The sequence below is a fragment of the Mesorhizobium sp. 8 genome (assembly GCF_006351905.1).
Taxonomy (GTDB): Bacteria; Pseudomonadota; Alphaproteobacteria; order Rhizobiales; family Rhizobiaceae; genus Mesorhizobium; species Mesorhizobium composti.
Map to the genome: position 1 here is coordinate 502,669 of NZ_CP040914.1, position 54,674 is coordinate 557,342.

The following is a 54,674-nucleotide window of genomic DNA, read 5'->3' on the forward strand; positions in this document are numbered from 1 at the left end:
GCGATCTTCAGGCCCTACAAGGTCTATTTCCCGTGCCCGCAATGTGGCCTGTCGCGCCACGAACCGGACGCCGTGCATTGCAAGGCCTGCGGCCACTTGCTCAAGATTCCCGACGAGGGGCAGTAGTCGGCGGTTGCGCGTCAGCTTGCCGCCGCTTCGGCCGGCCCAGGCTGGCGGCGCTGGATGTTGAGCAGGTTGCCGGACAGCACCAATACGGCGCCGAGCGCGGTAAAGGCGTCGATCTGCTCGGAATAGACCGCCCAGCCAAGCAGGGCCGACAGCGGCACGCGCAGGAAATCCATCGGCGACACCAGCGTCGCATCGGCATAGGTCAGCGCCCGCGCCAGGCACAGGTGAGACGACATGCCGGTGAAGGCGATGACCACGATCCAAGGCCACAGGTAAAGCGGCGGGTTCTGCCACTCGTAGAGGGCAGGGACCAGTCCGATGGCGGATTGCACGACCAGCATCCAGAAGATGATGCGCAGCACCCTGTCCGTCCGCGTGAGCGACTTTACCATCACCACCGACATGCCGAAGCAGACTGCGGCTCCCAGCACCACCAGATGGCCGGTGCTGAGCGACCCCGCGCTCGGGCGCACGATGATGACGACGCCGATCAGGCCGAGCACGACGGACGCGATACGCGCCTTGTCGAGTTTCTCGCCGAGGAAGGCTACGGCCAGCAGCGCCGTCCAGATCGGCGTCGTGAATTCGATCGAGACCAGAACGCCGAGCGGGATGAGCGTCAGCGCATAGAGCCATGCGCCCTGGCCGACATAGTGGACGGCGTTTCGCGCGATATGCAGCGGAAGGCGCGACGAGCGCATCGAGGCGAACCCCCCTGTGGCCAGCACCGCCGGCAGCAGGATGAACCAGCCGATCACCGAGCGCAGTTCCAGCACCTGGAAGACGTTGAGGATTCGCGTGGTTTCGCGCCCGGCAACCGACATCGCCAGGAAAGAGGCGATCGACAAGGCCATCCAGAAAGCGGCTTTCGCGATGGAGGGTTGAGGTGCCATCGCCGCTCTGTGACAGGCTCGCGGTCGGGCTGCAATCGCTACCGGGAGATCTTCGCATGGGCCAGAGCCCGCGTAACGAAAAGGAACCTGGCTTGGCCGGCAGCGTTGCGCCCGGTACTTTCCGGAAACGGGACAGGAGAACACATTGAGATCGATCCTGCATATCATGGCCCTGGTCGGCTGCGTGATGGCCGGTGCGGGTTCGGCCTGTGCCGACGAATCGGCTTTCCTGAAGTCGATGGAGGGCAGTTGGGCAGGCAAAGGCTCGGTCAAGGTGCGTATCACGGCGCCGACGATCCGTGTTTCCTGTAAATTCAAGTCGACTGCCGCCGCCGACTCTCTGGCGCTGGATGGCGACTGCCGGGGGCTCCTTGTCTTCTCTAGACATTTCAGTGCGACGCTGAAATCCAGCGGCTCAAAATATTCGGGCTCTTATGTCGGTTCCGCGACCGGTCCTGCGGGGCTGAATGGCGTGCGCAAGGGCAGCGCGATCAATCTCGGCATCACCTGGGCAAAGCCGATCAACGGCGACCGCACCGCCAGGATGACGGTCGAGAAAAATGGCAATGACGGCATGACGCTGACCACGACCGACACTGATCTCAGGACCGGCGAGGCCGTGGTGACCAGCCGGATCGAACTGAAGCGCATGTGAATCGTTGGACGGCCGGCGCGTTGTCGGGTTGGCAGGTTTCTAGATCCGCTCCCACGGGTGCTGGACCTCCGGTCCGTCGTCCTCGTCGGGTCGGGCCGGGCGGCCGCGATGTCCTTTGCCGAAGGTGTAGCCCGTCTCGACCGCCTTGCCGCCGAACTTGTCGCGCAGCGCGTCGATGGCGCCTTCGGCAAGCGCGCGCTTGCGCGCCTGCACGTCCACGAGGTCGGGCGGATCGGCCTTGCCATCATCCGAAATGTCGCTGACGCCGATACCGAGCAGCCGGTAGCGGGTGCCGTCCATCTCGCGGCGCAACAGGTCGAGACCGGTGGAGAAGATGCGGTCGGCCAGCCGCGTAGCGTCGCCGAGCTGCCGGTTGCGGGTGCGGATTTTGAAATCGGCCGACTTCAGCTTTAGCACGACGGTGCGGCCGGCGAGCCCGGCTTTCCTCAGCCGCGCCGCCACCTTTTCCGAAAGCGACCGCAGCACCGGCACGAGGTCGTCCGCCGAGGCAAGGTCCATGTCGAAGGTCGTTTCCGCCGAAACGCTCTTGGTGTCGCGGTCGGCGTGGACGCGCCGGTCGTCCTCGCCGCGCGCGAGGTGATAGAGCCGGTCGCCCATGGTGCCGTAGCGGCGCATCAGTTCGTTGCGCTCCATGCGCTGCAACTGGCCGATCAGGCGGATGCCGTCGCGCTCCAGCACCGCGGCGAAGGCCTTGCCGACGCCCCAGATCAGCGTCACCGGCTGCTCGGCCAGAAAGGCTTTCGCTTCCACCTCGCCGATGATGGAGAAGCCGCGCGGCTTGCGGAAATCCGACGCCACCTTGGCGAGGAACTTGCAGTAGGAAAGACCGGCGGAGACGGTGATGCCGATCTCCTTTTCCACCTGCAGCGCGAAGCGCGCCAGCACGAGTGCCGGCGGCAGGCCGTGCAGCCTTTCTGTGCCGGCGAGGTCGAGGAAGGCTTCGTCGATGGAAATCGGTTCGACCAGTGGCGTCAGCGCCTGCATCATGGCGCGCACCTCGCGCCCGACGCGGACGTACTTTTCCATATCCGGCTTGATGACGATCGCTTCCGGGCAGGCTTCCAGCGCCTTGAACATCGGCATGGCCGAGCGCACGCCCTGGATGCGGGCGATATAGCAGGCGGTGGAAACCACGCCGCGCTTGCCGCCGCCGATGATGACGGGCTTGTCGCGCAGTGCCGGGTTGTCGCGCTTTTCGACCGCCGCATAGAAGGCGTCACAGTCGATATGGGCCAGATGCAGCCGGTAGAGTTCGGCGTGGCGGGCCAGCCGGGGGCTGCCGCAGCGCTCGCAACGGCGGACCGGCCCGCTTTGCAATCGCAGGCAGTCGCGGCAGAAACCGTGTTCCGGATCGTTGACAGGGATCGCCATGGATGCGAACATAAAGAGAACAATTGCAAATCTAGTCTACATGATCGGACGGGACAAGGCGACCGGACCCATGGCCATTTCGATCGAACCGGTGACGGCTGGATTATGGCCGGCCTTCGAGGACCTCTTTGGCAGGCAGGGCGCCTGCTATGGCTGCTGGTGCACGCATTTCCGGTTGCCGCCGGCGGTGCGCCGCGAGAACAACCGCGAGCGCAACAAGGATCACATCCGCGCGCGCATCGAGGCCGGGCCGCCACCCGGTCTGCTTGCCTTCGACGACGGACAGGCGGTCGGCTGGATGCAGATCGGCCCGCGCGCCGACGTGCCGGAGTGGAACAACCACGGCAGGGGATCGGCGCCGCTGGAGCAGGCAGACGCCGCCGATCCGGCCGTCTGGGCGATCTCGTGCTTCTTTATCCGTACGAAGGCGCGCGGCCAGGGCCTGACGCATCGGCTGGTGGAAGGCGGCGTCGGCTTCGCCCGCGAAAGCGGCGCGCGCTACCTTGAGGCGTGCCCGATGGACCTTTCGAAGGATTCGCGTTCCATCGGCCTGTTCGTCGGCTCCTCGCGGGTGTTCGAGAAGGCCGGCTTCCACAGGATAGCGGAACGCAAGGCCGGCCGGCCGCTGATGCGGTTGGTGCTTTAGATTCCAAGCGCCTCGGCGATCCTCGGCGTAGCCTCGCGCCAGTCGTGGACCGGAACGATGTCGTCCGGCAGTGGCGGCAGGAAAGCGCGCAGCGAATTGTCGGCCATCAGGTGGAAAAGGTGCACGTCCGGCACCGACTGGCGTGCCGAGACGAGGTTGTTCGGCTGGTCGTCGACGAAGGCGACGGGGCGTCCGCTGGCGCCACGCAGGCGCGCCACCGCCGGCCCCTTGGCCATTTCCGTGGTGAGCAGCGGATAGGACAGGCCGAGCGTGTCGAGATGCGCGCGCCGGGCGGCGCGATGGCGGTGGAACATGGCCGTCAAAAGTACGATCTCGACCTGCTGGCCGAGCACGGCCAGCGCTTCGGCAGCACCCTCCGTGATCGTCTGCCACTCTGACTGGTCGTCGAAGAAAGCGTCGAGCAGGGCCGTCACTTCCGTCTGTTCCACCAGCCGCCCGGTCGCCGTCTCGGCGATGTTGCCGGTCAGCCGGAAGGACGAGATGGTCAGCTTGAAGCCCTGCTGCTCGAGGAATTTCGGAAACGGCCGGATGAACTCCAGCACGACGTCGTCGACGTCGAGCACCAGCAGCGGCCGGTCGTCGGCCGCCAGCTCCTCGATCTGGCGCAGCGTTTCGGGATCGTCGCTCATATCGACCGCTCGTGGTTGTCGTCGCCGGCGGGCAGCGCCTTCAACGCCATGCCCACCGCCGGCGGCGGCGTTCCGGTTTCCTCGCAGAAGCGCATCAGGGTCGGCTCGTGCGCCAGGACGAATTGCAGCACGCCGGCCAGGAAGCCCGGTTCCGCGGCGGCGCGGCGGATGGACGACGCTTCTATGCCGGTAAGCGCCAGGAAGCGCGGCAGAAGCTCCGGATCCGCCGCCACGAAGCCGAGCGCGCGGATCGCAACGGCTTCCGCCTCCTCGCGCATTGACGCTGGATTTGCCATCACTACCTTTGGCTTGCGAGTGATTGAGTCTGCCTTCCGCAGTAGCCGCAAGTGCCCGGCACGACAAGGCCGGTGTCAGCCTCGCACGGGAATCGAGCGCCTTTTCAACCGCCGGTTTCCGTTTCGTCAATTATCTTGCGGTAGGTTCGGCGCCGGGTTTGGTGCGTTTGCCCCGCGAACGCGAACGGCGGTGTTCGGACGAAGGTCGCCGGGACGGGAAGTCTATGCCGAAGAAGGTCATGATCGTCGAGGACAACGAGCTCAACATGAAGCTCTTTCGCGACCTCATCGAGGCCAGCGGCTACGAGACCGTGCGCACGCGCAACGGGCTGGAGGCGCTCGACCTGGCGCGCACGCACAGGCCCGACCTGATCCTGATGGATATCCAGCTTCCCGAGGTATCGGGGCTGGAGGTGACCAAGTGGCTGAAGGAGGACGACGATCTGCACGTCATTCCCGTCATCGCCGTCACCGCCTTCGCCATGAAGGGCGACGAGGAACGCATCCGGCAGGGCGGCTGCGAAGCCTACATCTCCAAGCCGATTTCGGTGCCGCGCTTCATCGAAACGATCAAATCCTACCTGGGCGACGCCTGATGCCCACCTGCCTGCCGACCGGAGCCGCTTTGAGATGACCGCCCGCATTCTTGTCGTCGACGACATTCCGGCCAATGTGAAACTGCTCGAGGTCCGGCTGCTGGCGGAATATTTCGAGGTGCTGACGGCGTCCAACGGCGCCGATGCGCTCGAAACCTGCGAGAACGGCAAGGTCGACGTCGTTCTTCTCGACGTCATGATGCCCGACATGGACGGCTTCGAGGTCTGCCGCCGTATCAAGAACGATCCGGCGACCTCGCATATACCCGTGGTGATGATTACCGCCCTGGATCAGGTTTCGGACCGCATCCGGGGGCTGGAAGTCGGCGCCGACGATTTCCTCACCAAGCCGGTCAACGACCTGCAGTTGATGACGCGGGTCAAGAGCCTGGTGCGGCTGAAGATGCTGACCGACGAATTGCGGCTGCGCGCCTCGACCACACGCAACATCGGCATCGAGGAATTGCTGAGCCGCAGCTTCGCAGCCGCCGACGCCGTGCCGAAGGTGCTTCTGGTGGACGAGCGCCCGTCGTCGTCCGAGCGCATGCGCAAGCTGCTGCGCGGCATGGCGGAACTGGACATCTGCCCCGACCCGCATGCGGCACTGTTCCAGGCAGCGGAGACCCCCTACGAATGCGTGCTGGTGTCGACCGGCTTCGCCGATTTCGATCCCTTGCGGCTGTGCTCGCAGCTTCGCTCGCTCGACCGCACCCGCTTCATGCCGATCATCCTTCTCGCCGAGGAGAGCGAGGACGAACGCATCATCCGCGGGCTGGAACTCGGCATCAACGATTACCTGATGCGGCCGATCGACCAGCAGGAACTGACCGCTCGGCTGCGCACGCAGGTGCGCCGCAAGCGCTACAACGACCAGCTTCGCGCCAGCGTCACCGAAACGATCGAGATGGCCGTCACCGACGGGCTGACCGGTCTGCACAACCGCCGTTACCTCGACAGCCACCTCGAGACGCTGTTCGACCGCGCGGTTGCCCGCCGGCGCCCGCTGTCGCTGATGATCACCGACCTCGACCGGTTCAAGTCGATCAACGACACCTATGGTCATGACGGCGGCGACGACGTGCTGCGCGAATTCGCCCGCCGGCTGCGCAAGAACGTGCGCGGCATCGACCTGGCTTGCCGCTTCGGCGGCGAGGAATTCGTCGTCGTCATGCCCGATACCGAAGGCCACATCGCCGAGAAGGTCGCCGAGCGCATCCGCGCCGAGATCGAGCGTGAACCGTTCGCCATCGGCCACGACGGAAAATCCATCCCCGTCACGGTCAGCGTCGGCGTATCGTCGCTGCTCAAGGGCCTCGATACCGTGGAAGGGCTGATGAAGCGGGCCGATCTCGCCCTCTATGAAGCCAAGAACGGCGGCCGCAATCGGGTCGTCGCCAAGGCGGCTTGAGCACGCCGCCGGCGCCTCATCCTGTTCGAATACAGGCCGGCCGCTTGCAATTTTCCGGCGCCGGCGCAAGCCATCACGGTTAGCGGTTTACCTTAACCCAAGCGATTCGCGAGCTGTGGTTAAGAAACTGTTGATTTTCATAAGCTCTTGCGCAAATGTTCCATGACGTTCAACGGGTGGAACCGGCGGGGAGGGCAAGCCGGGCATTCCGAATACCCCATGATGCTCAGGTCCGCCGCATCTCCTGGGTCCGTGGGGTCGGCCGGCCGGCGCTGGCACATAGTGGCCTCCTCGTACCGCTGCCAGATTGCCGACCGGCCCCCTTCTTTCCAGCAAAGACGTTTCGCGAGACGGACTTCCGGCCTTGCGACCGGCCGTCTTGCCGGCGCCGGCTATGCCATGTGTCCGATGACCAGGCCGCCGAATACCGCCACGACGACCACGATCCAGGGCGGCGCTTTCCAGGCCATGAGAAGCAGGAAGCATGCGAGTGCCAGCGCGAAGTCGTGCGGTCCGGCAATCGCGCTGGTCCATATCGGCTGATAAAGGGCCGCGCCCAATATGCCGACGACGGTGGCGTTGCTGCCGCGCATGAATGCCTGGGCGTTTGGCTGTGCGCGCAGGGCGTCCCAGAACGGCATCACGCCGACCAGCAACAGGAAACCGGGCAGGAAAATCGCGACGAGCGCAATCGCCGCGCCAGGGAGCCCGTTGGGTTCGGGGCCGAGACTCGCGCCGAGATAGGCGGCGAAGGTGAAAAGAGGTCCGGGAACCGCCTGTGCCGCGCCATAGCCGGATAGGAACGTGTCCGTCGACACCCAGCCCGGGTCTACAGTCCCCGACTGAAGCAACGGAAGCACGACATGGCCTCCGCCGAAGACCAGCGCGCCGGCACGGTAGAAGGAATCGAAAACGGCAATGCCCTGCGACTGCAAGACCGCCGCCGCGGCCGGCAGGCCGAAGAGGAGGACGGTGTACAGCAGGAGGCAGATTGTCCCGACCGTGGGCGAAATGGCGAACGTCAGATGGCCGGAGATCGCCTCGCGGTCAGATCGGCACAACCACAAGCCGGCAAGCCCGCCGGCCAGGATCGCCGCGACCTGGGCGAACGCGCCCTGTGCAAAGACCACGACCAGCACGGCGCCAAGCGCGATGCCGGCGCGCGTCCGGTCCGGGCACAGGGTCTTGGCCATGCCCCACACGGCCTGGGCCACGATGGCCACGGCGACGACCTTGAGGCCGTGGACGATATCGGAATCGGCCGCCGTTCCCGATGCGGCGGTCGCAAATGCGAATAGCACCAGCAGGATTGCCGACGGCAGCGTGAAGGCAGCCCAGGCGGCCGCGGCTCCCAACGGCCCACCGCGCAGAAGTCCGAGCGCGAAGCCGACCTGGCTCGATGCCGGACCCGGCAGGAACTGGCACAGTGCGACCAGATCGGCATAGCCCTTCTCGTCGATCCAGCGCCGGCGAACCACCAGTTCGTTGCGGAAGTAGCCGAGATGGGCGATCGGGCCGCCGAAGGAGGTCAGGCCGAGTTTGAGGAACGCGGTGAAGACTTCGCCTGCACTTCCCTTTTGCCGCTGAAGGCCTGTCCCGGTGTCAGGATCGTTCATCTTTCACCGCTGCGATCCGAGGGCGAGGCCGGCCTCATAATTGCCCGATCGGCAAATCCGGTCGAGGCGTTTCATTTCGACCATGAACAGGGCCTGCATGACAGGTATTTGACGCGGCCGGCCAGTAGCCGAAACGAAAAACGCCGCCCGGAGGCGGCGCTTTCGCATAAGGACAACAAGACCAGGATTACTTGATCTTGGTTTCCTTGAACTCGACGTGCTTCTTGGCGACCGGGTCGTACTTGCGGAACGACAGCTTGTCGGTCTTGGTGCGGCTGTTCTTGCTGGTGACGTAGAAGAAGCCGGTATCGGCGGTCGACAGAAGCTTGATCTTGATGTTCGCGGCTTTGGCCATGGGTGTTCGTCCGTTGAATGTCGTGAAATTCCGGCGGCCGGAAGATCGGGAAAACGACCGGGCGCGAAAACTTGGCCGGACACATAAAGATTGTGCCTGGAAAGTCAAGCCGGGCAGGGCGTTCGCGCGCGCCCGGTCTGCTTTTTCAGCTCGTATGCTGCGGCTTTTCGGCCGTTTCGGGAAAGAAGTCGGGCGCCGCGCGGCGCTTGCCGAACATCATGTCGTACTGCAGGAAACGGAAATTGCGGATCCCCGCATCGATCTCCTTCTGGCGCGCCCAGTCCATGGCTGCTTCACCGTCGCGGGCCAGAAGCATGTTGCGGTCGACCACGCTGTAGCGCTCGTTCAGTTCGCCGAGGAAGCCGGTGTAGTAGGGGTGCGTGATGCCGGCCGTCTTCAGAATATGATAGGGCAGAAAGGCCGGGCTGACCGGACCGATGTCCGTCTCCGGGCCGGTCTTGTTCGACCACACCACCAGCGGCGTCTGGTGATGTTCGAGCATCTTGTCGGCCGCTTCCCGGCGCGGCGCCACGTTGTCCTTCAGGAAACCGGTCTCGACATAAACGGGTCCCAGCGGCGGCAGATGGTCGCCGAAGAAGGCGATGACGGTCGGCCGTTCGCGCTTCTTCGCCCACTCGATCAGCCGCTGGAGGCCGTGGTCGGCGTCGGCCGCGCCTTCGGCGTAGCTGGCGAGCGAATCGCGCGCCCACTGGCTGGTCTGCGCCTCGACCTTGTGCGTGGTGTCGTTGTAGCGATGCGGCTCGTAGGGGCCGTGGTTCTGCAGGCTGACCGCGAAGAAGAAGAACGGCTCCCGCGTTGAATCGGCTTCGCGGATGATCTCGTCGGTCATCGCGGCGTCCGAGGCCAGCGGCCCGCGCTTGGCCATCGGCGGCAGCGTCTCTTCCGACTTGAAGTCGTCGAAGCCGAAATCGGCGTAGACGTTGGTGCGGTTCCAGAACCAGTTGGTGCCGGGGTGGATGGCCCGCGCCTCGTAGCCTTCGCTCTTGAAGAAGGTCGCGAGCGACGGGATCGGCGCGCGCACATACTGCTGGTAGGGGATGGAGCCCGCCGGCAGGAAGGCGTTCGAGAAGCCGGTCAGCGCCTCGAACTCGACGTTGGCGGTCATGCCGCCGAACTCGGGCGAGAACATCGAGCCCGAACGCAGCGAGCGCACGGTCGGCATCGGGTCTGGCGTGATCTTGACGCCCGGCAGTTGCGTCGGATCCCAGAAGGATTCGCTCATCACGATAATGATGTCCGGCTTCTCGGCTGGAATGGTCGTGGTGACCTTTGGCCGCTCGATCGCAGCCATCGCCTTTTCCGAATAGCCGGCGGGCGCCGAGACGTGCGCCATCGGCACGTTGAGGGCGAAGGCGAGAGCGAAGCCGTTGGAGGCGTAGTTCTCCTTCTGGTCCCACATCATCGGGATGATCTGCAAGCGGTCGCGGGTCCACGAGAACGTCGCGTAGTCCATGATGGAGACGAAGAAAGCGAGCAGCGGCAGGCACAGCGCCAGCCGCGCGACCCTGCCCTTGTAGGTGAGCCTCGGCATGCGACGGCGGCATTGACGCCACGCGAAGACCAGCAGCGTCAGCCCGGCAAGCAGCCCCACGGCCATCGCGAGCGCCGTCCACGGCCGCTCCCGCACCAGAAGCGGCATCAGGTCTACGATCTGGCGGGCATAGAGGAAATCCGTCGGATAGAGCGGGTCGCCGAGATAGTTGGATTTCTGGTGGCCGATGAAGGCGAGCGCCAGCGTCAGCGGCGCCATGACCATCAGCCCCTGGTGCCTGCGCCCCAGCAGGGCGTCCAGCGTGACGAGGATCAGGGTGAACAGGATGACGGTCGTCCAGCCCGGCTTGAACGGCTGCAGGAAGAAGCCGACGGTCGCTGCGACATCGCCGCGGAAGATGAGCTCGATGGCGAACACCAGCACCGCCGAAGCGAGCAGCGAGATCAGCCCGTAACGCAGGGCCGCACCATGGCTGTACGTGCGCTTTTCAGCGCCCGAAGCCATGCCGTCCTGTTCTTTTGCCGTCCTGTTCACGTCCGCACCGTTTTCTACTGACATGATGCACCCGTGCATCGTCACGGAAGTGTCATTAAAATGACGCGGGACACTAGCGGTTGCGAAAAAAATGAAAAGAGCCGGCAAAAAATCGTGTTCGGTTTTAATCATGAGTGATCGGTGAAAAGCCCTGTGGAACAGGCGTTTGCGGCGCGTACGCCGGCAGAGGCGGGCTTGACTTGGCGGGCCGGCTTGCGTCACACGCAATCGAGAACCGAAAAACCGGGATAGACCATGGCGATCGCATTCACCTTTCCGGGCCAGGGCAGCCAATCCGTCGGCATGGGTAAAGATCTTGCCGATGCTTTCCCCGAAGCGCGGCGCGTCTTCGACGAGGTCGACGAGGCGCTGGGTGAGAAACTGTCCAGCCTGATCTGGGAGGGGCCGGAAGAAACGCTGACGCTCACCGCCAACGCCCAGCCGGCGCTGATGGCGGTGTCGCTGGCTGCGATCATGGCGCTGGAATCGCGCGGCTTTTCGCTGAAGGACAAGGTTGCCTATGTCGCCGGCCATTCGCTCGGCGAATATTCGGCACTTGCCGCCGCTGGCTTTGTATCGGTCGCGGACGCCGCCCGGCTGCTGCGCATCCGCGGCAACGCCATGCAGTCGGCCGTGCCGGTGGGTGAGGGCGCCATGGCCGCCATTATCGGTCTCGACCAGGACGGTGTCGAGGCCGCTTGCAAGGAGGCGGGACAGGGCGCCGTCTGCCAGATCGCCAACGACAATGGCGGCGGCCAACTCGTCATTTCGGGAAGCAAGGCGGCCGTGGAACGCGCCGCGGCCCTTTGCACGAAAAAGGGCGCAAAGCGGGCATTGATGCTCCAGGTGTCCGCCCCCTTCCATTCGGCGCTGATGCAGCCCGCCGCCGATGCCATGCGCGCAGCCCTTGCCGAGGTGAAGAAGAATGCGCCCGTCGTGCCGGTGGTGTCGAACGTGTCGGTGACCCCGACGACCGATCCCGAAACCATCGCCGCGCGGCTGGTCGAGCAGGTGACCGGGCGCGTGCGCTGGCGCGAGACGGTGGAATGGTTCGGCGCCAACGGCGTGACGACACTTTATGAAGTTGGTGCCGGCAAGGTGCTGTCGGGTCTGGCGCGGCGCATCGATCGCGACATTGCCACCGCCAACGTCGGCTCGCCGGCCGATGTCGACGCGGCGCTGGCGGCGTTGGGCTGAACTGATACAGTCGACACGCCCGTGTGAAGGGTGTGCCTTCAAGGAGAAAAAGATGTTCGATCTGACCGGCCGCAAGGCGCTCGTCACCGGGGCTACCGGCGGCATCGGCGAAGCGATTGCGCGTACGCTGCACGCGCAGGGTGCGCTCGTCGGCCTGCACGGCACGCGCGTCGAGAAGCTGGAGGCGCTTGCCGCAGAGCTGGGCGACCGCGTCAAACTCTTCCCCGCCAACCTGTCGGACCGCGACGAGGTGAAGGCGCTCGGCCAGAAGGCAGAGGCCGAGCTGGAAGGCGTCGATATCCTTGTCAACAATGCAGGCATCACCAGAGACGGGCTGTTCGTGCGCATGTCGGACGCCGATTGGGACGCGGTGATCGACGTGAATCTGGGCGCCGTCTTCCGCCTGACGCGCGAACTGACGCATCCGATGATGCGCCGCCGCCATGGCCGCATCATCAACATCACGTCGGTGGTCGGGGTGACCGGCAATCCGGGGCAGGCCAACTATTGCGCCTCCAAGGCCGGCATGATCGGCTTTTCCAAGTCGCTGGCGCAGGAGATCGCCACCCGCGCCATCACCGTCAATTGCGTGGCGCCCGGCTTCATCGAATCGGCCATGACCGACAAGCTGAACGACAAGCAGAAGGAGGCGATCATGGGCGCCATCCCGATGAAGCGCATGGGAACCGGCGCCGAAGTTGCCTCGGCCGTCGCCTGGCTCGCTTCCGACGAGGCCGGCTACGTCACCGGCCAGACGGTGCATGTCAACGGCGGCATGGCGATGATTTGAGGCTGAAACGCCGGCCCGAACCGCCTTGCCGGGGACGGGCCGGGAAAAAGCCGGCTGCCGCCTTGGATGCCGGGCGGTTTTCGTGTATTGCGCCCCGAACCGCGCGGTTTGCGGCAAAACCGGCCTGCCGGAAGGCTTTCGGCAAGGCCATCTTTGAGCTTGATTAGCGGCATTCGGCCCGCTAACGAAGACAGACAAACATTGGACGAGGATGCCCACATGAGTGACACCGCAGAGCGCGTCAAGAAGATCGTTATCGAGCATCTGGGCGTGGATGCCGACAAGGTGACCGAACAGGCGAGCTTCATCGACGACCTGGGCGCGGACAGCCTCGACACGGTCGAACTGGTCATGGCCTTCGAGGAAGAATTCGGCGTCGAGATCCCCGACGACGCGGCCGAGACGATCCTCACGGTCGGCGACGCCGTGAAGTACATCGACAAGGCTTCGGCCTGATCCTGCCTGCGGTCGTCGGCGAGGATTTTCGGCTATGAGGCGTGTCGTTGTTACGGGCCTCGGCCTGCTATCGCCGTTCGGCATGGGCTTCGAGCATAGCTGGAAGGAACTGCTGAGCGGCCGCAGCGCTGCTCGGCGCGTCACCGAATTCCAGGTCGACGACCTTCCCTGCCAGATCGCCCACATCATCCCGCGTGGCGACGGCAGCGACGGCACCTTCAATCCCGAGGCGGTGCTCGAGCCGAAGGAACTCCGCAAGATCGGCAGCTTCATCCTCTACGGCATCGCCGCGGCGGATGAAGCGCTGAAGGATTCCGGCTGGGCCCCGAATACGCATGAGGAGCAGTGCGCCACCGGCGTCATGATCGGCTCCGGCATCGGCGGCATCGAGGGCATAGCCGAGAATGCGCTGATCCTCGAACAGCGCGGCCCGCGCCGCATCAGCCCGTTCTTCATTCCCGGCAACATCATCAATCTGGTTTCCGGCCAGGTGTCGATCCGGCACGGCCTGAAAGGGCCGAATCACGCGGTCGTCACCGCCTGCTCGACCGGCGCGCACGCGATCGGCGATGCCGCCCGGCTGATCCAGTTCGGCGATGCCGACGTTATGGTGGCCGGCGGCGCGGAATCTGCGGTATCGCGCCTTTCGTTGGCCGGTTTCGCCGCCTGCCGGGCGCTGTCCACCGAGCGCAACGATACGCCCGAGACCGCCTCGCGGCCCTACGACCGCGACCGTGACGGCTTCGTCATGGGCGAGGGCGCCGGCGTCGTGGTGCTGGAGGAGCTGGAGCACGCCAAGGCGCGCGGTGCCAGGATCTACGCCGAGGTCGTCGGCTACGGCCTGACCGGCGATGCCTATCATATCACCGCTCCTGCCGAGGATGGCGACGGCGCCTTCCGCTGCATGACGGCGGCACTCAAGCGGGCAAATCTTTCGCCCGCCGACATCGACTACATCAATGCGCACGGCACTTCGACCATGGCCGACACGATCGAGCTCGGCGCGGTCGAGCGACTGGTCGGCGATGCGGCCTCGAAGGTGTCGATGTCGTCGACCAAGTCGTCGATCGGCCATCTGCTGGGTGCGGCAGGCGCGGCCGAAGCGATCTTCTCCATCCTGGCCATCCGCGACAACATCGCGCCGGCCACCATCAACCTCGACAATCCCGAGCGCGAAACGGCCATCGACCTCGTGCCGAACAAGCCGCGCAAGCGCGCCGTCGATGTGGCGCTGTCCAATTCCTTCGGCTTCGGCGGCACCAACGCTTCGCTTGTCTTCCAGCGATACGATGGGTGACGCGGCGGGCGCTCGATCAGCCCGTTTCGCCCCCGCCGTCTGCTGCCAATTTTGCCATATTCGCCCCTACTGTGCCGAAGGGGATTCGTCGAAAGATCAACGGTAGGACGCCATGAACACCAGTCCGGCGGATAATGGAGGCGTTGGGGAAAGCGCCGAGGCAGGCTTCGGGCAGCGGCCGGCGCCGCCGGCGGCGCCCCTGATGCCGAAGACGGCCAGCGAGGCCTTGCGGCCGGAGGCAGGCACGCCGCCCCCGCCGCCTTCGGGCAAGCGCTCGCGTGCCTCGCGCAGCCAGATCGTCGTCTTCATGAATTTCGTCGTCTCCTGCGTCATGCTGATGGTACTGGCGGCGGGCGTGGCGCTCTATTTCGGCAAGCAGGCCTTCTATGGCCCCGGACCGTCGGACAATGGCGGCACGTTCCTGGTCAAGCCGAACAGCGGCGTGGCCGAGATTGCCGACCAACTCGAGCGCTACGGCCTGATTTCGGATGCCCGTATCTTCCGGCTCGGCGTGCGCGCCTCCGGCAACGACCAGGCGCTCAAGGCCGGCGAGTACGACATCAAGCCGAAGGCTTCGATGCGCGACATCATGGAATTGCTGAAGAGCGGGAAGTCGGTGATGTATTCGCTGACCATCCCGGAAGGGCTGACGGTCGAGCAGGCGTTCCAGCGCATCGCCGAGCAGGAGGAACTGACGGGCGACATGCCGGCCGCCATGCCCGCCGAAGGCAGCCTCGCCACCGACACGCTGCGCTTCACCCGTGGCGCGACCCGCCAGCAGATGGTGGACAAGTTGCTGGCCGACCAGAAGAAACTGGTCGAGGAGGTGTGGGCGCGGCGGGCGCCCGACCTGCCGCTGGCCAATGTCGAGGAATTCGTCACGCTGGCCTCGATCGTGGAAAAGGAGACGGGCAAGAACGACGAGCGATCGCGCGTCGCGGCCGTCTTCCTGAACCGGCTCGCCAAGGGCATGCGGCTGCAGTCGGACCCGACCATCATCTATGGCCTCTTCGGCGGCAAGGGAAAGCCGGCCGACAGGCCGATCTACAAGTCCGACATCGATAAGCCGACCCCTTATAACACCTATCTGGTCAACGGCCTGCCGCCGACGCCGATCGCCAATCCGGGTAAGGCGGCGCTGGAAGCCGTCGCCAATCCGTCGAAGACGAAGGACCTCTATTTCGTCGCCGACGGCAGCGGCGGCCATGTCTTCGCGGCCACGCTGGATGAGCACAACGAGAACGTCGCCCGCTATCGCGCCTGGCAGAAGAAGCAGGCCGAGGAAGCGGCCAAGGCGGGCAAGGACGTACCGGCGACCGAAGACGGCGCCGGTACGGGAGTCGTTCCGGTCCAGTAATCGGACCGGGGCGAGGGGGAGCGAACCGCATGAACCTTCAGAGCATGACCGGTTTTGCCCGGGCCACGGCCGAGCATTCGGGCGCCGCCGTGGCGTGGGAGCTGAAATCGGTCAACGGCAAGAGCGTCGAGGTTCGCCTGCGCCTGCCGACGGGTTTCGAGCGCCTCGAACAGGCGATCCGGCAGGCCGTGCAGAAGCGCTTTTCGCGTGGCAATTTCCAGGCGACCCTGACGCTCGGCAAGGCCGCGGCGGTTCAGGCGCAGCCGGTGGTCAACGAGGCTTTCCTGAAAGATCTGGCGGGCCTCGCCAGGCGCTTGCAGGAGCAGTTCGGCACGGCCCCTGCCAGTGCTGACGGGCTGCTGGCCCTGCGCGGCGTTCTCGACGTGCCGGAAGCCGTCGAGACCGAGGAAGAACGCGCCGCCGCCGATGCGGCGATCCTGACCTGTTTCAACAAGGCGCTCGACGGGCTGGAGCAGGCGCGCGCCGACGAGGGCGCTGCCCTGAAAGGCCTCCTGTCGGGTCATATCGATGCCATCGAAGCGCTGACGCTGCGCGCCGAGGCCGATCCGTCGCGAGAGCCGGCTGCGATCCGCGCGCGCATCGCCGAGCAGGTGAAGCTTCTCATGGACGCTTCCGCCAATCTCGATGAGGCGCGGCTCAATCAGGAAGCGGCCTTCCTCGCCACCAAGGCCGATATCCGCGAGGAGATCGACCGACTGAAGACGCATGTCGCTTCGGGCCGCGCTTTGCTGACAGCCGGAGGCGCGGTCGGCCGCAAGCTCGATTTTCTGGCGCAGGAATTCAATCGCGAATCGAATACGCTGTGCTCAAAGTCGAACGCCGCAGCCGTGACCGCTATCGGGCTAGAGTTGAAGGCCGTGGTCGACCAGTTTCGCGAGCAGGTCCAGAATCTGGAGTAGTCGATGGCGTCCAAGGACACCGCTTCCCGCATTCGCCGCCGGGGACTGATGCTCGTTCTGTCCTCTCCTTCGGGAGCGGGGAAGTCGACCATCGCCCGCAACCTGATCGAGAGCGATCAGGGATTCGAACTGTCGGTCAGCGTGACGACTAGGCCGCGGCGTGGCAGCGAGATCGATGGCATCCACTACCATTTCCGCTCGCGCCGCGACTTCGAGATCCTGCGCGACAACGACGAACTGCTGGAATGGGCCGAGGTCCACGGCAATTTCTACGCCACGCCGCGTGAACCGGCCGAAAAGGCCATGGCGGAAGGCCGCGACATGCTGTTCGACATCGACTGGCAGGGTGCCAAACAGCTCAAGGAGAAGATGCGCGGCGACATCGTTTCCGTCTTCATCCTGCCGCCGTCGATGGCCGAGTTGAAGGCGCGGTTGAAGCGCCGTGCCGAGGATCAGGAGCAGGTGATCGAGACGCGGCTGAAGAACGCCCGTACCGAGATCGAGCATTGGACGGATTACGATTTCGTCGTCGTCAACGACGACCTCGATCGTGCTTTCGCCGAGGTGCGCTCGATCGTCTCGGCTGAACGCCTGCGCCGCGACCGCCGGCCGGGCCTGTTCGATTTCGTCTCTGGCCTGCTGGACGAGAAGGTCTAGCCTCGCTCTGCCCTCAAGGGATCGCGTTCGCCAACCTGACGAATTCCTCGATGCTGAGCGTTTCGGCCCGTCGTGTCGGGTCTATGCCGCAACGCTCCAGCAGCGCTTCGCCGCCGAGGCTTTTCACGCTTTGCCTCAGCATCTTGCGCCGCTGCCCGAAGGCGGCCTCGGTGACACATCCGAGCTTGCGCACATCCGCCGGCAGAGGCGCTTCGCGCGGCACCAGATGGACGACGGAGGACGTCACCTTCGGCGGCGGCGTGAACGCCTGTCGGGGAACGTCGAAGGCGATGCGCGCTTGCGCGCGCCAGCCGGCAAGCACGCCGAGCCGGCCGTAGGCATCGCTGCCGGGCTTCGCGACGATGCGTTCGGCCACTTCGCGTTGGAACATCAGCGTCAGCGATTGGTAGAAGGGAGGCCAGGCTTCTGACGTCAGCCAACGCAGGAGGAGTTCGGTGCCGATGTTGTAGGGAAGGTTGGCGACGATCTTCACCGGGCCATCGGCCAGGGCTGAAAAATCCGTCTTCAGCGCGTCGCCCGAAATGACGTCCAGCCGTCCCGGATAATGTGCCGAGATTTCGGCGAGCGCCGCCAAGCAGCGCTCGTCGCGCTCGATGGCGACGACCCTGTGGGCGCCGGAAAACAGCAGTGCACGAGTCAGCCCGCCCGGTCCCGGCCCGACCTCGATGACTGTCGCGCCGGTCAGGTCGCCTGCTGCCCGCGCCACCTTGCCGGTAAGGTTCAGGTCGAGCAGGAAATTCTGGCCGAGCGCCTTCTTCGCCTGCAATCCATGGCGCTCGATCACCTCGCGTAGCGGCGGAAGTCCGTCTACGCTCATGCCTGCTGTCCGCCGGCGGAACCGTCGGCGAGCCGGCGCGCCAGTTTCAGCGCCGCGATCAGGCTGTCGGGGCGCGCCAAGCCCTTGCCGGCGATATCGAAGGCCGTGCCGTGGTCCGGCGAAGTCCGGACGAAGGGCAGGCCGAGTGTGACGTTCACCGCTTCGTCGAAGGCCAGCATCTTGGCCGGGATCAGCGCCTGGTCGTGATACATGCAGAGCACTGCGTCATAACCCTGACGGGCGCGGGCGTGGAACAGCGTGTCGGCGGGCAGGGGGCCGAAGGCGTCGATGCCTTCCGCACGCAATCGTTCGATCGCCGGTGCGACGACGCGCAGGTCTTCCTGCCCCATGGCGCCGCCTTCGCCGGCGTGCGGGTTGAGGCCGGCAACGGCCAGGCGCGGCGCGACGATGCCGAATCGGTCCCGCAGGTCCCTGGCGACGATGCGGCCGGTCTCGATGACAAGATCAGATGTCAGGGCCTTCGGCACTTCGGCGAGCGCGATGTGGATGGTGACCGGTACGGTGCGCAGGTCTGGTCCGGCCAGCATCATCACCGGGAGGATGCTTCGACCGAAGTGGTGCGACGCCAGATGCGCCAGATACTCGGTATGGCCGGGAAAGGCGAAGCCGGCGTCATAGAGCGGCTTCTTGGCGATGGGGCAGGTGACGACCGCCGCCGCCGCACCGGCGATGCAATCGGCCACGGCGCGGTCGATGGCCTCCACGATGCCGGCGGCGTTGGCCCGGTCCGGCAGGCCCGGCGTGTCGGCAAGTCTGGCCGCCAGCGACACGACCGGGAGTGCGCGGGAAAACGCTTCGCAGGCTGCCTGTGGCGTCGTCTTCGCAATGTCGAGGGATACACCAAGCCTTTTCGCGCGCGCCGCGATCAAGTCAGGGTCGGCCAGCAGGTAGAAAGGCGGAACTGCCGCGTCTTTGCGCAACCGCCAGGCTGCGATCGCGATCTCCGGGCCGACGCCGGACGGGTCGCCGACGCTGAGAGCCAACGGTGCGGCAGCCGCCGCCGGCGAGGGAGTGACCACGATTGCCTCAGCGCTCGACGATACGGGCCTTGGCCTTCAGTTCCGCGACGTATTTCTTGGTCAGTTCGTCGTTGGCGCCACCGCCTTCGAACCCTTCGCTCTGCAGGACAAGCTGCGCGGCCTTGTCGTCCGAAACCTCGCGCGCGCTGCAGATACCGATGAACTCGACGCCGCGCTCCGTCTCCCGCACGGCGGTCGCTCCGCCGGTCTTCGTCTTCTTGATCTGGTCGGCCCAGTCGGGCGGCAATTGCGGCGCCAGGATGCGGCCAAGATCCTTCACGGTGACATCAAGCAGCCCCTTGGCGAAATCGCGGGTGGTGCTGCAGCCGTTGAAACGCGCGCGCATCGCCTCGGCCTCGCGCTTGCGCTTGCCGAGCGTCGCGCTGCGTTCGGCCTTCGGCACCACGAAGATCACCTGCTGAAGCATGTATTCCGTGGCGCTCGGCTTGTTGCCGCTTTTGTCGAGCATCTTGCGCACCACGTCCGTCTCGCTCGTCCCCGTGCCGCCCTGCTCGGCGCGATAGCGGGCGCTGAGAGCCTGGTTCCAGGCCATCTGGGCACGGATGTATTCCTTGAAATGTTCCTTGGTGACGCCGGCCTTCGCCATGATGCCGTCGAGCTGGGAAAGCTTCATCTTGTTGTTCGAGGCGAACCGCGCATAGGCGTCGTTCACCTGGCTGTCGGAGATGCGGATTCCGAGCCGCTTGGCCTCGGCCATCTTCAGCGCCTGCTCGATCATTTCATCGGAGGCGCTGCCCTTCCTGTGCTGAAGGCGCAGGAAGGCGGCCCGATGCTGGATATCGGTGCTGGTGACCGGGATGTTGTTGACGACGTATTTGATCGAACTCGCGACAGCCGGAAGCGTCGGCAGGGTGATCGAAACGGAAGTTGCCGCGACAAGCAGGGCAAAACTCGCGGAGAACAGGTATTTCCTCATCTGATGTTCCCGTTTCTGTTCCGACCTTGGCCAATCATGGCCTGATACGCCCGGTGCATGCCTGCTCTATGCGGCGAAAGCATGTCGACAGGATTGGCGCCTTATTCCGTGAAGCTGCTCGACGAGGTACCGAAGTCGCCGAGGGTCCGGAACGACAGGTTGAAGCCGATGCTCTGGGTCGGCTCCGCTCTTATCTTGGTGATGGGGTCGGCAGTCTGGTTCTCGGAGAAGGACATCATATAGGTGAAGCACTCGTCGTCGTAGGCGAAGCCGATCCCCTTGTTGGTGATGAGGTCGGTGTGCAGATCGTAGGTGCCGGATCCGAAAACGCGCCAGTTCTGGTTGATCCGCGCGCTGCCGCCGAGGGTCACCTCCTCGCGGTCGTAGGGAAGACCGTAGAGCGGCTGGCTTTCGATGAACGCGTACTGAGCGCTGACCGAAACCGGAAAATCGCCGCTGTAGGCGAGTTTGACCTCGGTGCGTCGGGATTCGAACGTATGCTCGTCGAACCTGCCGCTGAGTGAGGCCGAGAGGCCGCCCGGTGTCGTTGCGCCGATCAGTCCGACGAAATCCGACGTGGCTGTTTCGAGGCCGGATTCGGCGCCGGCATTCACCAGATCGGGTGAGTTGAAGGAATTCACTCCGGCGAGCTGATAGGACTGGCCGAAGATCGCGTTCGTCGTCCAGCCGTTGTCGTAGCTGCCGGAATAGCGCACACCGACATTGGCGCGGGTGCCGCCCTCGATGCGGTCGTAGCCGGAGAATTTGTCACGCTCGAACAGCGTCGAGGCGTCGAAGACGAAACTCTGCGCGTCTTCGTTGGGAATGGCCAGGCCACCGATATACTGCTCGTTCGGCCGCACGAAAAGTTGCGCCATCGGCTCGACGATGTGCGACGAGCCGACGCCTGAGAAGAGCACCGGCCAGCGCAATTCCAGGCCGGCGGTCGCCATATAGCGGGCGAAGGAGGAGCGCATGTCGGCAGTGGTGTTGATGGCCGGGTTTGCGGCCATCTGGTTTACCGCGGCCAACGAACTTCCCGAAACCGAGACGTAGTCGACATCGCCCTGGAAGGCCAGGAGCGGCGTGACGACGAGCCCGCCGTCCGTGATCAGCGAGCGCTTCCATTCGATTTCGCCCGTCAGTCGGCCTGAATTGCCCGCCAGGCCACTCACGCGCTGAACGTCGGTGGTCGTGACGTACGGCGTGGAGAAGGCGCGGCTAAGCCGATCGCGCTGCAATATGCGCGTGTTGACGTTCACCGAAAGCTGGCCGCCTGCAAGCGGCATATCGGGAATATAGGCATAGTCGATCGACGGCAGGACCCAAGGCTGCGAAGGATCGCGTGCATAGGGGCTGTCATCGCCGTTGGCGAGCTTGTCCGGCGTTGATTCCTGCACTTCGAAGTGCATCACGCGCGCATCGAAGTAATTCCGGTCGTTCAGGCCGGTCAGATAAACTTCCGAACGATGGACGGTGTCGGCATAACCACCGATGTGATACGTGCTGGAGAAGTTCTTGTCGGTCTGGAGCATGACGTTCCAGCCGAAGTTCCAGCGCGAATTGATGGCGAACTGGCCCTTCGTGCCCATCATGCCACGTAGCTTGTTGGGATCGCCCGCCGGTCCCGAATCGACCGTGCCGGCGTCGAAGGCGTCGGGCTTCTGCTGCGAGATGCCGGCGATCTTGATGCTGTATTCGCCGGTGTTGAAGCGTTGGCGCCACTCGGCCTCACCGAGGAAGCCCTGCTTGGAATAGTAGGTTCCGCGCGCGGTGAGATCGTAGGTGGGCGACAGCGCGAAATAATAGGGAATGGAAGCGCCGAAGCCGAGCTTGCTGCCATAGGCTATGCCGGGCATCAGGAAGCCGCTTTTCTGCTTCACCGTCGGGTCGGCGATCTCGAAGGCCGGCAGATAGGCGATGGGGAAGCCGAAGAATTCGAAGTTGGACTGCTCGAAGCGGACGGTGTGCGTTTCGCCGTTCCAGACGATCTTGCGCGCTTTCACCCGCCAGATCGGCGGCTTGTTCGGCTTGTCTTCGCAAGGCTCGCAGGCGGTGTAGACGCCGTTGTGGAACGTCGTCAGCACGCCGCCCATGCGCTCGGCGCTCTCGGCGCCGAAATAGGTCTTGTCCGGCGTCTCGACACGCAACGCATTGACGAAACCGTCGGCGAAATCGTCGGTTATGTCGATATGGTCGGAGTTGATCTTGGTCCCGTCGCTCTGGACCATCTGGGCGTTGCCGGTGGCGACCAGCCGCCGGGTCTTGCGGTCGTACTCGACCCGCTGTGCCACAAGGCGGTTGCCGCCGTATTCGATCTGCACGCCGCCGACGGCGGTCACCGTCTGGGCGTCGTTGTCGTAGACCAGTGTGTCGGCTTCAAGAAGCATCTGCGAGCCGGCGGGGACGCTGGGGGCGAGTTCCACCGCCTGGGCAAATGCAGGCTGCGCACCCAGGCCGCAGGCGAGCAGGCACGCCACGGCGCTCACTCCGCACAGGAGCGCGCTTCGGACCGGCTTACGGTTTTGCAAAACCGCCCCTCTCACTAGCCGTCTTCCTTGTACAACAGGAACGTCACCCCGAAAAACATCGCCACCACGACCGGAAACCAGGCCGCGACGACGGGCGGCACCAATCCGGCCACCCCGAACGCCTTGACAAGGACCGACACGACATAAAGCAGAAACCCGGCCACGATGCCACCTAAAATCATCGTACCCGACTGCCCCATTCTTGCAAATCGCATCGATACGGTCGCCGCGATCAGCGTCATCGCCACCAACAGGAAAGGCAGCGCCAGCAGCGAATCGAACTGCATGGCGAAAGCATTTGCCTTGGCGCCGAACGAGCGGGCAACCGCAATCTTGCCCGGCAGGTCATAAAAAGGGATCGTCTCCGGTTGGGCGAGGCGGTCCTGGACGAACTCCGGCTTCAGATCCGTGGCGATCCTGTCGTTATCCTTCCTGGACACGGAACCGTTGGCGTCGAGCACGGTCACGTCCTGCAATTCCCAGTAGCCGTCGCGCAGATAGGCGTGGCGTGCGTCCTTGCGCGTGACGATGTTCCCGTCTCCGTCGAACTGGAAGAACGAGGCGTCGGCCATCTCCAGGCCTTGCGACAGGATCGCGCGGGCGCCGATGATGGTGTCGCCTTCGCTGGTTTTTTGCCGCAGCCACGGGACGGCGGCGGCGGTCACCTCGTTGGAATAGCCCGAGCGCAGGTCGCTTTCGATCGTCTCCGAGCGGGACAGGCCATAGGCTGCGAGCGGGTTCATGACACCGACCGCAAGGACGCCGAAAGCCAGCGCGCCGATGCAGGCGGGCAGCAGGAATTGCCAGGCGGATATGCCAGCAGAGCGGGCGATCACCAGTTCGTATTTGCGGTTGAGCGACACCAGCATCGCCATGGCCGAGAACAGGCCGACGAAGGGCACCATCTGCAACGTCAGCATCGGCGCCCGAAGCGCCGATATCGTCAACGCGATGACATAGGTGAAGCCGGGCAGGCGCGCCGTGCGGCCTGCCAGTTCGGTGAAATCGATGAGGAAGATCAGCGCCGCGATGCCGAGGAAGAACCACGCGGTGATCGCCACGTAGCGGAAGAAGAAATATCGTCCCAGCGTCCAGCCCATCACGCGGCTCCTCCGCGTGTTCGACCAAGGCTGGCCCGCAGCGCCGAGAGCCGCCGACCGGCGGTCCGGCCGAACTCCGTCAGTGCGTCTGTCCAGCCGACGGGCAGTTCCATCGCCTTCTGGCGGTAGATGAACCAGACGCAGATCAACGACATCACGATCGGCATCGCCGCCATGGCGTAGTTGAATATGGGGGTAGTCTTGGCCTTGCCCTCGAAGAAGAAGGTCAGCCAGAAGGTCAGCAGCGCGATGGTAATGGAGGTCACCAGCGGATGCAGGCGCGCCTCCCGGTGCGAGCGCGCGTCACCGGCCACCGCCAGCGCGATCAGTGCGAAAGTGATCGGGAAAAGCCAGTCCGAGAACCGCTTGAAGAGCTCCGTCCTATAAGCGCCTGGCTCGTGCTGGAAAATGGAATCGTTCGGGTCCGGATTAAGTAGATATGTGGTCGTCTGATCCTTTGGCAGCAGGGTCTGGCGCTCCGCATCGGCCGAGAACGCCGAAAGATCGAACGCGTAGGAGGTGAAGTGGATGACCGAGACCTCGCCGGATGGCGTCTTGCGGTGGACGACGCCGTCGCTCATCAGCAGCACCTTCTCGTCCTTCCGGTCGACGATGGCGCCCCGCTTTGCGTAATAGACGAGATCGACGCCTTCCTCGCGCGAATCGGCCACGAAGATGCCGCCGAGCTGATTGTCGGGCAGCCGTTCGCCGACCTGCAGGAACAGCCCGTCCTCGACCTTGCGGAACGTCCCTTCCTGGATGACGAGCGACAAAAGATCGGCGCGGGCGGACGCGACGAGTTCGCGGTTCTTCTGCCTGGCATAGGGGTCGACGCCGTTGTGCACGACGAAGCACAGGATGCTGGCGCAGAGCGCCAAAAGCAGGACCGGCCGCGCCACCATCAGGCGCGAGGCGCCGGCGGCGTTGATGACGACCAGTTCCGAATCGGTGTTCATCACGCTCAGCGTCTGGGCGACCGCCACCACCACCGAGAACGGCACGACGATCGGCACCACTGACGGGATGATGAGCGTGGCGACCTTGAAGAAGGTCAGCGCCGATTGTCCGCTGTCGGTGACGAGGTCGATGCGGGCGAGCACCTGCGTCGTCCAGACGATCGCCAACGTCCACGCCAGCGCGCCCAGGAAGAGCACGAGCGCACGCTGCAGGATGTAGCGTTCAACGACCTTCATTCAGGATTGTTCTTCTCGAGCGATCCAACCGGTAGCCTCTTGGCGGAAAATAGCTTTCCGGCGATGCGCGCACAACCGGAGCCAGCTGGTTCCTGTTTCAACGATGATGTCCCCGGCAGGCCAAGTCTCGGCAATATTGGCTAAGAAAGGGCCAATATCCTTGGTTAACAGAGGGTTGCGGCCGAAATGCGCACCGGAACGCGATCGAACAGGGTAGGGGACGAGCGCGCCGTCACATTTGTTGACGCCTTGCAAAACGCCGCAAAACCGCCAAAGGTCGCGCCTCGACCCCGACCATCGCAGCAGGTTATCCATGAGCGCCCAGCCTTCCGTTTCCTTCGCCAGATTCGCCGTGCCGCGCAAGGGGACGGTCTTCGTCCTCTCCGCCGAAGGTGGCGGTTTGGGAGAGGCTGCCAAGGCATGCGATCCGTCCGGCGTGCTGGCGCGCGCCGCGTCGATAGCGGAATTCACCGGCAAACCGGGCAGCAGCCTCGATGTGCTGGCGCCTGAGGGCAGCGGGCTCGACAGGCTGGTGGCGATCGGCATCGGCAAGGCGACCGCGCTCGGCGAGCACGACTGGCTGAAACTCGGCGGCGCGGTCGCCGCCGGTCTGCGCAAGGCAAGCGAGGCGACGGTGGTGCTGGACGTGCCGGGAGCCGACGTCGGGTCGGAACAGGCGGCAAATCTTGCCGCCGGCATCCTGCTGCGCAGCTATGCCTTCGATAAGTACAAGACCCGCAAGGACGACGCGGAAGGCAAGACGGCGAAAAAGCCGGCCCGCATCACCATCCAGACCGGCAATCCGGCCGGCGCGAAGAAGGCCTTCGCAGAGGTTGAGGCGGTGGTCGGCGGCGTCCTGCTCGCGCGCGACCTTGTCAACGAGCCGGCCAACACGCTTGGCCCGCTCGAATTCGCCGCGCGGATCAAGGAACTGGAAGCGCTCGGCGTCACCGTCGAGGTCCTGACCGAGAAGGAGATGAAGAAGCTCGGCATGGGCTCCCTGCTTGGCGTCGCGCAGGGGTCGCCACGCGGCGCTCGCCTGGCCGTCATGCAATGGAGGGGCGGCAAGGCGAAGGACAAGCCGGTCGCTTTCGTTGGCAAGGGCGTCACCTTCGACACCGGCGGCAATTCGATGAAAACGGCCTCCGGCATGGAGGACATGAAGGGCGACATGGGCGGCGCCGCGGCCGTCACCGGCCTCATCCACGCCCTTGCCGGCCGCAAGGCAAAGGTCAATGCGGTCGGATTGGTCGGCCTGGTGGAGAATGCTGTCGACGGCCACGCCCAGCGGCCGGGCGACATCGTCACCTCGATGTCGGGCCAGACCATCGAGGTGCTGAACACCGACGCCGAGGGCCGTCTGGTGCTCGCCGATGTGCTTTGGTACTGCCACGACCGCTTCCAGCCGAAGTTCATGGTGAACCTGGCGACGCTGACGGGCGCCATCATGGTGGCGCTTGGGCAGCATTATGCCGGCCTGTTCTCCAACGACGACGAGCTGGCGGGGCGGCTGACCGAAGCCGGGCAGGCGACGCAGGAGCGCGTATGGCGCATGCCGCTCGGCCCGGAATACGACAAGCTGATCGAGTCCCGGAACGCCGACATGAAGAACATCGGCGGCCGCTACGGCGGCGCCATCATCGCCGCCCAGTTCCTGCAGCGCTTCGTCAAGGACACGCCATGGGCGCATCTCGACATCGCCGGCACGGCGATGGGCGCGGTGGCCAGCGAAATCAACCAGTCATGGGGGTCGGGCTTCGGTGTACGGCTGCTCGACCGCCTCGTGCGCGATCACTACGAGGGCTAAGCCGCATTCCGTCATGGCCGATGTGCTGTTCTATCATCTGACCGAATCGACGCTGGAGGATGCGCTACCCGGCTTGCTGGAGCGCTCCGTCGCGCGCGGCTGGCGCGTGGCGGTGCAGACCGGCACCGAGGAACGGCGCGATGCGCTGGACACGCATCTGTGGACGTTCCGCGACGATTCCTTTCTCGCCCACGCGACCGATCGCGAACCTCATCCGGCCGAGCAACCGATCCTGTTGACCACCGGCGAGGACAACGCCAACCAGGCCCGCATCCGCTTTCTGGTCGACGGCGCCTTGCCGCCGGCGCTCGACGGCTACGAGCGCGCCGTGTTCATGTTTGACGGCCACGACGCGGCGCAGGTCGAGGCGGCGCGGGGGCACTGGAAGGCGATGAAGGCCGCCGGTCATGCGGTGACCTACTGGCAGCAGGGGCCGGATCGCCGTTGGGAGCGTAAGGCCTAGCCATGGCGCAAATGCCGAAACCCGATCGTCAGGCGGCCATATGCGTCTCGTATTCCTGATCGTCTTCCTGGCCGGCATCGCGCTCGCGGGCTCCAACTGGCTGGCCAGCCAGGTGCTCAGCCGCGATATCGGCCGCTGGCGCCTCTATGACGCCGGGACCGGCCCGCTGCCGGCGCAACTGACCCTGACTGATAAGGATGCGCCGCTGCGTGTCGTCGTCGATCTCGGCGTGGCCGGCCTTCAGGCCATGCGGACGGGCAGGGCCGTCGTCACGCTGACGGCGGCGACGGACGGCAGGACCGTTCTCGCCAAGGCGATGGATTTCGCCGGGGCGCAGCCGCGCGACACCAACATCCAGATGCAGGAGCGGGCTTTCATGAAGACGGCCGGCATCATCGATCCCGTCGTTTCCGGCACCTACATCTTCACCGCCGGGCTGGGCGATGCCGAGGGCGTGTCGATCCGCTATGCCGATCTCGTGCTGCGGCACGAATGGGGCGTGGCGGACCCGCGTTACCAGCCCATCGGCTATGCGTTGATGGCGGTCGGTTTCATCGGGCTGGTGCTGGCGTTTGGGCGCGGCGGCGGCCGTCCGCAGAATCCCAATTCGCAGCCGCCGCCACCCCGCTGGGGCCGGGGCGGCGCTTCGGCGTGATCCGATGAACTATCGCCACGCCTACCATGCCGGAAACTTCGCCGATGTCGTCAAGCACGCCGTGCTTGCCCGGCTGGTCGAATATCTGAAGCAGAAGGACAAGGCTTTCCGGGTCATCGACACCCATGCCGGCATCGGGCTCTACGATCTGGCCTCCGTCGAGGCGCAAAAGACAGGGGAGTGGCACGACGGCATCGGACGCCTGCTGGACGCTGCGATCGAGCCGAAGGCGCTGGCTCTGCTCGCGCCCTATCTGGACGCGGTGCGCGCCTGCAATCCGCAAGGCGGACTGTCGCGCTATCCGGGCTCGCCGCTCATCGTGCGCCATCTGCTGCGCAGGCAGGACCGGCTGTCGGCGATCGAATTGCATCCCGACGACGCGGAACGGCTGAAAACCCGCTTCGAGGGCGATTTCCAGGTCCGAGTCATGCAACTCGATGGTTGGCTGGCGCTGGGCGCACATCTGCCGCCCAAGGAAAAGCGCGGCCTGGTGCTGGTCGATCCGCCATTCGAGGAGCAGGGCGAGTTCGCCCGAATCGTCGACGGTCTCATAAAGGCGCACAGGCGCTGGCCGGGTGGGCTTTATGCGCTCTGGTATCCGATCAAGGATGACGACGCGGTCGCCGCGTTCCGGCGGGACCTTGCCGCGAGCGGAATCGCGAAAATCCTCGATATCCGTTTCGAGGTGAGGGCGCCGGCGCCGGAGCCGCGCCTGTATGGCTCGGGAATGGTCGTGGTCAACCCGCCCTTCACGTTGGAGAAAGACCTGCGCGGCCTGCTGCCGACCTTGTACCGGCTGTTGGCCGAGGAGGGCAGCGCGCAATGGGCGCTGGAGTGGCTGGCCGGCGAGAAAATCCGGTAGTGTCTCAGTTTGAAATTTGATGCCGGAAACGCGGTTGTCGCACCCCGGTCCGAACTCCTATATGCTTACCGGAAAGCATGGGAGTTGTATGAATGTCCATCAAAGCAAGACGCCCCAAAATTGCACAAGGCGATGAACACCTCGCGTTGCGCCTTGGTATGGCTGTTGCCTATCAATGGGATTATCTGCCGAAAGAGGCGCAGGCGACCATCATTGAGCAGGCTACCTTTGTCGAAATGCCACCTATCCAGGTCCAGCAAAGACAGTCGTTAGAAGCGTTCATTCGCCAGCATAAGGCAGTGGATTGATGCCAACCGGACCTAAAGGCCAGAAGCGCCCCGCCGACGTGATCGGCAACGCTGTCCGCGTCATGCGCATTGCCACAGGCGAGGAAACCGACGACGTACAGGACGACGGCAAGAGCGCCGCCGCCAAAGAGCTTGGTTCGAGGGGCGGGAAGAAGCGCGCCGAGAACATGACACCGGAACGGCGCGCGGAGATTGCGAGGAAGGCGGCGGAAAGTCGGTGGAAGAAGCAGTGAGGGCTTGACCATGTTAATTTTTTCTTCCACAAAAGAGGGGGAAAAAATTAACATGAGATCGATTCGTGCCGCACGTTGTTTCTCAGGATTATGAAGTCGGTTCCCGCCTCAATCATTTTGGCCTGACGGCTGGCGAGTTTATCGAGGTGGCGAAGCGCGCGGTCGCCGCCAAAGCAAGCTTTGTCCTCAATATGCCGCGCAATGCAGCGGGACAGCTTTCTTACATCCATGGCACTTGTGCCCTTCGCGACATACTGAGACTGAAGGGTTGGGAGATTGACTGCACCGGCAACATTGAAGCGATCTATAACCCCAAGACTGGGATGAAGATCGTTTTCCAGAATGTGGACAGCGCCTGTGAAGACGCGCGCGACCCGAAAGCCATCTCTGACAAAGGGCCGGCAGCTACGCGGGCGGTCGATCTCGGCCAGAAGAACTTGTTCCCTGAGTTTGATGCAGAAGACGAGCGGCGCAAGTCGCGCGAAAATGCCTCGCTCTGGTATTTCTGCGTCCATATCAACGGCGATGATGTTCGGGCGGAGCTCTCGTTCCCGAAGAGCATTGAGGAAAAACAGTTCAAAGGATTCAACGAACGAATTTACATCATCAAGCCGGGCGAATGGGCGAGCATCATACCCAAGAAGGACGACGACGAAACCCCTGCCCAGGATTTCGAAATCAACGTTACACGCAAGAAATAGCAAGCCATGTTTAGTGGTCAGCGAATGAGCCTCGCCCGAAAACGGCGAAGGCTCACCAGCAGAGGATTCGCTCAACTCCTTGGCATGTCGCCAGTTACAGTGACGCGGCTTGAGGGAGAAAAGAATGAACCCTCTGCCGAGACGGTCGATGCAATCGCGGCAGTCTTACGATTTCCGCGCGAGTTCTTTTTCGGCGACGACATTGACGAGGTCACCAGGGACGCGGCCAGCTTTCGCAGCCTGACGACAATGACAGCCCGCGAGCGCGATGCAGCGCTTGCATCTGGGTCGTTCGCGTATCTCCTTTCAGATTATATCTCAGAGAGATTCAACCTGCCCGAGCCAGACTTGATAGATTTGGCACACGAACGCGATCCGGCGGCGGCGGCGCGAACGCTTCGTGAGGTGTGGGGATTGGGCGAACAACCAGTTAGCAACATGATCAAGTTGCTGGAGTCGAAAGGCGTGCGCGTGTTCTCTTTGGCCGAGAACACCAAGAACGTGGACGCCTTTTCGTGCTGGCGGAACGATGTTCCCTACATTTTCCTGAACACCTTTAAATCGGCGGATCGCAGCCGGCTAGATGCTGCCCATGAGCTGGCGCATTTGGTACTGCACAGGCATGGCGGACCTCAGCAAGGACGGGAAGCCGAGATCGAAGCTAATAGCTTCGCATCCTCATTTTTGATGCCTGTTGCTGACATCAAATCTCGCGTCCCTTCGGTCGCGCGACTAGACGAACTCGTTACCGCTAAGAAGCGTTGGGGCGTCTCTACGGCGGCGTTGGCTTACCGGCTGCACAAGCTCGGAATACTTAGCGATTGGCAATACCGGACCTTCTGCATCCAGATGAATGAGCGCGGCTATCGTCACAACGAACCGAATAGCGTCCCGCGCGAGGAATCCGTTGTGTGGAGGTCTGTCTTCACGACGCTCTGGAGCGAGAAGATCCCTAAACACCGCGTTGCGGCCGATCTTTACCTGCCGCCAGACGAACTTGAAAACTTGGTGTTCGGATTGACAGGCGATCCCGCTCCACCGGACAGGCCAACAGGCCGGCCGAATCTGCGCGAGGCTTGATGAACTTTAATGCTTGACACTAAGCATAAAAGTTCAGATATTAGGGGCATGAACAAGTTGCCCCTGAAAACCCGCGTCCAAATCCTCACGATGCTTTGCGAGGGATCGTCCATGCGATCGATCTCCCGCGTTGCCGACGTGTCGATCAACACGGTTTCGAAGCTTCTGGTCGATGCCGGCAAATTCTGCGCCGATCTACATGACCGCGAAGTTCGGAACGTGCGGGCGAAACGGGTGCAGGCCGACGAGATTTGGTCATTCGTCGGCGCGAAGGCGAAGAACGTAGCGACCATGAAGCAGCCGGTCGATGGCGCTGGCGATGTGTGGACCTGGACCGCCTTGGACAGCGACAGCAAGCTTATCGTTTCGTGGCTGGTCGGCGGTCGCGATAGCGAATATGCGCTGGCGTTCATGGAAGATGTCCGCGACCGCCTCGCCAATCGCGTCCAGCTTACAACCGATGGCCATCGCGCCTATCTCAATGCGGTCGAGGAAGCCTTTGGTGCTGATATCGACTACGCGATGCTTGTGAAGCAGTACGGCGAGCCAGCAAGCAACAAGTCGCCGGAACGCCGCTACAGCCCGGCTGTCTGCACTGGTGCTGTCAAGACGCGCATTGAAGGCTCGCCCGACATGGCGAATGTCAGCACATCGCATGTCGAGCGCGCCAATCTCACCATGCGCATGGCAAACCGCCGCTTCACGCGCCTCACCAATGCGTTCTCAAAGAAGTTCGAAAACCATGTCCACATGGTCGCGATCTACACGGTTTGGTACAACTTCATCAAAATGCACAAGACGCTGCGCATGACTCCGGCTATGGCCGCTGGCGTTGCCGATAGGCTCTGGTCGATGGATGATCTTTGCCAGATGATGGATGCAGTTGCGCCCAAGCCCGGCCCGCGCGGTCCCTACAAAAAGCGGATTTCTAGCTAAGGCCGAGAATTCTTCCCAGTTGAAATGCTGCATCTTCTGAGGGTAGCTTCGCGAGTATACACACATCTGAATTGTGCATTCGCGTCGTCTTTTGATACAAGAAGTAACCGATAGAATCGGCAGCATCCATATTGTGCGCCGCAGCAATATCTGCGGTGATCGGGGCGATTATCAGCCTCTCGCCATTCTGGGTTTCGCCGCTGAGAAAGTAATCCGCCATTGGGGGGCCTTTCTGTATGACTGAGAAAACGACACATCGAGAAGTGAAGCACCCGCGCTTGTCCGACAACAAACTCGCGGACTACATGGCTGCCTCAGAACAAGCCCGACGCGGCATTCTGCAAAGCTGCAAGTACCAGCGGAAAACCGCCATTATCCAGCATCACGACGCGAGGAGAATGGTAGCAGAATCAATGATTAACGGCAATGTTGACGCCGAGAAACTGAAGAAAAAACTTGATATCTATGAAGGCAAGATAACAGACACAGACTTTGAAGAAGAAGTGAAAGGGCACAATATAGACTACGTTAAAAGTGTGTTAACCATGGGGTTTGAGTCAATTAAAGGTTCCGATTTCGAACGATGCAAGACTCAGTTGAAGCTTGATTTCAACGGTACGGACATATCGTTCTTCCCGGATGTTCTGGTCGCCCGAACCAATCAGCGGAACAACCGCAAGATCGGGGCGCTCAACCTGCGCTACAGCAAGTCCGCAAAACTGCCCGAGGCAACGGCTCGATACCAGTCGGCGTTAATGTTTGGCGTGTTTCGGGATCACCCATTTGAGCCGGAAGCTACGCCCGAACAGGCGCTTTGCCAGACCTTGGACGCCTTCAATGGTAAGGTCTATCCTGCCCCGACGAACTCGATTTACTTGTTCAACGAAATGGCCGCTGTCTGCGCTGGCATCGCGGAACGATGGCCGAACATACCGCCACCGTCTGGCGCGATCTTCTGACATTCAAATTTCAAACTGAGACACTACCGAAAATCCATACCGCTTGACCGCGAGGCACTTGCTGCGCACAGTGCGCGAATATCGCAAGAGGCCGTCATGACTCGCTTCGCTCGCACCCTTCTCGCCGCGCTGATCGGCGCCGTCGCACCGCTCTCCATCGCGCCGCCCATCCATGCGGCCGACCTTCCGGCCTATGTCGATGAAGGCGACACCGGCGTGTGCTCCGAACCTTGGGTCCTCAACCGCATCACCAGTCGCTTCCGCTACCAGGTGCAGCATGTGCCGCACCTGCCGGATGTCGAGATCGTCGATTTCCGCCGTATCCACCAGCATCGCTATCTGCCGGCGCTGGGCGAGAAGCGGCCGATCGCGCGGCGCTATTGCGGCGCCAGGGTCGCCCTGTCGGACGGGCGTGAGCGCGCCGTCTGGTATCTGGTCGAGGAAGGCCAGGGCTATGCGGGCATGGGCGACAATGTCGAGTTCTGCGTGTCGGGCTTCGACCGCTGGATGGTCTACAACGGCCATTGCCGCGTGCTGCGCTAACCGCAGACCTGATTATTAGCGCGGGCCGGCGGGCTCCGGGCAATTCGTCTGGCGGGCCATTTTCGCTGCGCTGGCCTTTGCCGGTTCCGGCAAGGCGGCCGATGAATGCGCGCCCGCAGAATCCCGGAGATCCCGATGCAGCTTTTCTACGCTTCCGCTTCGCCCTACAGCGCCAAGGTCCGCATGGCGGCCGTCTATGCCGGTGTCGCCATCGAGGCGGTGCCGACCAAGACCGACGACGAGCCGCCGGCGTTGTTGTCCGCCAACCCGCTCGGTAAGATCCCGGTCTTGCTGCTCGATGACGGCCAGGCGGTCTTCGACAGCTGTGCCATCACCCAGTACCTTAACCGCTTGTCGAAGAACGCGCTGTTCCCGCGCAACCCGGCCAAGCGCACGGAAGCCGAAGTGCTGGAGGCGCTTGCCGACGGCATTTGCGACAGCACGCTTGCCATGGTCTACGAACGCCGCTACCGGCCCGAGGAAAAGGTTTCGCAGCCGTGGCTGGACAAGCAGTGGAGCAAGATCGGCCGCGCGCTCGACATGCTCAACGCCAATCCGCCCAAGCTGCCGAAGAAGATCACCGCCGGCCATATGGCGCTGCGCGCAGCACTCGGCTATCTCGCTCTCCGCTTTGCGGGGAAATGGGAAAAGGGCCGGAGCCGGTTGGTGCGCTGGGCCGCCCGCTTCGACGAGAAGTTCCCCGAGCTGAAAGCCTGCATTCCCGCCTGAAGTGAAATCGGCGTCATGCAAAGAAAAAGCCGGGCGCAGGGCCCGGCTTTTCCACTCGCATACTTTTACGTACTCAGAACTTCATACCGACGCCGAACATGATCCGGTTGTCGGTGTCCTTGACCTTGCCGACATTGTCGAAGGTCGCCGAACCGAAGTCCGTGTAGCGGTACTCGACACGGCCGAACACATTGTCGGTGAACTTGATGTCCGCGCCGGCACCGGCGGTCCAGCCGAACATGCCCTTGCTGGAGCTGGTGCCGAGCACTTCGTCGGTCACCTTCAGGTTCTCGCCTGCGCCACCGGCCGTGCCATAGAGCAGGATGTCGGGGCTGACGGCGTAGCCGAGACGGGCGCGGATCGAGCCCTCGAACCCGGATTCGGACTTGTAGAGGTCGTCGGACCTGCCGTCCTTGCCGTTGTAGCCGAGGTCACCTTCGATACCGTAGACGAAGTTGTCCATCTGCCAGTTGTAGCCGGCGAAAGCGCCGCCCACGAAGCCGTCGGTCTTGACGCTGGTGCCGATGTCGGGAAGCTTGGTCTTGCCCGAGAAATCGTAACCGATCTGAAGACCGGCATAGGGACCAGCCCACGACGCCACGGGGAGTTCGGCGATCGGGGCGGGCGCCGGCGGTTCTTCCGTCGCAATGGCATCGGCGGCATAGGCGGGGATCACGCCCACGAGAGCCGTCAGACCCAGTGCCGCAGCGAACGGCCGCGCGAATTTGAGGTTGGCTTGCATTGTCATACTCCTTAGCCGCACACAGGGCTTTGTTGTCATGAACGCCCCCGAAACCGTCCGGGGGGAGAAACGGTCGCGGCGTTCATCGGTTCCGGAATGTGGGCAGGAAATGCGGCTGAAGCGAACCTGAACTTGGGTCATTCCCCGGCACGAATGAGGCTGAAGCTTGACGTTGCGATTCCGCAACAGCCATGTCAGGAGACTGTCGGCCGGTGGACTGGAGCCCGCTTGGTGCAAGGGGTTGCGGCGCCTATATAGCTTCCAGGGTCGCCACCGATGCCCGGGTCCGGCAGGCCTGAAAAGCAGTTTCGCCACATTCTTGCCCCAAGAAATAACGGAAGTTTGCGCCGGCACGTCATATTTCCCGGGCGCGGTGTGCAGAAAGGAGCTTGACCGATGAACGACGCGACCGCCACGGCGCTGGTGACGGGCGGTGCCAGGCGCATCGGCCGGGCGATCGTCGAGGACCTTGCCGCGCATGGTTTCGCCGTCGCCATCCATTCAAATGCTTCGGCGGTCGAGGCCGAGCAATTGGCCGATTCGATCAACCACGCCGGCGGCAGGGCTGCGGCACTTGTCGCCGACCTGACCGACATGGCCGCGACGGACGGGCTGGTCGCGGCGGCTGAGGCGGCACTGGGACCGGTGACGCTGTTGGTCAACAACGCCTCGGTGTTCACCGACGACAGTGTGCAGGACTTCGACTGGAGTGGCTGGGACCGGCACTTTGCCCTGCATGTGAAGGCGCCGGCGCTGCTGGCGCGGCGCTTTGCCGAGGCTTTGCCTGCCGATCGCGAAGGATTGATCGTCAACATCGTCGACCAGCGCGTCTGGCGCCTGACCCCGCGTTATTTTTCCTACACGCTGTCGAAGGCAGCACTTTGGACGGCGACGCAGACCATGGCGCAGGCGCTGGCGCCGCGCATACGCGTCAACGCCATCGGGCCGGGGCCGACTCTGAAGAACACGCGCCAGGAAAACGCCGATTTCGCCGCTCAGGTGGACGGGCTGATCCTGAAGCACGGCCCCGAACTCGCGGAATTCGGCGCGACGATCCGCTATCTGTGGGAAGCGCGTTCGGCGACCGGGCAGATGATCGCTCTTGACGGCGGCCAGCATCTTGCGTGGCAGACGCCGGATGTGACAGGCATGATGGAATGAATGCAAACGGTTCGAGACGCGGAACGCGGGGCCTGACGGCGTCCGAGGACTTGCCGGATACCGACTTCGAAGGTGACGACGACGCCGGCGAGGAGATTGCCGTGCCGTCCGGACCGGACGTCGCCTTCACGGCGCTCGACTGGACGGCCCGTGCGGAGGACGCCGGCGACGGCAAGGTCGGCGCCGAGGTGATCCAGGCGCTGGTCAAGCGTTTGCCCAACGCGCCCGGCGTCTACCGCATGATGAACGCCGCCGGCGACGTGCTCTATGTCGGCAAGGCGCGCAGCCTGAAGAAGCGCGTGACCCAGTATGCGCAGGGGCGATTCCACACCAACCGCATCGGCCGCATGGTGCGCGAGACGGCGACGATGGAGTTCGTCGTCACCCGCACCGAGATCGAGGCGCTACTTCTTGAAGCCAATCTTATCAAGCGCCTGCGCCCGCGCTTTAACGTGCTTTTGCGCGATGACAAGTCGTTTCCCTATATCCTGTTGACCGCCGACCATGCGTCGCCCGGCATCTACAAGCATCGCGGCGCGCGCTCGCGCAAGGGCGACTATTTCGGCCCGTTCGCCTCCGCGCAGGCGGTCGGCCGCACTATCAATTCGTTGCAGCGCGCCTTCCTGCTCAGAAGCTGCACTGATTCATTCTTCGAGAACCGCACGCGGCCCTGCCTGCTGTTCCAGATCAAGCGCTGCGCCGCTCCCTGCACCGGTGAGATCTCGCACGCCGCCTATGCCGGACTGGTGGAGGAGGCCAAGGAATTCCTCTCCGGCCGCAGCCAGAAGGTGAAGACGGAGATGTCGGCCGCCATGCAGCAGGCGGCCGAGGGTCTCGACTTCGAGCGTGCCGCCGTTTTCCGCGATCGTTTGGCGGCGCTTTCGCACGTACAGAGCCATCAGGGCATCAACACGCAGGCGGTGGAAGAGGCCGATGTCTTCGCCATCCATCAGGAGGGCGGCCAGGTCTGCATCCAGGTGTTCTTCTTCCGCACCGGCCAGAACTGGGGCAACCGCGCCTATTTTCCGAAAGCCGATCCGGCACTGGAGGCCTCCGCCGTCCTCGGCTCCTTCCTCGCCCAGTTCTACGATGACAAGCCGACGCCGCGCGCCATCCTGCTTTCGCATGCCGTGGACGAGCAGGAATTGCTCGCCGAGGCGCTGTCGGCGCGCGCCGGCCGCAAGGTAAGCGTGACCGTGCCGCAACGCGGCGACAAGAAGGACCTGACCGATCACGCGTTGCAGAACGCCCGCGAGGCGCTCGGCCGCCGGCTGGCCGAAACCTCGACGCAGGCGCGCCTGCTCTCCGGTCTGGCCGACACGTTCGGGCTGGAGAAGCAGCCGGAGCGCATCGAGGTCTACGACAACTCCCACATCATGGGCACCAATGCGGTGGGCGCGATGATCGTCGCCGGCGCCGAGGGCTTCGTGAAGAACCAGTACCGCAAGTTCAACATCCGCTCGACCGACATCACCCCTGGCGACGACTTCGGCATGATGCGCGAGGTCATGCAGCGGCGTTTCTCGCGCCTCATCAAGGAACATGGCGACCAGATGCCGGGCGGCGAGGCTTCGGCGGAGGATACGGCCGAGGACGACGTGGCCGGTAACGGCTTCCCGGCATGGCCCGACGTGATCCTGATCGACGGCGGGCAGGGGCAGATGACGGCGGTGCGCGCGATCCTGGCCGACCTCGGCATCGAGGATCGGGTCGCCGCCATCGGCGTCGCCAAGGGGCAGGACCGCGAGGCCGGCCGCGAACGCTTTTTCGTGCAGGGCAAGCCGTCCTTTACGCTGCCGGTGCGCGACCCGGTGCTCTATTTCATCCAGCGGCTGCGCGACGAGGCGCACCGCTTCGCCATCGGCTCGCACCGGGCGCGGCGCAAGAAGGAGATGGTCAGGAACCCGCTCGACGAGATCGCCGGCATCGGGCCTGGTCGCAAGCGCGCGCTTCTCCTGCATTTCGGCACCGCCAAGGCGGTCAGCCGCGCGGCGATGGAAGACCTGATGACGGTGGAAGGCATTTCGGAGTCCGTCGCGCGCACCGTCTACAACCACTTCCACGAGGGCTGACGGCGAGAATTCGCCGCTTGGCGCGGCATTTGCGCTCGCCAGCTGAATTCGCCAGTTGACCCCCGATAGGCGCTTCTGGTTTGAGTACGTAGCGACGAATGAGTTTTGACGATGGCCAAGCGCGCATTCAACCTGCCCAATATCCTCACCTATGCCCGCATCATCGCGGTGCCGCTGGTGGTGTTGTGCTTTTTCCTCGAAGGTCACCTGAAGTCGAGCGATTTCGCCCGCTGGTCGGCGCTCGTCATTTTCATCGCGGCCTCCGTGACAGACTATTTCGACGGCTATCTGGCGCGCGCCTGGCAGCAGACGTCGAACATCGGCAGGATGCTCGATCCCATCGCCGACAAGCTGCTCGTGTCGACGTGTCTGTTGTTGCTGGCCGCCGACACGGACCGTCACGCCGGCATTGCAGGCTGGTCGCTGTGGGCGGCCATCATCATCCTGTGCCGGGAAATCCTGGTTTCCGGCCTGCGCGAATATCTGGCGGCGCTCAAGGTCTCGGTTCCCGTCACCAAGCTCGCCAAATGGAAGACGACCATCCAGATGGTTGCCATTGCCTTCCTGTTGGTCGGCCCCGCCGGTGACAAGATTTTCCCCTACACCACGCAAGTCGGCCTGGTGCTGTTGTGGGTGGCGGCGGTGGTGACGCTCTACACCGGCTACGACTATTTCCGCGCCGGGTTGAAGCATATCGTCGACGAGTAGGGCTATGAAACTCGTCTATTTCGCCTGGGTGCGCGAACGAATCGGCAAGCCGCAGGAGGACGTCGATCTTCCGGCGAGCGTAAAGACGGTCGCCGACCTGCTTTCGTGGCTGCGCACGCGCGGTGAGGAATACGAGCACGCGCTTCAGCACCAGAAGATCATCCGCGTGGCGATAGACCAGGAGCATGTCGAACACGGCGAGACGATCGCCGGCGCGCGCGAGATCGCCCTTTTCCCGCCAATGACGGGCGGCTGAGGCGATGTCCGGCGCGGTCCGCCCGACGATCCGCATCCAGGTCGGCGATTTCGACACGGCGGCCGAGGTGGCGGCCATGACCCAGGGGCGCACCGACATCGGCGCCGTCGTCACCTTCTGCGGCCTCTGTCGCGACGAAGGCGGACAGCTTTCTGCGCTGGAGCTGGAACATTATCCGGGCATGGCCGAGGCCGAGATCGGCCGCATCGCCACGGAAGCGGTCGGGCGCTGGCCGTTGCAGGGCGTGACCGTCATCCATCGCTACGGCCGCATGAAGCCGGGCGACAACATCGTGCTTGTCGTCACGGCTTCGACGCATCGGCAGGCCGCTTTCGAGGCGGCCAGCTTCCTGATGGATTATCTGAAATCACGCGCGCCCTTCTGGAAGAAGGAGCACGGCGCCGACGGCACCGCAGGCGACTGGGTCGATGCCAAGGAGGCCGACGACGAGGCGGCGGCGCGCTGGCGCCGTTAACGGCGCCACCATGCTGGCGCCCGTAATGGCGCCACCACTCAAATTTCCTTTTCCGGTCACGGTTTACCCGCAATCGTCCGATCATCCTGTCGGCGACAAAGGAGACTGCCCATGCTGGACCGGATCGCCGAGTTCTTCGTCTTCGGCCTTGTGCCGCTGGCTGTCGGCATGCTGGCGACGCCGGTTGCTTCGGTGGCCGCCGAACAGGTGCTGAAAGGCGAGGTCGTCTACCGCGAGCGCATCGCCTTGCCGCCCGGTGCCAGGGTGACGGTGCAACTCACCGACGTCTCTCTGGCCGATGCGCCGGCGGCGATCGTCGCCGAGCAGAAGATCACGCCGACCGGTCAGGTTCCGATCCCCTTCGAGCTCAAGTTCGATACCTCGGCGATCCTTGAAAAGAACACCTACGCCTTGCAGGCGCGCATCGACGTCGACGACAAACTGATGTTCATCAACGACGAAAGGCACCAGGTCGATCCGCTGGCCGCCGACGGACCGCAGACGATCCTGGTCAAGATGGTCAAGCAACAGGCGGACAGCGCCGACGCGGCCTCGATCTTCGATCAGACCTGGGCTTTGACCTTCATCGACGGCCTGGGCGCCATCGAGGGATCGAAGGCCACCTTCCGGGTCGAGGAAAACGGCAAGATCACCGGCCGTGCGCCGTGCAACGGCTACTTCGCCAGCGCCGAGATCAAGGGCAAGGAGATGACCATCGCCAAGCCGGGCGCGACGATGATGGCTTGCGAAGAGGCGCTGATGAAGCAGGAGCAGGCGTTTTTCGCCGCTTTCGAGAAGGTCGCCGGCTTCAAGGTCGAGAACGGCGCCCTGATGCTGACGGCGCAGGACGGCCGCGTGCTGCTGAGGTTCGCGGCGACGGCTTGACCGTTCCCCAACAAAAAAGCCGGGCAGGGCGCCCGGCTTTGTTTGCGGTCCGATCCGTCGGATCAGCCGACGATCTCGGTGTCGGAGAACCAGAAGCGGATTTCCTGAGCCGCCGTCTCGGGCGCATCCGAACCGTGCACCGAGTTCTCGCCGATCGACAGCGCATGCACCTTGCGGATGGTGCCTTCGGCCGCGTTGGCCGGGTTGGTGGCGCCCATCACTTCGCGGTTCTTCGCGATGGCGTTTTCGCCTTCCAGCACCTGCACCACCGTTGGCGCGGACGACATGAACTCCACCAGTTCCTCGAAGAAGGGGCGGCCCTTGTGGACGGCATAGAAGCCTTCCGCCTCGCGACGGCTCATCCATACGCGCTTGGAAGCGACGACGCGCAGGCCGGCCTCTTCCAGCATCCTGGTGATGGCGCCGGTCAGATTGCGCTTGGTCGCGTCGGGCTTGATCATCGAGAAGGTGCGTTCGATCGCCATGGGAAGTCCTTGCAGATTGGATTGGACGGATTGGATTGATTGGAGTGGCGGCTCTATACAAGCCGCCCCGCATATTGCCAAGGGGAGACGGCTTTCATCGGGCCGCATCGGGTCAGTGCATGCGGTGCTTGCGTGCAGACCATGTTTTGCTAAACTGATTGCATTTCGCAATTGGTTTAAGGAGAGCTGCGATGGGCAGGATCGTCTTCGGCATGATGTTGTCGCTGGACGGCTACATCGCCGGTCCGAACGGCATCACCGATCTGCCGGAACCGGAGCCGGAGTTGCACTGGTATTTCAACAGTCTGGTGAAGCGGACTGCCGTTTCTCTTTACGGTCGCCGCATGTACGAGACCATGAAGGTCTGGCAGGACTTGGACAGCCAACCGGATGTCTCGGAGGTGTTGGCCGACTTTGCACGCGCCTGGCGCGCCGTGCCGAAGGTCGTCGTCTCGACCACGCTGACGGAGGTGGGGCCGAATGCCCGCCTTGTGCGCGACGATGTCGAGGCGGCGGTCCGCAAGCTCAAGGCCGACACGCAGGGCGAGATTGCCGTTTCCGGTGCTGTCTTGGCCGGCAGTCTTTCGAAACTCGGCTTGATCGACGAGTACCAGCTCTTCTTCCGACCTGTCGTCGTGGGCGGCGGCACGCCGTTCTTCGAGCTGGGCACGCAACTGAACCTGAAGCCGCTCGGCTGGGAGGAGCTTCCGCAGGGCACGAGGCTGTTGCGCTACGGCCGGGAAGATTGATCGCCGGCAGGTCGCATGATCCGGACCGTACTCAGGCCGCGGCCGGCGTGGCGCGGCCAACTCCGCCGTGCAGGTCCAGGCAGCGCTCGAACCACGGCAGGATCGGATCGCCGGACTGTAGGAATTCGTAGGTGGATGTCACCCGCACCCATTGCAGCGCGCCGAAGACGATGTAGTCGGCAAAGAGCGGCCTCTCACCGCCGATGAAAGGCTGATATTCCAGCATGCTGCGCAACGGCACCAGCTTCTTGCGGAAAGCGGCGAGATGGGTGTCGCGCTCGGCTCCGACCGCCTCCAGCGTCTTGCCGTAGCGCTCTTCGCGGCTTTCACGGAAATAGACGCCGTTCTCCTCGTCCTGCAGCCGGTAGATCTCCATGAGCGCGGCCGAACCGAGGAAGGGATGCAGTTGCGTCTGCGACCAGCGCTCGACGAAGCGCGCCATAGCCTTGCCGCCGTCGCCGCCGAACAGGGTCGGGCGCTCGGGATAGGCATCTTCCAGGTAAAGCGCGATGGCGAAGGAATCGGCCACCACCCGCTTGCCGTCGCGGATGACGGGTACCGTCTTGGAGATGCCGCCTTCCACCTTCGGCACCTCGATGAAGCGCGTCGGCACGGCGCGGTAGTCGAGCCCCTTGTGGGCGAGCGCCATCCTGGCCTTCCAGCAATGAGGGCTGAACGGGCGCTGGGTATCGGTCGGGACGAGATCGTAGAGAAGAATGGTCATTGGCGGCAACGGCCTCAAGGGTTAGGTATGCGCGCAAACGGCGCACGAGGAATTCGATGAAGCAGCATTTCATGATGTTCGCGGCCTACAATCAATGGGCCAACGAGCGCATCTACGATGCCGCGCTCGACCTCACCGACGAGGAGTTCAGCCGGCCGGTCGGCGCCTTTTTCGGTTCGCTGATGGGCACCTTGAATCATCTCCTGGTGGCGGATCGGATCTGGATGAAGCGGTTCACCGGCGAAGGCGATGCGCCGGCCACGCTCGACACGATCGTCCATCGCGCGCTCGGCGCCCTGCGCATGGCGCGCGAGGTGGAGGACAGGCGCATCGTCGAATGGGTCGGCGACTTGAGCGAAAAGGCGCTGGCCGGGCGCTTCACCTACATGACCGTGACCGACATGCGCACCGTCTCGCAGCGGCTGGCGCCGGCGCTGTCTCACCTGTTCAACCACCAGACGCACCACCGTGGCCAGGCGCATACGATCCTGGCGATCCTCGGTCGTCCGTCCGTCACGCTCGACCTCGTCTACTTCCAGCGCACGGAAGAGGGCAGGGCTTTCGCCTGAGACGCCGGTCGCCCTTGCGAAGTTGGCGGGGGCATGCAAAACCCCGCGCGCCATGCTGACCATAAACGACCTTTCGCTCCGCATCGCCGGGCGCCTGCTTCTCGACCATGCCTCGCTGACGCTGCCGGCGGGCACCAAGGCCGGGCTTGTCGGCCGTAACGGCACCGGCAAGACGACGCTGTTTCGCGCCATCACCGGCGATATGCCGACCGAGACGGGCTCAATCGACCTGCCGAAGAACACGCGCATCGGCCAGGTGGCGCAGGAAGCGCCCGGCACCGAGGAGCCGCTGATCGAGATCGTGCTGAAAGCCGACAAGGAACGCGCGGCGCTGCTGGAAGAGGAAAAGACCGCCACCGATCCGCACCGCATCGCGGACATCCATATCCGCCTCGCCGATATCGACGCCCATTCGGCCGAATCGCGCGCCGCCACCATCCTGGCCGGTTTGGGCTTCGACGACGACGCGCAGCGGCGCCCGGCCTCGTCCTTTTCCGGCGGGTGGCGCATGCGCGTGGCGCTCGCCGCCGTGCTGTTCTCGCAGCCGGACCTCCTGCTGCTCGACGAGCCGACCAACTATCTCGACCTCGAAGGCACGCTGTGGCTGGAGAACTACGTCGCGAAATATCCTCACACCGTGCTTTTGATCTCGCATGACCGCGACCTCTTGAACCGCGCCGTCAATTCCATCGTCCACCTCGACCAGAAGAGGCTGACGTTCTGGCGCGGCGGCTACGACCAGTTCGAACGCCAGTGGACCGAACAGCGCGAGTTGCAGGAAAAGAGCCGCGTCAAGCAGGAAGCCGCGCGCAAGCATCTGCAATCCTTCGTCGACCGCTTCCGTGCCAAGGCGTCCAAGGCGAGGCAGGCGCAGTCGCGCATCAAGGCACTGGAGAAGATGAAGCCGATCGCCGCTCTCGTGGACGACACCGTGCGGCCGTTCTCCTTCCCCGAGCCGGTCAAGACGGTCGCCTCGCCCATCGTCGCGCTGTCGGGCGTCGATGTCGGTTATGCGCCGGGCAAGCCGGTGTTGAAAAAGCTCACCCTGCGCATCGACAACGACGACCGCATCGCGCTGCTCGGTGCCAACGGCAACGGCAAGTCGACCTTCGCCAAGCTGCTCGCCGGCCGCCTGAAGGGCGAGACGGGCACGATCACAGTGGCGCCCGGCCTGAAGGTGGCGATCTTCGCCCAGCACCAGCTCGACGATCTGCGCCCTGAGGAGAACGCCTACGAGCACGTGCGCCGGCTGATGCCGGAAGCGCCTGAATCGAAGGTGCGCGCCCGCGTCGCCAATTTCGGCTTGGCGACCGAGAAGATGAACACGGCCGCAAAGGACCTGTCCGGCGGCGAGAAGGCGCGGTTGCTGATGGGATTGGCGGCCTTCGAAGGGCCGAACCTGTTCATCCTCGACGAGCCGACCAACCACCTCGATATCGACAGCCGCGAGGCACTGGTGCACGCGCTGAACGACTTTCCCGGCGCCGTCATCCTGATCTCGCACGACAGGCATCTGCTGGAGGCGACGGCCGACCGGCTGTGGCTGGTCAAGGACGGCACCGTCGCGCCCTATGACGGCGACCTCGACGACTACAAGACGCTGGTCACGGGTGTCTCGGTTAACAGCCGCGAAAAGCGCGAGGCGGAGAAGGCATCGAAAGCCGACCGGCGCCGCGAGGCGGCGGCCCGCCGCGCGGCACTTGAGCCGCTGGCCAAGGAAATCCGCACCACCGAGGGGCTGATGGAGCGCCTGCGCAAGCGCATCGACACGATCGAGGATCAGCTCGCCGATCCGGCTCTGTACGAGAAGGACCCAGTCGGCGCCACACGGCTCGCCAAAGAACGCTCCGACCTTTCCGGCCAGCTCTCCCGCCACGAGGAAAAGTGGCTGGAGATGAGCGCGGAATACGAGGAGGGGATTGCGGAGTAATCTGTCGGAGCCGGACCTCATCGCCGGCCCATGCCGCCAGGCAATCCAACTCGCCGCCCGTGGCGAGTCGTGATACGTTACCCGCACCGGTGCGGGATGGGCGACAGCCACGGGTGGCCTCCATGCCTACGCATGATCCGAATCTGTGGGGCGCGGGCGACGCCTATGAGCGGTACATGGGCCGGTGGAGCCGGGGGATCGCTCCCATCTTCATACGATGGCTCGAGGTCGCGCCCGGCGCACGATGGGCCGACATCGGTTGCGGTACGGGCGTTGTGACATCGGCCATTCTCGATGCCTGCCAACCTTCCGAAGTTGTTAGTATCGACAGTTCGGGTGTGTTTTTGCAATCGGCTGCGGCGAACGTTGCCGATCCGCGCGTGTCCTTCAGGCAGGGCAACGCCCAGGCAATAGCGGAGCCCGATGGCGGATTTGACGTGGCGGTGTCGGGACTGGTGCTCAACTTCGTTGCCGAGAAGGATGCGGCGATCCGGGAGATGGCGCGTATCGTCCGGCCGGGCGGCACCGTCGCCTTGTATGTCTGGGACTATGCCGGACACATGCAGGTGATGCGCAGGTTCTTCGATGTCGCGACCGTCCTCGACCCGGCGGCGGCCGACTACGACGATGGGACAAAGGCGCCGATCTGCCGGCCGCAGCCGCTTATGGAAATCCTGACGCGTTCCGGTTTGCATGATGTCGAGGTCCGTGCGATCGACATTCCGGCGGCGTTCGACAGCTTCGACGACTACTGGGCGCCGTTTCTGGGCGGCACGGGATCGGCGCCGAAATATTGCATGTCGCTTGACGAGCCGGCGCGCGACCGCCTGCGACAGGAGGTGCGGCGGCGACTGCCGACCGGTCCCGATGGCGAAATCCTCTTGTCCATAAGGGCATGGGCGGCGAAGGGGCGCGTGCTTTGACAATGATGTCGCCGGTCGCTGGCCCTACACCACTGGCCGAAACCGGACTATAGGTTCTTCCATGAACCAGCATGCTCCCGTCACGAAAGCCGGTGTCAGCGTCGGCCATTCGGCCTGCCCGCACGATTGCCCCTCCACCTGCGCGCTCGACGTCGAAGTCCTCGCACCCGACCGCATCGGCCGTGTCCACGGCGCGCGCGACAACTCCTATACGGCCGGCGTCGTCTGCGCCAAGGTCGCGCGCTATGCCGACCGCGTGCACCACCCCGACCGGTTGGTGAAGCCGTTGATCCGTTCTGGCGGCAAGGGCGAGGGCGTCTGGAAAGAGGCAAGCTGGGAATCAGCACTCGACCTCGTTGCGGAAAAATTCGACGCGGCGGAAGCAAAGTACGGCTCGGAGACGGTGTGGCCGTATTTCTACGCCGGCACGATGGGGCTGGTGCAGCGCGACGGCATCGAGCGGCTGCGCCACGCCAAAAAATATTCCGGCTTCTTCGGCTCGATCTGCACCAATCTGGCGTGGACCGGCTATGTCATGGGCACCGGTTCGCTGCGCGGTTCGGACCCGCGCGAGATGGCGAAGTCGGATTGCGTGGTGATCTGGGGCACGAACGCCGTCGTTACCCAGGTCAATGTGATGACCCACGCCATCCGCGCCCGCAAGGAACGCGGGGCCAAGATCGTCGCCATCGACATCTACGAGAATGCCACAGTCAAGCAGGCCGACATGGGCCTTGTGCTGAAACCCGGCACCGACGGCGCGCTGGCCTGTGCTGTCATGCACATCCTGTTCCGCGACGGGCTGGCCGACCGACCCTATCTCGAAAAATACACCGACGACCCGAAGGGGCTGGAGGCGCATCTGAAGGACAAGACGCCGGAATGGGCGTCCGCGATCACCGGCTTGTCGGTCGCCGAGATCGAGGCGTTCGCCAATCTCGTCGGCGCGACGAAGAAAACCTTCTTCCGCCTCGGCTACGGCTTCTCGCGCCAGCGCAACGGCCCGGTGAACATGCACGCCGCGCTCTCCATCGCCGCCGTCACCGGCTGCTGGCAGTATGAGGGCGGCGGTGCATTCAACTCCAATTCCGGCATCCTCAAGCTCGATACGGGCATGCTGGAAGGCCAGAGCCTGCGCGATCCCTCGATCCGCTATCTCGATCATTCGCGCATCGGCCCGGTGCTGATGAACCATGAGGACGCGCTGTTCGGCGGCCCGCCGGTGACGGCGATGCTGATCCAGAACACCAATCCGGCCAATGTGGCGCCTGAGCAGCGGCTGGTGAAGCAGGGGTTTTTGCGCGACGACCTGTTCACCTGCGTGCATGAGCAGTTCATGACCGATACGGCCAAGCTCGCCGACGTCGTGCTGCCGGCGACGATGTTTTTGGAGCACGACGACATCTACAAGGGTGGCGGCAACCAGCACGTCACGCTGGGGCCGAAGGTGATCGAACCGCCGCCGGGGCCGATGCCGAACCATTTCGTCATCGAGGAACTGGGCAAGCGGCTGGGCGTCGCGCATATGCCGGGCTTCGGCCTGACGGAGCGTCAGCACATCGACATCATGCTGGCGAAGCGCGGCCTGAGCTTCGAAACGCTCAAGGCGCAGCGCTGGGTGGATTTGCAGCCGCCCTTCGAGGAGGCGCATTTCCTCAACGGCTTCGGCCATCCCGACGGCAAATACCGCTTCAAGCCCGAATGGGTTGGCGGCTTCGCGCCGAACCGGCCGCCGACGGTGATGGGCAAGGCGTTCGGGCCTTATGACCGGCTGCCTCAGTTCCCGGATCATGTCGACCTGATCGAGGTGGCGGATGGCGAGCATCCGTTCCGGCTGGCGACCTCGCCGGCGCGCAACTTCCTCAATTCCAGTTTCACCGAGACGCCGGTGTCGAAGGAGAAGGAAGTCCGGCCCTCCCTGCTCATCCATCCCGAGGACGCCGCGGCTCTGGGCATCGCCGAGGACGCCCGTGTCGAGGTCGGCAACAGGCGCGGCGAGGTGGTGCTGCACGCAAAACTGTTCGATGGCCTGAAGCGCGGCGTTGTCATCGCCGAAGGTATCTGGCCGAACAGCGCGCACGAACGCGGCGAGGGTATCAACGTCCTGACCGGCGCCGACGCGCCGGCGCCTTACAGCGGTGCGGCCGTGCATGACAGCAAGGTGTGGGTGCGGAAAGCGGTCGAGGCCGGTTTGGAAGCCGCTACGGCGTGATGCGCGCCAGCTGCTCCAGGTCCACCTCGTCGCGCAGCGGGCTCGGCGCCGCGATGGCGGCCGCGGCATTGTCGCCGTTGTCGACGAAGCCTGAGAGTGCCACGCGGCCGTTCTCCATGCGGGCCTTGCCTTCGGCCACCAGCCGCAGCGCCGTCGGGTAGAGCCGGTGTTCGGCCTTCAGGATCCGCGCCGAAAGTGCGGCCTCGTCGTCGCCCAGCATGACAGGCACGGCCGCCTGCGCGATGATCGGGCCGTCGTCCATCTCCGGCGTGACGAAATGGACCGTGCAGCCGTGCACGCGCATGCCCGCCTCGAGAGCGCGCTTGTGTGAGTCCAGCCCCTTGAACAAGGGCAGCAGGGCAGGGTGGATATTGATCATGCGGCCCTGCCACTTCTCGACGAACGGCGTCGTCAGGAGCCGCATGTAGCCGGCCAGCGCCACGATCTCCGCGCCGAGCTTCGTCAGCGCCTTGTCGATGGCCGCATCATGGGCCTCCTTGCTGGCGAAGTCGCCGCGCGCCACAACCTGTACCGGCACCCCGCGCGCCGCGGCGATGCCGAGGCCGGCCGCGTCCGCCTTGTCGGAAATGACGCCGACGATCTCGGCCGGATAGGTGGGGTCGGCGGCCGCCGCGATCAGCGCCGTCATGTTGGAGCCGCGTCCGGAAATCAGGAGGACAGTGCGTTTGCGGGTCATAGGTCGATCCTGCCGCGATAGATGACGCCGGCATCCCGGCGCGGGACGATGCGGCCGATCGGCGCTACGGTCTCGCCGGCTTCCTGCAAGACGGCAGCGACCTGCGCCGCCTGTCCCGAGGCCACCGCGATCACCATGCCGATACCGCAATTGAAAGTACGCATCATTTCCTCTGGCGCGACGCCGCCCGTCTTGGCCAGCCATGAGAAGACCGGCGGCACGTCGATGGCGTCGAGATCGAGTTCGGCCGAGAAATCCTTCGGCAACACGCGCGGGATGTTGTCGGGAAAGCCGCCGCCGGTGATGTGGGCGAGCGCCTTGATGCCGTGCGTGTTGCGGATCGCCTTGAGGATGGATTTCACATAGATGCGGGTCGGCTCCAGCAGCGCTTCGGCCAGCGTTTCGCCGCTGCCGAACGGCGCTCTGGCGTCCCATGCCAGCCCGCTCGTCTCGACGATGCGGCGCACCAGCGAGAACCCGTTGGAATGGACGCCCGACGAGGCAAGGCCGAGCAGCACGTCGCCCTCGGCGATGTCGTCGGTCGGCAAGAGTTGTCCGCGCTCTGCCGCGCCCACCGCGAAGCCGGCGAGGTCGTAGTCCTTCTCCTGGTACATGCCCGGCATCTCGGCCGTTTCGCCGCCGATCAGCGCGCAGCCGGCCTGGCGGCAGCCGTCGGCAATGCCGGAGACGATTGCCACGCCCTGCTCGGGATCGAGCTTGCCGGTGGCGAAATAATCGAGGAAGAACAGCGGCTCTGCCCCCTGCACGACGAGGTCGTTGACGCACATGGCGACGAGGTCGATGCCGATGGTGTCGTGCTTGCCGGCCTCGATGGCGACCCTGAGCTTGGTGCCGACGCCATCGTTGGCGGCGACCAGCACCGGGTCGCTGAAACCGGCCGCCTTCAGGTCGAACAGGCCGCCGAAACCGCCGATCTCGCCGTCCGCGCCCGGCCGCCGCGTGGCGCGCACCAGCGGCTTGATCTTTTCCACCATGAGGTTGCCGGCGTCGATGTCGACGCCCGCCGCGGCATAGGTAAGCCCGTTTTTGGCCATCGCGGTTCCCTACCTGGAAGCGGGTCTTTCTGGAAGCGGGGTCTTCGCATGAACCGGCAGGGGCCGCAAGAAGCGTGGGGCCTGCCGTTGCCAAAACCGTGGATAGCGAGGATGCGCGGCAGGCCATTGCGCTCGCCGCCGACTTCGCCCATCTATAGCGAAAGGTCCTGACCCCGGGTGGCCGCTCCTTGGTGACTATCCCCAACCTGATTACCATCCTGCGCTTCCTGCTGGTGCCGGCCGTGGTGCTGGCCATGCTGCAATCGCGCTGGGAATGGGCTTTCTTCGGTTTCGTCGTGGCGGGCGTCTCGGACGGCGTCGACGGCTTCATCGCCCGCCAGTTCAACCAGCGCTCAAGGCTCGGCGCCTACCTCGACCCGATGGCCGACAAGGTCCTGCTGGTCAGCGTGTTCGTCGTGCTCGGCATCGGTGGGCAGTTGCCGTTATGGCTGGTGGTGGCGGTCGTCTCGCGCGATGCGCTGATTATCTGCGCGGTGCTCCTGTCCACCGTCATGGGCCACCCGGTGGAGATGAAGCCGCTGATGGTGTCGAAGGCCAACACCGCCGTGCAGATCGTGGTGGCGGCCGAAGTGCTGGCCGAACTTACCTTCGGCCTCGACCTCGGATTGCTCAGGCGCGGGTTGGTCCTGCTGTCGGGCCTCTTGACCGTGGCTTCGGCGGCAGCCTATCTCGTCGCCTGGCTGAGACATATGAGTGGTTATGGCGAAGGCACCCACCCGAGCAACTGAGCAGGAAGCGGCCGAAGCGGCGGTCTCCGCCGCCTTCCGGCGGCAGTTCCGCTTCTGGCTGGCCAGCGTGGTCGTGCTGGCGCTCTTCCTTTACGTTTTCAGCGATATCCTGCTGCCGTTCGTCGCCGGCATGGTTCTGGCCTATTTCCTCGATCCTGTGGCCGACCGGCTGGAACGGCTCGGCCTGTCGCGCGTCATGGCGACGGTCGTCATCCTGTTCGCCTTCATCATCGTGCTGGTGCTGGCCTTCGTCATCCTGATCCCCGTGCTGGCCTCGCAAATGGCGGATTTCGCCGGCAAGCTGCCGGATTACCTGACGCGGCTGCAGAACCTGATCACCAGCTTCGACCCGCAGTGGTTGAAGGAAAGGTTCGGCGTCGATCCGGCCAGCCTGCGCGACGGCCTGAATTCGTTGCTGACATCCGGCTTCGGCCTGCTCACGACGGTGTTCGAATCGATCTGGAATTCCGGCAAGGCGCTGGTTTCCGTCGTCAGCTTGTTCGTGGTGACGCCGGTCGTCGCCTTCTACATGCTGCTCGACTGGGATCGCATGGTGTCCGTCGTCGACAGCTGGGTGCCGCGCGACCACGTCAAGACGGTGCGCCAGATCGCCACTGACATCAACACCGCCACCGCCGGATTCGTGCGCGGGCAGGGCACGCTGTGCCTCGTGCTCGGCGCCATGTACGCGATCGGGCTTACGCTCACAGGGCTGAACTTCGCCATCCTGATCGGGCTGTTCGCCGGCCTTATCTCCTTCATCCCCTATGTCGGCTCGCTGACCGGGCTGGTGCTCGCCGTCGGTGTCGCCTTCGTGCAATTCTGGCCGGACTGGCAGATGGTGGTGGCGGTCGCCGCCGTCTTCTTCGTCGGCCAGTTCATCGAGGGCAACATCCTGTCGCCGAAGCTGGTGGGAAAGAGCGTCGGCCTGCATCCGGTCTGGCTGATGTTCGCGCTGTTCGCCTTCGGCGCGCTGTTCGGCTTCGTCGGCCTGCTGGTGGCGGTGCCGGCCGCTGCGGCAATTGCTGTACTGGTGCGCTTCGCCATTGCCCGCTACCTGGAATCGCCGCTCTACAAGGGTCACAATCCAGAGCCGCCGCCGCCGCTGCCACGCCGCCTCGACAGGGTGCGGAAAACCAAGTGATGCGGGCTGTGCAAAAGCCGCGCCAGCTTCCCCTCGATCTTGGCCATGGCACCGCCTATTCGCGCGACGATCTCGTCGTCTCACGCGCCAACGCTGAGGCGGTGGCGCTCGTGGACCGCTGGCCGGACTGGCCTGCGCCTGTGGTGGTGCTGGCCGGGCCTTCCGGCGCCGGCAAGACGCATCTTGCGGCGATCTGGCGCGAGGCGGCTGATGCGCTCGCCATTCCCGCAACGGCTATCGGCACAGCCGCCGCCGGTATCGGCGGCCATCCGGTGCTGGTCGACGATGTCGATTCGGCCCCAATCGACGAGCCGGGCCTGTTCCATCTCATCAATGCCGTGCGTGGCGCGGGGTCGAACCTGCTGCTCACCGCCCGCAGCTTTCCATCAGCCTGGAGGGTAACGCTGCCCGATCTCGCTTCGCGCCTGAAGGCGGCGGCCACGGTCGAGATCCACGAACCGGACGATCTCCTGCTTGCCGGAGTGCTGACGAAGCTGTTTTCCGACCGTCAGGTCGAGGTCGAGCCGCATGTCGTGCAATATCTGGTGCGCCGTATCGAGCGCTCGCTGGCGACGGCGATGCGCGTCGTGGAGCGCCTCGACCGGGCCGCCCTGGAGCAGAAGACGCGCATCACCCGCGCGCTCGCCGCCGAGGCGGTCAGCGCCATGGACGAAGGGCAGGGCGAACTGGATTTTTGAGGCTCGGCCACGTGGAGTGGCAGGATTTGAACCTGCCGTCCTGAGCGAACGTCGCCCGTTCTTCGATTTTTGGAGAAAAATGGTCGGAGTGGAGAGATTCGAACTCCCGACCCTCTGGTCCCAAACCAGATGCGCTACCAGACTGCGCTACACTCCGAACCGCCACGTTGCCTAGTGGTTCGCTGGCGGCAAGGCAAGTGCAAAATGGACGAAGCCTTGCCCTTGCCGCGGTTGCACAGTAAGCACAGGACAAGCAAGGGCCGTTCGGCCGCAGCCACTATGAGGTGCAAATGTCAGCGCGCATTTTCAGCCCCGCCAAGACCGCCATGCAGTCGGGCAAGGCCAAGACCGGTTACTGGGTGCTGGAGTTCGATCCCGCGCAGCCGCGCAAGATCGATCCGCTGATGGGCTACACCTCCTCCGGCGATATGAGGAGCCAGATCAGGCTGTCCTTCCCGACCAAGGAAGAGGCGGTCGCCTATGCCGAGCGCGAGAAGATCGCCTATCGGCTGGAAGAGCCGAAGGAAGCGATGCGGCGGCAGATTTCCTATTCAGACAATTTCCGCTATGACCGCCGCACGCCCTGGACGCACTGAGAACCGTGGCAGGGCTACTGTCAGCCCGCATGTTTGCGTGGCGGGTACCCTGCGCTAGATTTCGTGGTCAAGTCGGTCCCGTAGCTCAGTTGGATAGAGCAACAGCCTTCTAAGCTGTGGGTCGCAGGTTCGAGCCCTGCCGGGATCGCCAGCAATTTCAGTCCGTTGGCGGATTTTCTTCCGGAAAAGACTGAGACGCTGGCGGTGAACACCGGTCAGCCGGCCTTGCCGTAAAGGGCCGGCTGTCTCTGTCGTCAGGCGGAAGCCGCCGCCAGCCCGCGAAGCAGGTCGGCTTTCAGGTCGGCGACGTCTTCGAGACCAATCTGCAACCGGATCACGGGCCCTTCTTCTGGCGCCTGCGCCACCACCCGGTCTCCGAGGAAAACCGGCACGGCAAGGCTCTCGTAGCCGCCCCACGAATAGCCGAGGCCGAAGATCGTCAGCGCGTCGAGGAAGGCATGCTGCTCCTTCTGCCCGCCGCCGGCGAGAACGATCGAGAAGACGCCGCTCGAGCCGCTGAAGTCACGGCGCCACAGCGCGTGGTCGGGATGGCTGGGAAGCGCGGGATGCAGGACACGCGCCACGCCGGGTTGTGCCTCCAGCCAGGTGGCGATCTCCAGCGCGCTCTTGCGGTGGTGTTCGAGCCTGACGCCCATGGTGCGCAGTCCCCGCAGAACCTGATAGACGTCGTCCGGACCGGCGCAGCAGCCGAGCGTGACGAAACCCTCGTGCAGCCGCTCCCAGCAGGTTTCGTTGGCCGAAACAGTGCCGAGCAGCACGTCGGAATGCCCGCCGGGATACTTGGTGGCGGCGTGGATGGAGATATCGACACCATAGTCCAGCGGCTTGAAATAGAGTGGCGTCGCCCAGGTGTTGTCCATCATGACGACCGCGCCGGCCGCCTTGGCGGCTTTGGCGATGGCGGGGATATCCTGCACCTCGAAGGTGTTGGAGGCAGGCGATTCGGTGAACACAATGCTGGTGTTCGCCTTGATGAGCTTCGAAATGCCGGCGCCGACATGCGGATCGTAATATTCGACCTCGACGCCCAGTCGCTTCAACATCGTGTCGGCGAAGTGGCGGGTGGGGTGGTATACCGAATCGACGATCAGCACATGGTCGCCGGCCGCCGCAAAGGCAAGCAGCGGCACGGTGACGGCGGCGAGCCCCGAAGGGACGACGATCGTGCCGGCGGAGCCTTCGAGCGTGTCGATGGCCGCTGCGAGCGCGTCCGTCGTCGGCGTGCCGCGCGTGCCGTAGGTGTATTTCTGCGAGCGCCCGGCCATGGTCGCGGCGTTCGGGTAGAGCACGGTCGAGGCATGCACCACCGGCGGGTTGACGAAGCCGAAATAGTCGCGCGGATCGTTCCCTTCATGCGCGAGCTGGGTGTTGATGCCCCATGTTCCGTCGTTTCTGGCCATTTATCCCGCCGTCCTGTGGCTCGTCTTTCCGAAGGCCGAAGGCATAGAGCGCACAAGCGGCGCGTGCAACGGCGCCGGCCCTGTCAGCGCGGCGGTTCCAATGGGCCAAAGCGCCTGTCGGGACGACACGCGATGTCGCAGAAGGGTTTGC

At 64.2% G+C, this 54,674-nt stretch carries 59 protein-coding genes and 2 tRNA genes (1 of these 61 running past the window's edge); 40 read left to right on the forward strand and 21 right to left on the reverse strand.

What is annotated here, in order from left to right; genetic code table 11:
- Nucleotides 1-126, forward strand: the final stretch of a protein-coding gene (locus FGU64_RS02305; protein WP_139950714.1) for a potassium channel family protein. Its footprint begins 678 nt before the window's first position; 126 of the gene's 804 nt are visible here — the last part of the coding sequence; its start codon lies beyond the left edge, outside the window; the stop codon is at nt 124-126.
- A gap of 14 nt (nt 127-140) precedes the next feature.
- Here FGU64_RS02305 and FGU64_RS02310 read toward each other — a convergent pair whose 3' ends face one another.
- Entirely contained in the window at nt 141-1,022 is an 882-nt protein-coding gene (locus tag FGU64_RS02310; protein ID WP_139950715.1) for a DMT family transporter, read from the reverse strand.
- A 166-nt stretch (nt 1,023-1,188) separates the two neighbouring features.
- On the opposite strand from FGU64_RS02310, the gene FGU64_RS02315 reads away from it, so the two are divergent.
- Entirely contained in the window at nt 1,189-1,677 is a 489-nt protein-coding gene (locus FGU64_RS02315; protein ID WP_139955242.1) for a hypothetical protein, read from the forward strand.
- A gap of 39 nt (nt 1,678-1,716) precedes the next feature.
- On the opposite strand, the gene FGU64_RS02320 is transcribed toward FGU64_RS02315, so the two are convergent.
- The gene (locus FGU64_RS02320) at nt 1,717-3,081 is read right to left on the reverse strand and encodes a DNA polymerase IV (RefSeq protein ID WP_139950716.1); all 1,365 of its coding nucleotides are present in this window, start codon (nt 3,079-3,081) and stop codon (nt 1,717-1,719) included.
- Between the two features lie 58 nt (nt 3,082-3,139).
- Between FGU64_RS02320 and FGU64_RS02325 the strand changes: the two genes are divergently transcribed.
- Complete coding sequence (locus tag FGU64_RS02325; RefSeq protein WP_139950717.1) at nt 3,140-3,715, forward strand: GNAT family N-acetyltransferase; 576 nt, start codon at nt 3,140-3,142, stop codon at nt 3,713-3,715.
- Here the strand turns inward: FGU64_RS02325 and FGU64_RS02330 are convergent.
- Both FGU64_RS02330 and FGU64_RS02335 read right to left on the reverse strand, forming a co-directional pair.
- Nucleotides 3,712-4,365 carry a hypothetical protein gene (locus tag FGU64_RS02330; RefSeq protein WP_139950718.1) on the reverse strand — a complete coding sequence of 218 codons (654 nt, stop codon included), beginning with the start codon at nt 4,363-4,365 and terminating at the stop codon, nt 3,712-3,714. The genes FGU64_RS02325 and FGU64_RS02330 overlap by 4 nt on opposite strands.
- Nucleotides 4,362-4,661, reverse strand: a complete 300-nt coding sequence (locus tag FGU64_RS02335) for a DUF3572 domain-containing protein (RefSeq protein ID WP_136355668.1) — start codon at nt 4,659-4,661, stop codon at nt 4,362-4,364. Before FGU64_RS02335 ends, FGU64_RS02330 begins: the two co-directional genes overlap by 4 nt.
- A gap of 239 nt (nt 4,662-4,900) precedes the next feature.
- On the opposite strand from FGU64_RS02335, the gene FGU64_RS02340 reads away from it, so the two are divergent.
- Entirely contained in the window at nt 4,901-5,257 is a 357-nt protein-coding gene (locus FGU64_RS02340; protein WP_082549853.1) for a response regulator, read from the forward strand.
- 34 nt (nt 5,258-5,291) lie between these two features.
- Nucleotides 5,292-6,665 (forward strand): PleD family two-component system response regulator, encoded by a 1,374-nt coding sequence (locus FGU64_RS02345; RefSeq protein WP_139950719.1) that lies wholly within the window; start codon nt 5,292-5,294, stop codon nt 6,663-6,665.
- Nucleotides 6,666-7,057: 392 nt separating this feature from the next.
- Here FGU64_RS02345 and chrA read toward each other — a convergent pair whose 3' ends face one another.
- From chrA to FGU64_RS02365, 3 genes are all read right to left on the reverse strand, one after another.
- The gene (gene chrA / locus FGU64_RS02355) at nt 7,058-8,281 is read right to left on the reverse strand and encodes a chromate efflux transporter (RefSeq protein ID WP_139950720.1); all 1,224 of its coding nucleotides are present in this window, start codon (nt 8,279-8,281) and stop codon (nt 7,058-7,060) included.
- Between the two features lie 187 nt (nt 8,282-8,468).
- Nucleotides 8,469-8,636, reverse strand: coding sequence for a 50S ribosomal protein L33 (gene rpmG / locus FGU64_RS02360; RefSeq protein ID WP_006201775.1), 168 nt, complete (start codon nt 8,634-8,636; stop codon nt 8,469-8,471).
- A 145-nt stretch (nt 8,637-8,781) separates the two neighbouring features.
- Nucleotides 8,782-10,653, reverse strand: coding sequence for an LTA synthase family protein (locus FGU64_RS02365; RefSeq protein ID WP_246671313.1), 1,872 nt, complete (start codon nt 10,651-10,653; stop codon nt 8,782-8,784).
- A 285-nt stretch (nt 10,654-10,938) separates the two neighbouring features.
- Here FGU64_RS02365 and fabD point away from each other — a divergent pair, with 285 nt between their 5' ends.
- The 4 genes from fabD to fabF all read left to right on the forward strand — a co-directional run bounded on the left by fabD (nt 10,939) and on the right by fabF (nt 14,423).
- Nucleotides 10,939-11,880, forward strand: coding sequence for an ACP S-malonyltransferase (gene fabD, locus FGU64_RS02370; RefSeq protein WP_139950721.1), 942 nt, complete (start codon nt 10,939-10,941; stop codon nt 11,878-11,880).
- A gap of 52 nt (nt 11,881-11,932) precedes the next feature.
- Nucleotides 11,933-12,670, forward strand: a complete 738-nt coding sequence (gene fabG, locus FGU64_RS02375; RefSeq protein WP_139950722.1) for a 3-oxoacyl-[acyl-carrier-protein] reductase — start codon at nt 11,933-11,935, stop codon at nt 12,668-12,670.
- A 219-nt stretch (nt 12,671-12,889) separates the two neighbouring features.
- Complete coding sequence (locus FGU64_RS02380; protein WP_006203723.1) at nt 12,890-13,126, forward strand: acyl carrier protein; 237 nt, start codon at nt 12,890-12,892, stop codon at nt 13,124-13,126.
- 34 nt (nt 13,127-13,160) lie between these two features.
- On the forward strand, nt 13,161-14,423 hold the full coding sequence (fabF, locus tag FGU64_RS02385; protein ID WP_139950723.1) for a beta-ketoacyl-ACP synthase II: 1,263 nt from the start codon (nt 13,161-13,163) through the stop codon (nt 14,421-14,423).
- 96 nt (nt 14,424-14,519) lie between these two features.
- On the opposite strand, the gene FGU64_RS23465 is transcribed toward fabF, so the two are convergent.
- The gene (locus FGU64_RS23465) at nt 14,520-14,732 is read right to left on the reverse strand and encodes a hypothetical protein (RefSeq protein WP_246671222.1); all 213 of its coding nucleotides are present in this window, start codon (nt 14,730-14,732) and stop codon (nt 14,520-14,522) included.
- Between FGU64_RS23465 and mltG the strand changes: the two genes are divergently transcribed.
- Genes mltG through gmk form a run of 3 tightly spaced genes read left to right on the forward strand, consistent with a single transcriptional unit; the run spans nt 14,731 to nt 17,357 of the window.
- Nucleotides 14,731-15,780: an endolytic transglycosylase MltG gene (gene mltG, locus FGU64_RS02390; protein WP_246671223.1), complete on the forward strand. Its 1,050-nt coding sequence runs from the start codon at nt 14,731-14,733 to the stop codon at nt 15,778-15,780. The two genes, FGU64_RS23465 and mltG, sit on opposite strands and share 2 nt — an antisense overlap.
- Nucleotides 15,781-15,809: 29 nt before the next feature.
- The gene (locus tag FGU64_RS02395) at nt 15,810-16,700 is read left to right on the forward strand and encodes a YicC/YloC family endoribonuclease (RefSeq protein ID WP_139950724.1); all 891 of its coding nucleotides are present in this window, start codon (nt 15,810-15,812) and stop codon (nt 16,698-16,700) included.
- 3 nt (nt 16,701-16,703) lie between these two features.
- A complete protein-coding gene (gene gmk, locus FGU64_RS02400; RefSeq protein ID WP_139950725.1) occupies nt 16,704-17,357 on the forward strand; it encodes a guanylate kinase in 654 nt (217 codons plus the stop codon).
- 13 nt (nt 17,358-17,370) lie between these two features.
- On the opposite strand, the gene rsmA is transcribed toward gmk, so the two are convergent.
- The 6 genes from rsmA to lptF all read right to left on the reverse strand — a co-directional run bounded on the left by rsmA (nt 17,371) and on the right by lptF (nt 24,996).
- The gene (gene rsmA, locus FGU64_RS02405; RefSeq protein ID WP_139950726.1) at nt 17,371-18,195 is read right to left on the reverse strand and encodes a 16S rRNA (adenine(1518)-N(6)/adenine(1519)-N(6))-dimethyltransferase RsmA; all 825 of its coding nucleotides are present in this window, start codon (nt 18,193-18,195) and stop codon (nt 17,371-17,373) included.
- Nucleotides 18,192-19,235 (reverse strand): 4-hydroxythreonine-4-phosphate dehydrogenase PdxA, encoded by a 1,044-nt coding sequence (gene pdxA, locus FGU64_RS02410; RefSeq protein ID WP_180375616.1) that lies wholly within the window; start codon nt 19,233-19,235, stop codon nt 18,192-18,194. The genes rsmA and pdxA overlap by 4 nt, the downstream gene beginning before the upstream one ends.
- 7 nt (nt 19,236-19,242) lie before the next feature.
- Nucleotides 19,243-20,172 carry a peptidylprolyl isomerase gene (locus FGU64_RS02415; RefSeq protein ID WP_136355688.1) on the reverse strand — a complete coding sequence of 310 codons (930 nt, stop codon included), beginning with the start codon at nt 20,170-20,172 and terminating at the stop codon, nt 19,243-19,245.
- A gap of 101 nt (nt 20,173-20,273) precedes the next feature.
- The gene (locus FGU64_RS02420; RefSeq protein WP_246671314.1) at nt 20,274-22,562 is read right to left on the reverse strand and encodes an LPS-assembly protein LptD; all 2,289 of its coding nucleotides are present in this window, start codon (nt 22,560-22,562) and stop codon (nt 20,274-20,276) included.
- A gap of 155 nt (nt 22,563-22,717) precedes the next feature.
- The gene (gene lptG / locus FGU64_RS02425; RefSeq protein ID WP_180375617.1) at nt 22,718-23,806 is read right to left on the reverse strand and encodes an LPS export ABC transporter permease LptG; all 1,089 of its coding nucleotides are present in this window, start codon (nt 23,804-23,806) and stop codon (nt 22,718-22,720) included.
- The gene (gene lptF, locus FGU64_RS02430; RefSeq protein WP_139950729.1) at nt 23,803-24,996 is read right to left on the reverse strand and encodes an LPS export ABC transporter permease LptF; all 1,194 of its coding nucleotides are present in this window, start codon (nt 24,994-24,996) and stop codon (nt 23,803-23,805) included. Before lptF ends, lptG begins: the two co-directional genes overlap by 4 nt.
- 313 nt (nt 24,997-25,309) lie before the next feature.
- Here lptF and FGU64_RS02435 point away from each other — a divergent pair, with 313 nt between their 5' ends.
- The 12 genes from FGU64_RS02435 to FGU64_RS02490 all read left to right on the forward strand — a co-directional run bounded on the left by FGU64_RS02435 (nt 25,310) and on the right by FGU64_RS02490 (nt 34,272).
- Nucleotides 25,310-26,803, forward strand: a complete 1,494-nt coding sequence (locus tag FGU64_RS02435) for a leucyl aminopeptidase (protein ID WP_139950730.1) — start codon at nt 25,310-25,312, stop codon at nt 26,801-26,803.
- A 13-nt stretch (nt 26,804-26,816) separates the two neighbouring features.
- Nucleotides 26,817-27,266 (forward strand): DNA polymerase III subunit chi, encoded by a 450-nt coding sequence (locus FGU64_RS02440; protein ID WP_139950731.1) that lies wholly within the window; start codon nt 26,817-26,819, stop codon nt 27,264-27,266.
- Nucleotides 27,267-27,306: 40 nt separating this feature from the next.
- The gene (locus FGU64_RS02445) at nt 27,307-27,921 is read left to right on the forward strand and encodes a hypothetical protein (protein ID WP_139950732.1); all 615 of its coding nucleotides are present in this window, start codon (nt 27,307-27,309) and stop codon (nt 27,919-27,921) included.
- Between the two features lie 4 nt (nt 27,922-27,925).
- Entirely contained in the window at nt 27,926-28,783 is an 858-nt protein-coding gene (locus tag FGU64_RS02450) for a 23S rRNA (adenine(2030)-N(6))-methyltransferase RlmJ (protein ID WP_139950733.1), read from the forward strand.
- A 92-nt stretch (nt 28,784-28,875) separates the two neighbouring features.
- Nucleotides 28,876-29,091 (forward strand): hypothetical protein, encoded by a 216-nt coding sequence (locus FGU64_RS02455; RefSeq protein WP_139950734.1) that lies wholly within the window; start codon nt 28,876-28,878, stop codon nt 29,089-29,091.
- Nucleotides 29,091-29,324, forward strand: a complete 234-nt coding sequence (locus tag FGU64_RS02460) for an RNA-binding protein (protein ID WP_139955245.1) — start codon at nt 29,091-29,093, stop codon at nt 29,322-29,324. The genes FGU64_RS02455 and FGU64_RS02460 overlap by 1 nt, the downstream gene beginning before the upstream one ends.
- 65 nt (nt 29,325-29,389) lie before the next feature.
- On the forward strand, nt 29,390-30,025 hold the full coding sequence (locus FGU64_RS02465) for a hypothetical protein (protein ID WP_139950735.1): 636 nt from the start codon (nt 29,390-29,392) through the stop codon (nt 30,023-30,025).
- 24 nt (nt 30,026-30,049) lie between these two features.
- Complete coding sequence (locus FGU64_RS02470; RefSeq protein ID WP_246671224.1) at nt 30,050-31,105, forward strand: XRE family transcriptional regulator; 1,056 nt, start codon at nt 30,050-30,052, stop codon at nt 31,103-31,105.
- A gap of 48 nt (nt 31,106-31,153) precedes the next feature.
- Nucleotides 31,154-32,041 carry a DDE-type integrase/transposase/recombinase gene (locus tag FGU64_RS02475; RefSeq protein ID WP_210239056.1) on the forward strand — a complete coding sequence of 296 codons (888 nt, stop codon included), beginning with the start codon at nt 31,154-31,156 and terminating at the stop codon, nt 32,039-32,041.
- 236 nt (nt 32,042-32,277) lie between these two features.
- Entirely contained in the window at nt 32,278-33,000 is a 723-nt protein-coding gene (locus FGU64_RS02480; RefSeq protein ID WP_139950738.1) for a hypothetical protein, read from the forward strand.
- Between the two features lie 96 nt (nt 33,001-33,096).
- On the forward strand, nt 33,097-33,543 hold the full coding sequence (locus FGU64_RS02485; RefSeq protein ID WP_139950739.1) for a hypothetical protein: 447 nt from the start codon (nt 33,097-33,099) through the stop codon (nt 33,541-33,543).
- A gap of 129 nt (nt 33,544-33,672) precedes the next feature.
- A complete protein-coding gene (locus FGU64_RS02490; RefSeq protein ID WP_139955246.1) occupies nt 33,673-34,272 on the forward strand; it encodes a glutathione S-transferase family protein in 600 nt (199 codons plus the stop codon).
- Between the two features lie 73 nt (nt 34,273-34,345).
- Here the strand turns inward: FGU64_RS02490 and FGU64_RS02495 are convergent, their stop codons facing one another.
- Nucleotides 34,346-35,014 carry an outer membrane protein gene (locus tag FGU64_RS02495; protein ID WP_136355704.1) on the reverse strand — a complete coding sequence of 223 codons (669 nt, stop codon included), beginning with the start codon at nt 35,012-35,014 and terminating at the stop codon, nt 34,346-34,348.
- Between the two features lie 396 nt (nt 35,015-35,410).
- On the opposite strand from FGU64_RS02495, the gene FGU64_RS02500 reads away from it, so the two are divergent.
- The 6 genes from FGU64_RS02500 (at nt 35,411) to FGU64_RS02525 (ending at nt 40,571) form a co-directional block, all read left to right on the forward strand.
- A complete protein-coding gene (locus tag FGU64_RS02500; protein WP_139950740.1) occupies nt 35,411-36,175 on the forward strand; it encodes an SDR family oxidoreductase in 765 nt (254 codons plus the stop codon).
- On the forward strand, nt 36,172-38,247 hold the full coding sequence (gene uvrC / locus FGU64_RS02505) for an excinuclease ABC subunit UvrC (protein WP_139950741.1): 2,076 nt from the start codon (nt 36,172-36,174) through the stop codon (nt 38,245-38,247). The genes FGU64_RS02500 and uvrC overlap by 4 nt, the downstream gene beginning before the upstream one ends.
- Before the next feature lie 111 nt (nt 38,248-38,358).
- Entirely contained in the window at nt 38,359-38,955 is a 597-nt protein-coding gene (gene pgsA / locus FGU64_RS02510; RefSeq protein ID WP_136355710.1) for a CDP-diacylglycerol--glycerol-3-phosphate 3-phosphatidyltransferase, read from the forward strand.
- Between the two features lie 4 nt (nt 38,956-38,959).
- The gene (gene moaD, locus FGU64_RS02515; protein WP_136355713.1) at nt 38,960-39,211 is read left to right on the forward strand and encodes a molybdopterin converting factor subunit 1; all 252 of its coding nucleotides are present in this window, start codon (nt 38,960-38,962) and stop codon (nt 39,209-39,211) included.
- Between the two features lie 4 nt (nt 39,212-39,215).
- Nucleotides 39,216-39,686, forward strand: coding sequence for a molybdenum cofactor biosynthesis protein MoaE (locus tag FGU64_RS02520; protein WP_139950742.1), 471 nt, complete (start codon nt 39,216-39,218; stop codon nt 39,684-39,686).
- Between the two features lie 111 nt (nt 39,687-39,797).
- Nucleotides 39,798-40,571: a YbaY family lipoprotein gene (locus tag FGU64_RS02525; protein WP_139950743.1), complete on the forward strand. Its 774-nt coding sequence runs from the start codon at nt 39,798-39,800 to the stop codon at nt 40,569-40,571.
- A gap of 62 nt (nt 40,572-40,633) precedes the next feature.
- Here the strand turns inward: FGU64_RS02525 and ndk are convergent, their stop codons facing one another.
- Nucleotides 40,634-41,056, reverse strand: a complete 423-nt coding sequence (ndk, locus tag FGU64_RS02530) for a nucleoside-diphosphate kinase (RefSeq protein WP_136355719.1) — start codon at nt 41,054-41,056, stop codon at nt 40,634-40,636.
- 191 nt (nt 41,057-41,247) lie between these two features.
- Between ndk and FGU64_RS02535 the strand changes: the two genes are divergently transcribed.
- The gene (locus FGU64_RS02535) at nt 41,248-41,805 is read left to right on the forward strand and encodes a dihydrofolate reductase family protein (protein ID WP_139950744.1); all 558 of its coding nucleotides are present in this window, start codon (nt 41,248-41,250) and stop codon (nt 41,803-41,805) included.
- Between the two features lie 31 nt (nt 41,806-41,836).
- Here FGU64_RS02535 and FGU64_RS02540 read toward each other — a convergent pair whose 3' ends face one another.
- Nucleotides 41,837-42,529, reverse strand: coding sequence for a glutathione S-transferase family protein (locus FGU64_RS02540; RefSeq protein ID WP_139950745.1), 693 nt, complete (start codon nt 42,527-42,529; stop codon nt 41,837-41,839).
- Between the two features lie 56 nt (nt 42,530-42,585).
- On the opposite strand from FGU64_RS02540, the gene FGU64_RS02545 reads away from it, so the two are divergent.
- The 4 genes from FGU64_RS02545 (at nt 42,586) to FGU64_RS02560 (ending at nt 48,163) form a co-directional block, all read left to right on the forward strand.
- Nucleotides 42,586-43,098, forward strand: coding sequence for a DinB family protein (locus tag FGU64_RS02545; protein ID WP_139950746.1), 513 nt, complete (start codon nt 42,586-42,588; stop codon nt 43,096-43,098).
- A gap of 52 nt (nt 43,099-43,150) precedes the next feature.
- Nucleotides 43,151-45,028 (forward strand): ABC-F family ATP-binding cassette domain-containing protein, encoded by a 1,878-nt coding sequence (locus FGU64_RS02550; RefSeq protein WP_139950747.1) that lies wholly within the window; start codon nt 43,151-43,153, stop codon nt 45,026-45,028.
- A 59-nt stretch (nt 45,029-45,087) separates the two neighbouring features.
- Complete coding sequence (locus FGU64_RS02555; protein ID WP_230978691.1) at nt 45,088-45,951, forward strand: class I SAM-dependent methyltransferase; 864 nt, start codon at nt 45,088-45,090, stop codon at nt 45,949-45,951.
- A gap of 61 nt (nt 45,952-46,012) precedes the next feature.
- Nucleotides 46,013-48,163 carry a molybdopterin oxidoreductase family protein gene (locus FGU64_RS02560; RefSeq protein ID WP_139950748.1) on the forward strand — a complete coding sequence of 717 codons (2,151 nt, stop codon included), beginning with the start codon at nt 46,013-46,015 and terminating at the stop codon, nt 48,161-48,163.
- Here the strand turns inward: FGU64_RS02560 and purN are convergent.
- Both purN and purM read right to left on the reverse strand, forming a co-directional pair.
- Complete coding sequence (gene purN / locus FGU64_RS02565) at nt 48,153-48,860, reverse strand: phosphoribosylglycinamide formyltransferase (RefSeq protein WP_139950749.1); 708 nt, start codon at nt 48,858-48,860, stop codon at nt 48,153-48,155. The two genes, FGU64_RS02560 and purN, sit on opposite strands and share 11 nt — an antisense overlap.
- Nucleotides 48,857-49,915, reverse strand: coding sequence for a phosphoribosylformylglycinamidine cyclo-ligase (gene purM, locus FGU64_RS02570; RefSeq protein WP_139950750.1), 1,059 nt, complete (start codon nt 49,913-49,915; stop codon nt 48,857-48,859). The genes purN and purM overlap by 4 nt, the downstream gene beginning before the upstream one ends.
- A gap of 191 nt (nt 49,916-50,106) precedes the next feature.
- On the opposite strand from purM, the gene FGU64_RS02575 reads away from it, so the two are divergent.
- Genes FGU64_RS02575 through hdaA form a run of 3 tightly spaced genes read left to right on the forward strand, consistent with a single transcriptional unit; the run spans nt 50,107 to nt 52,506 of the window.
- Nucleotides 50,107-50,664, forward strand: coding sequence for a CDP-alcohol phosphatidyltransferase family protein (locus tag FGU64_RS02575; RefSeq protein ID WP_136355735.1), 558 nt, complete (start codon nt 50,107-50,109; stop codon nt 50,662-50,664).
- Nucleotides 50,636-51,808, forward strand: a complete 1,173-nt coding sequence (locus tag FGU64_RS02580; RefSeq protein ID WP_139950751.1) for an AI-2E family transporter — start codon at nt 50,636-50,638, stop codon at nt 51,806-51,808. Before FGU64_RS02575 ends, FGU64_RS02580 begins: the two co-directional genes overlap by 29 nt.
- On the forward strand, nt 51,808-52,506 hold the full coding sequence (hdaA, locus tag FGU64_RS02585; protein ID WP_139950752.1) for a DnaA regulatory inactivator HdaA: 699 nt from the start codon (nt 51,808-51,810) through the stop codon (nt 52,504-52,506). Before FGU64_RS02580 ends, hdaA begins: the two co-directional genes overlap by 1 nt.
- Nucleotides 52,507-52,586: 80 nt before the next feature.
- Here hdaA and FGU64_RS02590 read toward each other — a convergent pair.
- Nucleotides 52,587-52,663 (reverse strand) — tRNA-Pro (locus FGU64_RS02590).
- A gap of 133 nt (nt 52,664-52,796) precedes the next feature.
- Here FGU64_RS02590 and FGU64_RS02595 point away from each other — a divergent pair.
- Both FGU64_RS02595 and FGU64_RS02600 read left to right on the forward strand, forming a co-directional pair.
- Nucleotides 52,797-53,102: an ETC complex I subunit gene (locus FGU64_RS02595; RefSeq protein ID WP_136355742.1), complete on the forward strand. Its 306-nt coding sequence runs from the start codon at nt 52,797-52,799 to the stop codon at nt 53,100-53,102.
- Between the two features lie 74 nt (nt 53,103-53,176).
- Nucleotides 53,177-53,253: transfer RNA gene (locus FGU64_RS02600), tRNA-Arg, on the forward strand.
- A gap of 103 nt (nt 53,254-53,356) precedes the next feature.
- Here the strand turns inward: FGU64_RS02600 and FGU64_RS02605 are convergent.
- Complete coding sequence (locus FGU64_RS02605; protein WP_139950753.1) at nt 53,357-54,523, reverse strand: cystathionine beta-lyase; 1,167 nt, start codon at nt 54,521-54,523, stop codon at nt 53,357-53,359.
- Between the last annotated feature and the right edge of the window lie 151 nt (nt 54,524-54,674).

Coding starts and splice junctions, on each gene's coding strand:
- FGU64_RS02310 (WP_139950715.1), bottom strand. CDS start 1,022: ATGGCACCTCAACCCTCCATCGCGAAAGCCGCTTTCTGGATGGCCTTG.
- FGU64_RS02315 (WP_139955242.1), top strand. CDS start 1,189: ATGGCCCTGGTCGGCTGCGTGATGGCCGGTGCGGGTTCGGCCTGTGCC.
- FGU64_RS02320 (WP_139950716.1), bottom strand. CDS start 3,081: ATGTTCGCATCCATGGCGATCCCTGTCAACGATCCGGAACACGGTTTC.
- FGU64_RS02325 (WP_139950717.1), top strand. CDS start 3,140: ATGGCCATTTCGATCGAACCGGTGACGGCTGGATTATGGCCGGCCTTC.
- FGU64_RS02330 (WP_139950718.1), bottom strand. CDS start 4,365: ATGAGCGACGATCCCGAAACGCTGCGCCAGATCGAGGAGCTGGCGGCC.
- FGU64_RS02335 (WP_136355668.1), bottom strand. CDS start 4,661: ATGGCAAATCCAGCGTCAATGCGCGAGGAGGCGGAAGCCGTTGCGATC.
- FGU64_RS02340 (WP_082549853.1), top strand. CDS start 4,901: ATGATCGTCGAGGACAACGAGCTCAACATGAAGCTCTTTCGCGACCTC.
- FGU64_RS02345 (WP_139950719.1), top strand. CDS start 5,292: ATGACCGCCCGCATTCTTGTCGTCGACGACATTCCGGCCAATGTGAAA.
- chrA (WP_139950720.1), bottom strand. CDS start 8,281: ATGAACGATCCTGACACCGGGACAGGCCTTCAGCGGCAAAAGGGAAGT.
- rpmG (WP_006201775.1), bottom strand. CDS start 8,636: ATGGCCAAAGCCGCGAACATCAAGATCAAGCTTCTGTCGACCGCCGAT.
- FGU64_RS02365 (WP_246671313.1), bottom strand. CDS start 10,653: ATGGCTTCGGGCGCTGAAAAGCGCACGTACAGCCATGGTGCGGCCCTG.
- fabD (WP_139950721.1), top strand. CDS start 10,939: ATGGCGATCGCATTCACCTTTCCGGGCCAGGGCAGCCAATCCGTCGGC.
- fabG (WP_139950722.1), top strand. CDS start 11,933: ATGTTCGATCTGACCGGCCGCAAGGCGCTCGTCACCGGGGCTACCGGC.
- FGU64_RS02380 (WP_006203723.1), top strand. CDS start 12,890: ATGAGTGACACCGCAGAGCGCGTCAAGAAGATCGTTATCGAGCATCTG.
- fabF (WP_139950723.1), top strand. CDS start 13,161: ATGAGGCGTGTCGTTGTTACGGGCCTCGGCCTGCTATCGCCGTTCGGC.
- mltG (WP_246671223.1), top strand. CDS start 14,731: ATGAATTTCGTCGTCTCCTGCGTCATGCTGATGGTACTGGCGGCGGGC.
- FGU64_RS23465 (WP_246671222.1), bottom strand. CDS start 14,732: ATGAAGACGACGATCTGGCTGCGCGAGGCACGCGAGCGCTTGCCCGAA.
- FGU64_RS02395 (WP_139950724.1), top strand. CDS start 15,810: ATGAACCTTCAGAGCATGACCGGTTTTGCCCGGGCCACGGCCGAGCAT.
- gmk (WP_139950725.1), top strand. CDS start 16,704: ATGGCGTCCAAGGACACCGCTTCCCGCATTCGCCGCCGGGGACTGATG.
- rsmA (WP_139950726.1), bottom strand. CDS start 18,195: ATGAGCGTAGACGGACTTCCGCCGCTACGCGAGGTGATCGAGCGCCAT.
- FGU64_RS02415 (WP_136355688.1), bottom strand. CDS start 20,172: ATGAGGAAATACCTGTTCTCCGCGAGTTTTGCCCTGCTTGTCGCGGCA.
- FGU64_RS02420 (WP_246671314.1), bottom strand. CDS start 22,562: ATGCTTCTTGAAGCCGACACACTGGTCTACGACAACGACGCCCAGACG.
- lptF (WP_139950729.1), bottom strand. CDS start 24,996: ATGAAGGTCGTTGAACGCTACATCCTGCAGCGTGCGCTCGTGCTCTTC.
- FGU64_RS02435 (WP_139950730.1), top strand. CDS start 25,310: ATGAGCGCCCAGCCTTCCGTTTCCTTCGCCAGATTCGCCGTGCCGCGC.
- FGU64_RS02440 (WP_139950731.1), top strand. CDS start 26,817: ATGGCCGATGTGCTGTTCTATCATCTGACCGAATCGACGCTGGAGGAT.
- FGU64_RS02445 (WP_139950732.1), top strand. CDS start 27,307: ATGCGTCTCGTATTCCTGATCGTCTTCCTGGCCGGCATCGCGCTCGCG.
- FGU64_RS02450 (WP_139950733.1), top strand. CDS start 27,926: ATGAACTATCGCCACGCCTACCATGCCGGAAACTTCGCCGATGTCGTC.
- FGU64_RS02455 (WP_139950734.1), top strand. CDS start 28,876: ATGTCCATCAAAGCAAGACGCCCCAAAATTGCACAAGGCGATGAACAC.
- FGU64_RS02460 (WP_139955245.1), top strand. CDS start 29,091: ATGCCAACCGGACCTAAAGGCCAGAAGCGCCCCGCCGACGTGATCGGC.
- FGU64_RS02470 (WP_246671224.1), top strand. CDS start 30,050: ATGAGCCTCGCCCGAAAACGGCGAAGGCTCACCAGCAGAGGATTCGCT.
- FGU64_RS02475 (WP_210239056.1), top strand. CDS start 31,154: ATGAACAAGTTGCCCCTGAAAACCCGCGTCCAAATCCTCACGATGCTT.
- FGU64_RS02480 (WP_139950738.1), top strand. CDS start 32,278: ATGACTGAGAAAACGACACATCGAGAAGTGAAGCACCCGCGCTTGTCC.
- FGU64_RS02485 (WP_139950739.1), top strand. CDS start 33,097: ATGACTCGCTTCGCTCGCACCCTTCTCGCCGCGCTGATCGGCGCCGTC.
- FGU64_RS02495 (WP_136355704.1), bottom strand. CDS start 35,014: ATGCAAGCCAACCTCAAATTCGCGCGGCCGTTCGCTGCGGCACTGGGT.
- FGU64_RS02500 (WP_139950740.1), top strand. CDS start 35,411: ATGAACGACGCGACCGCCACGGCGCTGGTGACGGGCGGTGCCAGGCGC.
- uvrC (WP_139950741.1), top strand. CDS start 36,172: ATGAATGCAAACGGTTCGAGACGCGGAACGCGGGGCCTGACGGCGTCC.
- pgsA (WP_136355710.1), top strand. CDS start 38,359: ATGGCCAAGCGCGCATTCAACCTGCCCAATATCCTCACCTATGCCCGC.
- moaD (WP_136355713.1), top strand. CDS start 38,960: ATGAAACTCGTCTATTTCGCCTGGGTGCGCGAACGAATCGGCAAGCCG.
- FGU64_RS02520 (WP_139950742.1), top strand. CDS start 39,216: ATGTCCGGCGCGGTCCGCCCGACGATCCGCATCCAGGTCGGCGATTTC.
- FGU64_RS02525 (WP_139950743.1), top strand. CDS start 39,798: ATGCTGGACCGGATCGCCGAGTTCTTCGTCTTCGGCCTTGTGCCGCTG.
- ndk (WP_136355719.1), bottom strand. CDS start 41,056: ATGGCGATCGAACGCACCTTCTCGATGATCAAGCCCGACGCGACCAAG.
- FGU64_RS02535 (WP_139950744.1), top strand. CDS start 41,248: ATGGGCAGGATCGTCTTCGGCATGATGTTGTCGCTGGACGGCTACATC.
- FGU64_RS02540 (WP_139950745.1), bottom strand. CDS start 42,529: ATGACCATTCTTCTCTACGATCTCGTCCCGACCGATACCCAGCGCCCG.
- FGU64_RS02545 (WP_139950746.1), top strand. CDS start 42,586: ATGAAGCAGCATTTCATGATGTTCGCGGCCTACAATCAATGGGCCAAC.
- FGU64_RS02550 (WP_139950747.1), top strand. CDS start 43,151: ATGCTGACCATAAACGACCTTTCGCTCCGCATCGCCGGGCGCCTGCTT.
- FGU64_RS02560 (WP_139950748.1), top strand. CDS start 46,013: ATGAACCAGCATGCTCCCGTCACGAAAGCCGGTGTCAGCGTCGGCCAT.
- purN (WP_139950749.1), bottom strand. CDS start 48,860: ATGACCCGCAAACGCACTGTCCTCCTGATTTCCGGACGCGGCTCCAAC.
- purM (WP_139950750.1), bottom strand. CDS start 49,915: ATGGCCAAAAACGGGCTTACCTATGCCGCGGCGGGCGTCGACATCGAC.
- FGU64_RS02580 (WP_139950751.1), top strand. CDS start 50,636: ATGGCGAAGGCACCCACCCGAGCAACTGAGCAGGAAGCGGCCGAAGCG.
- hdaA (WP_139950752.1), top strand. CDS start 51,808: ATGCGGGCTGTGCAAAAGCCGCGCCAGCTTCCCCTCGATCTTGGCCAT.
- FGU64_RS02595 (WP_136355742.1), top strand. CDS start 52,797: ATGTCAGCGCGCATTTTCAGCCCCGCCAAGACCGCCATGCAGTCGGGC.
- FGU64_RS02605 (WP_139950753.1), bottom strand. CDS start 54,523: ATGGCCAGAAACGACGGAACATGGGGCATCAACACCCAGCTCGCGCAT.